Origin of the sequence: Streptomyces sp. NPDC048182 (genome assembly GCF_043202555.1) — a bacterium.
Classification (GTDB): Bacteria; Actinomycetota; Actinomycetes; order Streptomycetales; family Streptomycetaceae; genus Streptomyces.
In genome coordinates, this window is record NZ_JBIDAQ010000004.1 from 421,023 (window position 1) to 477,858 (window position 56,836).

At 74.0% G+C, this 56,836-nt stretch carries 48 protein-coding genes, 1 pseudogene and 5 riboswitches (2 of these 54 only partly in view); of the genes and pseudogenes, 24 read left to right on the forward strand and 25 right to left on the reverse strand.

Annotation, left to right across the window (positions count from 1 at the left end):
* Positions 1 to 459 carry the 5' portion of a GntR family transcriptional regulator gene (locus ACGFZL_RS10675; RefSeq protein ID WP_355168918.1) on the reverse strand. Its footprint begins 315 nt before the window's first position, so only the first 459 of its 774 coding nucleotides appear in the window; it begins with the start codon at positions 457 to 459; the stop codon falls past the left edge of the window.
* A gap of 140 nt (positions 460 to 599) precedes the next feature.
* Positions 600 to 1,187: a hypothetical protein gene (locus ACGFZL_RS10680; protein WP_393690490.1), complete on the reverse strand. Its 588-nt coding sequence runs from the start codon at positions 1,185 to 1,187 to the stop codon at positions 600 to 602.
* Positions 1,188 to 1,522: 335 nt separating this feature from the next.
* Between ACGFZL_RS10680 and ACGFZL_RS10685 the strand changes: the two genes are divergently transcribed.
* Complete coding sequence (locus tag ACGFZL_RS10685) at positions 1,523 to 2,353, forward strand: putative protein N(5)-glutamine methyltransferase (RefSeq protein ID WP_393690491.1); 831 nt, start codon at positions 1,523 to 1,525, stop codon at positions 2,351 to 2,353.
* Positions 2,354 to 2,359: 6 nt separating this feature from the next.
* Here ACGFZL_RS10685 and ACGFZL_RS10690 read toward each other — a convergent pair whose 3' ends face one another.
* Complete coding sequence (locus ACGFZL_RS10690) at positions 2,360 to 4,441, reverse strand: SpoIIE family protein phosphatase (protein ID WP_393690492.1); 2,082 nt, start codon at positions 4,439 to 4,441, stop codon at positions 2,360 to 2,362.
* A 352-nt stretch (positions 4,442 to 4,793) separates the two neighbouring features.
* Between ACGFZL_RS10690 and ACGFZL_RS10695 the strand changes: the two genes are divergently transcribed.
* The 3 genes from ACGFZL_RS10695 to ACGFZL_RS10705 all read left to right on the forward strand — a co-directional run bounded on the left by ACGFZL_RS10695 (position 4,794) and on the right by ACGFZL_RS10705 (position 7,879).
* The gene (locus ACGFZL_RS10695) at positions 4,794 to 5,165 is read left to right on the forward strand and encodes a hypothetical protein (RefSeq protein ID WP_393690493.1); all 372 of its coding nucleotides are present in this window, start codon (positions 4,794 to 4,796) and stop codon (positions 5,163 to 5,165) included.
* Positions 5,166 to 5,272: 107 nt separating this feature from the next.
* Positions 5,273 to 7,288: an FAD-dependent oxidoreductase gene (locus ACGFZL_RS10700; RefSeq protein ID WP_393690494.1), complete on the forward strand. Its 2,016-nt coding sequence runs from the start codon at positions 5,273 to 5,275 to the stop codon at positions 7,286 to 7,288.
* A 42-nt stretch (positions 7,289 to 7,330) separates the two neighbouring features.
* Complete coding sequence (locus ACGFZL_RS10705) at positions 7,331 to 7,879, forward strand: PadR family transcriptional regulator (RefSeq protein ID WP_393690495.1); 549 nt, start codon at positions 7,331 to 7,333, stop codon at positions 7,877 to 7,879.
* Positions 7,880 to 8,051: 172 nt separating this feature from the next.
* Here ACGFZL_RS10705 and ACGFZL_RS10710 read toward each other — a convergent pair whose 3' ends face one another.
* Complete coding sequence (locus ACGFZL_RS10710) at positions 8,052 to 8,603, reverse strand: hypothetical protein (protein ID WP_393690496.1); 552 nt, start codon at positions 8,601 to 8,603, stop codon at positions 8,052 to 8,054.
* Between the two features lie 84 nt (positions 8,604 to 8,687).
* Positions 8,688 to 9,671, reverse strand: a complete 984-nt coding sequence (locus tag ACGFZL_RS10715) for a fibronectin type III domain-containing protein (RefSeq protein WP_393690497.1) — start codon at positions 9,669 to 9,671, stop codon at positions 8,688 to 8,690.
* 496 nt (positions 9,672 to 10,167) lie between these two features.
* Here ACGFZL_RS10715 and ACGFZL_RS10720 point away from each other — a divergent pair, with 496 nt between their 5' ends.
* A complete protein-coding gene (locus tag ACGFZL_RS10720) occupies positions 10,168 to 11,031 on the forward strand; it encodes a glycoside hydrolase family 75 protein (RefSeq protein WP_393690498.1) in 864 nt (287 codons plus the stop codon).
* Here the strand turns inward: ACGFZL_RS10720 and ACGFZL_RS10725 are convergent.
* The 6 genes from ACGFZL_RS10725 to ACGFZL_RS10750 all read right to left on the reverse strand — a co-directional run bounded on the left by ACGFZL_RS10725 (position 11,018) and on the right by ACGFZL_RS10750 (position 17,158).
* Complete coding sequence (locus tag ACGFZL_RS10725) at positions 11,018 to 11,914, reverse strand: RNA polymerase sigma-70 factor (RefSeq protein ID WP_393690499.1); 897 nt, start codon at positions 11,912 to 11,914, stop codon at positions 11,018 to 11,020. The genes ACGFZL_RS10720 and ACGFZL_RS10725 overlap by 14 nt on opposite strands.
* The gene (locus ACGFZL_RS10730) at positions 11,911 to 13,128 is read right to left on the reverse strand and encodes an NAD(P)/FAD-dependent oxidoreductase (protein ID WP_393690500.1); all 1,218 of its coding nucleotides are present in this window, start codon (positions 13,126 to 13,128) and stop codon (positions 11,911 to 11,913) included. Before ACGFZL_RS10730 ends, ACGFZL_RS10725 begins: the two co-directional genes overlap by 4 nt.
* 99 nt (positions 13,129 to 13,227) lie before the next feature.
* The gene (locus ACGFZL_RS10735; protein ID WP_393690501.1) at positions 13,228 to 13,638 is read right to left on the reverse strand and encodes a PTS fructose transporter subunit IIA; all 411 of its coding nucleotides are present in this window, start codon (positions 13,636 to 13,638) and stop codon (positions 13,228 to 13,230) included.
* A complete protein-coding gene (dhaL, locus tag ACGFZL_RS10740; protein ID WP_393690502.1) occupies positions 13,635 to 14,270 on the reverse strand; it encodes a dihydroxyacetone kinase subunit DhaL in 636 nt (211 codons plus the stop codon). The genes ACGFZL_RS10735 and dhaL overlap by 4 nt, the downstream gene beginning before the upstream one ends.
* Positions 14,271 to 14,352: 82 nt before the next feature.
* Positions 14,353 to 15,345, reverse strand: a complete 993-nt coding sequence (dhaK, locus tag ACGFZL_RS10745; RefSeq protein WP_393690503.1) for a dihydroxyacetone kinase subunit DhaK — start codon at positions 15,343 to 15,345, stop codon at positions 14,353 to 14,355.
* A gap of 103 nt (positions 15,346 to 15,448) precedes the next feature.
* Entirely contained in the window at positions 15,449 to 17,158 is a 1,710-nt protein-coding gene (locus ACGFZL_RS10750; protein ID WP_393690504.1) for an RICIN domain-containing protein, read from the reverse strand.
* Positions 17,159 to 17,290: 132 nt separating this feature from the next.
* On the opposite strand from ACGFZL_RS10750, the gene ACGFZL_RS10755 reads away from it, so the two are divergent.
* A complete protein-coding gene (locus ACGFZL_RS10755) occupies positions 17,291 to 17,842 on the forward strand; it encodes a hypothetical protein (RefSeq protein WP_393690505.1) in 552 nt (183 codons plus the stop codon).
* 23 nt (positions 17,843 to 17,865) lie between these two features.
* Here ACGFZL_RS10755 and ACGFZL_RS10760 read toward each other — a convergent pair whose 3' ends face one another.
* From ACGFZL_RS10760 to ACGFZL_RS10775, 4 genes are all read right to left on the reverse strand, one after another.
* A complete protein-coding gene (locus tag ACGFZL_RS10760; RefSeq protein ID WP_393690506.1) occupies positions 17,866 to 18,969 on the reverse strand; it encodes a GDSL-type esterase/lipase family protein in 1,104 nt (367 codons plus the stop codon).
* A 34-nt stretch (positions 18,970 to 19,003) separates the two neighbouring features.
* Positions 19,004 to 20,668 carry a beta-1,3-glucanase family protein gene (locus tag ACGFZL_RS10765; protein ID WP_393690507.1) on the reverse strand — a complete coding sequence of 555 codons (1,665 nt, stop codon included), beginning with the start codon at positions 20,666 to 20,668 and terminating at the stop codon, positions 19,004 to 19,006.
* A 188-nt stretch (positions 20,669 to 20,856) separates the two neighbouring features.
* Positions 20,857 to 23,682: an AbfB domain-containing protein gene (locus ACGFZL_RS10770; protein ID WP_393690508.1), complete on the reverse strand. Its 2,826-nt coding sequence runs from the start codon at positions 23,680 to 23,682 to the stop codon at positions 20,857 to 20,859.
* A gap of 136 nt (positions 23,683 to 23,818) precedes the next feature.
* Positions 23,819 to 25,270 (reverse strand): aromatic amino acid ammonia-lyase, encoded by a 1,452-nt coding sequence (locus ACGFZL_RS10775; RefSeq protein ID WP_393690509.1) that lies wholly within the window; start codon positions 25,268 to 25,270, stop codon positions 23,819 to 23,821.
* Between the two features lie 139 nt (positions 25,271 to 25,409).
* On the opposite strand from ACGFZL_RS10775, the gene ACGFZL_RS10780 reads away from it, so the two are divergent.
* From ACGFZL_RS10780 to ACGFZL_RS10795, 4 genes are all read left to right on the forward strand, one after another.
* A complete protein-coding gene (locus ACGFZL_RS10780; protein ID WP_393690510.1) occupies positions 25,410 to 26,234 on the forward strand; it encodes a MurR/RpiR family transcriptional regulator in 825 nt (274 codons plus the stop codon).
* Between the two features lie 7 nt (positions 26,235 to 26,241).
* A complete protein-coding gene (locus ACGFZL_RS10785; RefSeq protein ID WP_393690511.1) occupies positions 26,242 to 27,579 on the forward strand; it encodes an MFS transporter in 1,338 nt (445 codons plus the stop codon).
* A 123-nt stretch (positions 27,580 to 27,702) separates the two neighbouring features.
* Entirely contained in the window at positions 27,703 to 29,838 is a 2,136-nt protein-coding gene (locus ACGFZL_RS10790; RefSeq protein ID WP_393690512.1) for a phosphocholine-specific phospholipase C, read from the forward strand.
* Between the two features lie 568 nt (positions 29,839 to 30,406).
* Complete coding sequence (locus tag ACGFZL_RS10795; RefSeq protein ID WP_393690513.1) at positions 30,407 to 30,787, forward strand: (2Fe-2S) ferredoxin domain-containing protein; 381 nt, start codon at positions 30,407 to 30,409, stop codon at positions 30,785 to 30,787.
* 15 nt (positions 30,788 to 30,802) lie between these two features.
* Here the strand turns inward: ACGFZL_RS10795 and ACGFZL_RS10800 are convergent, their stop codons facing one another.
* Positions 30,803 to 31,471: a nitroreductase family protein gene (locus ACGFZL_RS10800; protein ID WP_355169329.1), complete on the reverse strand. Its 669-nt coding sequence runs from the start codon at positions 31,469 to 31,471 to the stop codon at positions 30,803 to 30,805.
* A gap of 238 nt (positions 31,472 to 31,709) precedes the next feature.
* On the opposite strand from ACGFZL_RS10800, the gene ACGFZL_RS10805 reads away from it, so the two are divergent.
* Positions 31,710 to 32,651: a hypothetical protein gene (locus ACGFZL_RS10805; RefSeq protein ID WP_393690514.1), complete on the forward strand. Its 942-nt coding sequence runs from the start codon at positions 31,710 to 31,712 to the stop codon at positions 32,649 to 32,651.
* An 8-nt stretch (positions 32,652 to 32,659) separates the two neighbouring features.
* On the opposite strand, the gene ACGFZL_RS10810 is transcribed toward ACGFZL_RS10805, so the two are convergent.
* Positions 32,660 to 33,016 (reverse strand): DUF6479 family protein, encoded by a 357-nt coding sequence (locus ACGFZL_RS10810; protein ID WP_355168856.1) that lies wholly within the window; start codon positions 33,014 to 33,016, stop codon positions 32,660 to 32,662.
* Positions 33,017 to 33,137: 121 nt separating this feature from the next.
* Between ACGFZL_RS10810 and ACGFZL_RS10815 the strand changes: the two genes are divergently transcribed.
* The 3 genes and pseudogenes from ACGFZL_RS10815 to ACGFZL_RS10825 form a co-directional block, all read left to right on the forward strand.
* Positions 33,138 to 33,515 (forward strand): ferredoxin, encoded by a 378-nt coding sequence (locus ACGFZL_RS10815; protein WP_355168854.1) that lies wholly within the window; start codon positions 33,138 to 33,140, stop codon positions 33,513 to 33,515.
* 21 nt (positions 33,516 to 33,536) lie between these two features.
* The gene (locus tag ACGFZL_RS10820; protein WP_393690515.1) at positions 33,537 to 34,400 is read left to right on the forward strand and encodes an oxygenase MpaB family protein; all 864 of its coding nucleotides are present in this window, start codon (positions 33,537 to 33,539) and stop codon (positions 34,398 to 34,400) included.
* A gap of 1 nt (position 34,401) precedes the next feature.
* Positions 34,402 to 34,584 (forward strand): annotated as a pseudogene (locus ACGFZL_RS10825) (DUF4430 domain-containing protein); the annotation flags it as partial.
* 6 nt (positions 34,585 to 34,590) lie between these two features.
* Here ACGFZL_RS10825 and ACGFZL_RS10830 read toward each other — a convergent pair.
* The 6 genes from ACGFZL_RS10830 to ACGFZL_RS10855 are packed head-to-tail and all read right to left on the reverse strand — an operon-like array spanning position 34,591 to position 42,934.
* Entirely contained in the window at positions 34,591 to 35,505 is a 915-nt protein-coding gene (locus tag ACGFZL_RS10830; protein WP_393690516.1) for a cobalamin-binding protein, read from the reverse strand.
* Positions 35,506 to 35,514: 9 nt separating this feature from the next.
* Positions 35,515 to 36,336: an ECF transporter S component gene (locus ACGFZL_RS10835; RefSeq protein ID WP_393690517.1), complete on the reverse strand. Its 822-nt coding sequence runs from the start codon at positions 36,334 to 36,336 to the stop codon at positions 35,515 to 35,517.
* Positions 36,333 to 37,991: an ABC transporter ATP-binding protein gene (locus tag ACGFZL_RS10840; RefSeq protein ID WP_393690518.1), complete on the reverse strand. Its 1,659-nt coding sequence runs from the start codon at positions 37,989 to 37,991 to the stop codon at positions 36,333 to 36,335. The genes ACGFZL_RS10835 and ACGFZL_RS10840 overlap by 4 nt, the downstream gene beginning before the upstream one ends.
* Positions 37,988 to 39,169: an energy-coupling factor transporter transmembrane component T gene (locus tag ACGFZL_RS10845; RefSeq protein WP_393690519.1), complete on the reverse strand. Its 1,182-nt coding sequence runs from the start codon at positions 39,167 to 39,169 to the stop codon at positions 37,988 to 37,990. The genes ACGFZL_RS10840 and ACGFZL_RS10845 overlap by 4 nt, the downstream gene beginning before the upstream one ends.
* 4 nt (positions 39,170 to 39,173) lie before the next feature.
* Positions 39,174 to 40,118 (reverse strand): hypothetical protein, encoded by a 945-nt coding sequence (locus ACGFZL_RS10850; RefSeq protein ID WP_393690520.1) that lies wholly within the window; start codon positions 40,116 to 40,118, stop codon positions 39,174 to 39,176.
* Entirely contained in the window at positions 40,115 to 42,934 is a 2,820-nt protein-coding gene (locus ACGFZL_RS10855) for a prenyltransferase/squalene oxidase repeat-containing protein (protein WP_393690521.1), read from the reverse strand. The genes ACGFZL_RS10850 and ACGFZL_RS10855 overlap by 4 nt, the downstream gene beginning before the upstream one ends.
* Positions 42,935 to 43,055: 121 nt before the next feature.
* Positions 43,056 to 43,129, reverse strand: a riboswitch (cobalamin riboswitch).
* Positions 43,130 to 43,287: 158 nt separating this feature from the next.
* Positions 43,288 to 43,362, forward strand: a riboswitch (cobalamin riboswitch).
* 142 nt (positions 43,363 to 43,504) lie between these two features.
* Between ACGFZL_RS10855 and ACGFZL_RS10860 the strand changes: the two genes are divergently transcribed.
* From ACGFZL_RS10860 to ACGFZL_RS10885, 6 genes are all read left to right on the forward strand, one after another.
* Positions 43,505 to 44,926 carry a prenyltransferase/squalene oxidase repeat-containing protein gene (locus ACGFZL_RS10860; RefSeq protein ID WP_393690522.1) on the forward strand — a complete coding sequence of 474 codons (1,422 nt, stop codon included), beginning with the start codon at positions 43,505 to 43,507 and terminating at the stop codon, positions 44,924 to 44,926.
* Positions 44,927 to 45,130: 204 nt separating this feature from the next.
* A riboswitch (cobalamin riboswitch) is annotated at positions 45,131 to 45,257 on the forward strand.
* 51 nt (positions 45,258 to 45,308) lie between these two features.
* The gene (locus ACGFZL_RS10865) at positions 45,309 to 46,862 is read left to right on the forward strand and encodes an ABC transporter substrate-binding protein (RefSeq protein WP_393690523.1); all 1,554 of its coding nucleotides are present in this window, start codon (positions 45,309 to 45,311) and stop codon (positions 46,860 to 46,862) included.
* Between the two features lies 1 nt (position 46,863).
* Entirely contained in the window at positions 46,864 to 47,811 is a 948-nt protein-coding gene (locus tag ACGFZL_RS10870; RefSeq protein ID WP_393690524.1) for an ABC transporter permease, read from the forward strand.
* Positions 47,808 to 48,632 (forward strand): ABC transporter permease, encoded by an 825-nt coding sequence (locus ACGFZL_RS10875; RefSeq protein ID WP_355168834.1) that lies wholly within the window; start codon positions 47,808 to 47,810, stop codon positions 48,630 to 48,632. The genes ACGFZL_RS10870 and ACGFZL_RS10875 overlap by 4 nt, the downstream gene beginning before the upstream one ends.
* Positions 48,633 to 48,691: 59 nt before the next feature.
* Positions 48,692 to 50,194, forward strand: coding sequence for an ABC transporter ATP-binding protein (locus ACGFZL_RS10880; RefSeq protein WP_393690525.1), 1,503 nt, complete (start codon positions 48,692 to 48,694; stop codon positions 50,192 to 50,194).
* 39 nt (positions 50,195 to 50,233) lie between these two features.
* Positions 50,234 to 50,358: riboswitch (cobalamin riboswitch) on the forward strand.
* Between the two features lie 92 nt (positions 50,359 to 50,450).
* Positions 50,451 to 50,954, forward strand: coding sequence for a DUF4430 domain-containing protein (locus tag ACGFZL_RS10885; protein WP_393690526.1), 504 nt, complete (start codon positions 50,451 to 50,453; stop codon positions 50,952 to 50,954).
* A gap of 70 nt (positions 50,955 to 51,024) precedes the next feature.
* Here the strand turns inward: ACGFZL_RS10885 and ACGFZL_RS10890 are convergent, their stop codons facing one another.
* On the reverse strand, positions 51,025 to 51,393 hold the full coding sequence (locus ACGFZL_RS10890) for a hypothetical protein (protein WP_393690527.1): 369 nt from the start codon (positions 51,391 to 51,393) through the stop codon (positions 51,025 to 51,027).
* Between the two features lie 288 nt (positions 51,394 to 51,681).
* On the opposite strand from ACGFZL_RS10890, the gene ACGFZL_RS10895 reads away from it, so the two are divergent.
* Both ACGFZL_RS10895 and ACGFZL_RS10900 read left to right on the forward strand, forming a co-directional pair.
* Positions 51,682 to 53,757, forward strand: coding sequence for a hypothetical protein (locus tag ACGFZL_RS10895; RefSeq protein WP_393690528.1), 2,076 nt, complete (start codon positions 51,682 to 51,684; stop codon positions 53,755 to 53,757).
* Complete coding sequence (locus ACGFZL_RS10900; protein ID WP_393690529.1) at positions 53,741 to 54,199, forward strand: hypothetical protein; 459 nt, start codon at positions 53,741 to 53,743, stop codon at positions 54,197 to 54,199. Before ACGFZL_RS10895 ends, ACGFZL_RS10900 begins: the two co-directional genes overlap by 17 nt.
* Positions 54,200 to 54,245: 46 nt before the next feature.
* Here ACGFZL_RS10900 and ACGFZL_RS10905 read toward each other — a convergent pair whose 3' ends face one another.
* Positions 54,246 to 54,602, reverse strand: a complete 357-nt coding sequence (locus ACGFZL_RS10905) for a hypothetical protein (protein WP_393690530.1) — start codon at positions 54,600 to 54,602, stop codon at positions 54,246 to 54,248.
* A 35-nt stretch (positions 54,603 to 54,637) separates the two neighbouring features.
* A riboswitch (cobalamin riboswitch) is annotated at positions 54,638 to 54,819 on the forward strand.
* 174 nt (positions 54,820 to 54,993) lie between these two features.
* Here ACGFZL_RS10905 and ACGFZL_RS10910 point away from each other — a divergent pair.
* Both ACGFZL_RS10910 and ACGFZL_RS10915 read left to right on the forward strand, forming a co-directional pair.
* Entirely contained in the window at positions 54,994 to 56,517 is a 1,524-nt protein-coding gene (locus ACGFZL_RS10910; RefSeq protein WP_393690531.1) for a CoA-acylating methylmalonate-semialdehyde dehydrogenase, read from the forward strand.
* A gap of 5 nt (positions 56,518 to 56,522) precedes the next feature.
* A protein-coding gene (locus tag ACGFZL_RS10915; RefSeq protein WP_393690532.1) for an acyl-CoA dehydrogenase family protein crosses the window boundary here: on the forward strand, positions 56,523 to 56,836 show its 5' end (the start). It continues 835 nt past the right edge of the window; the window shows 314 of its 1,149 coding nt (coding positions 1-314); its start codon is at positions 56,523 to 56,525; its stop codon lies off the right edge, out of view.

The window sequence follows — 56,836 nt, forward strand, 5'->3', positions numbered from 1 at the left end:
GTCCGCGCAGGCCGCGGCGTAGCGGTGGACCAGCGTGGGCCGTCCCGGCGCCAGACCCAGCGCCGCCGCGTGCTCCGACGACGGGGCCTCCCAGGTGACGGTGGCCCGGTCCCCGCCGGCCGGCTCAGCCGGGCGGGCGCCGACCGGGAAGGCCAGGGCGGCCGGGAAGGTGACGGCCGCCGCACCCCGGGCGGGCGGCCCGGGCAGGGTGGCGTGGGTGCCCCGCCGGTCGGTGGTGACCAGGCCGTCCCGGCGCAGCACCTCGAGGGCCTGCCGTACGGTCTCCCGGCTCACGCCGAAGTGCTCGGCCAGCCGGCGCTCGCTCGGCAGGCGCCGGCCGGGCGGGACGGTCCCGTCCCGCAGCTCGTTCAGCAGCCGGGTGACCACCTTCCGGTACAGCGGCGGTGTCTCGGGGTCGGACGGGGGACGGAGCCGGTCGTGCGGGCTGGTGCGGGCCATGCCGCGCCCTCCTGTGGGTGACGTGCGGTAACCGTGCGGAACCTGTGCGCCACCAGACCTATCATTGGTCTAAACCAGCTGGGAAGGGCGGCCCGCCGGTTCGGCCGAAACCGCACCGTCTCCCGGTGGTCGCGGAGGCCTCAGGCCGGGCGCCGGTGCGTCCAGTGCGGCTCCGTGCCAGCCCACGCGCGCTCCCACTCCGCCAGCCGGCGGCGCAGGGTCACCCGGCGCACCAAGCCTTGTGCCAGCAGGACCGCCAGCGCCGTCGAGGCGGCGGCGCACACCCCAAGGGTGAGCGTGTGCTGCCAGACCACGGCGCCGTCGGCGGGCGGCGGCACGGCGCGGCCCCTGGAGTCGAGCCACACCCGCACCGTGTCGCCGGGCCGGGTGCCGGCGGGGACCCGGGCCGCGGTGGTCGGCCGCGCGCCGCCGGGGGCGGTCCAGCGCACGGTGGCGCGGTAGGCGTGCTGCCCGCCCGCCTGCACGGTCGGCAGCGCCGCCGGGGGCGGGCCGACCACCGTCGCGCTGACCCGGTGCCGCTCGGCCAGCTGCTGCCGGGCCGCGTCTCGCGCCTGGTCGTGCCCCCACCAGGCCGCGGCGGCGCCCGCGAGCGGTGCCCCGACGAACAGCAGCACGGCGACGGCCACCGCCGTCCACGCCTCGACCACGTCCGACCTGCGGCGCAGCGGGTTGTGCCGCCAGCGCCAGCCACGCACCCGGGTTCGCATGCTCGACCTCACCCTCCGCGGTCCCCGGGACCGGAGGACCGCCTCACGCTGCCGGACAGGTGCCCGGCGCGGCGGCCCGAAAACTCGGTGGCGCGCCACTGGTCCCGCGCCGGGCATCCGTTGGCTCGATCGGTGCGGTCGCCAGGCCGGTCGGACGTCGGGGCCGCTGGGGTAGGCTGGCCGGCGGCCGAGGATCGTCCCGGCCGCCGGAGCTGGAGGAGGTGGGACCCATCACCGCTGTGTCGGCCCGGGTGCTCTCACCTCACGGCAGTACGGTCACCGTCGACGGATGACCGCGGGAGCGCCCTTCGGTTACCGAAAGGCTCTCGGCCTCCATGCCCGTTTCCCCTCCCTCTCCTTCCTCCCCTTCTCCTTCCCCTTCCTCCTCCGGGTTCCCTCCCGCGTCCCGTGACCGGATCGCGGCCGAACTGCGCGCCGCCGGCTGCGTCTTCGCCGAGGACGAGGCGGATCTCGTCCTCGCCGCCGCCCGCACCCCCGCGGAGGCCGCCGCCCTGGTGGGCCGCCGCGTCACCGGTCTGCCGCTGGAACTCGTCCTCGGCTGGGCCGGGTTCGCCGGTCTGCGGATCGCCGTGGCGCCCGGCGTCTTCATCCCGCGCCGCCGCACCGAGCACCTGGTGGCCGAGGCGCTCGCGCAGGCGCCCGGCGCGGCCGTCGTGGTGGACCTGTGCTGCGGCTCGGGCGCCGTGGGGGCCGCGCTGGCCGCCGCGCTCGACGGGCCCGAGGTGCACGCCGCCGACATCGACCCCGCCGCCGTGCGGTGCGCCGAGGGCAACCTCGCCGCCGTGGGCGGCCGGGTGCACCAGGGCGACCTCTTCGCGGCGCTCCCCGGCAGCTTGCGCGGCCGGGTGGACATCCTCGCCGCCAACGTGCCCTACGTCCCGACCGGCGAGGTCGCCCTGCTGCCCGCCGAGGCCCGCGATCACGAGCCGACCGCCGCCCTGGACGGCGGCGCCGACGGCCTGGACGTGCTGCGCAGGGTCGCCGCCGAGGCGTCCCAATGGCTCGCGCCGGGCGGCTGCCTCCTGGCGGAGACCAGCGAGCGCCAGGCACCGGCCGCGGTGGACGCCTTCACCCGGGCCGGCCTCACCACCCGCCTGGCGGTGTCGGAGGAGCTGTACGCCCACGTGGTGATAGGCGTGGGATAGCGGGCGTCACTCCTCGCCGGGCGTGATCGCCCGGGCGATCAGCAGGGCCACGTCGTCGGCGTTCTCCGGCTCGTGCAGGGCGCGCAGGAGGTGGTCGGCGACCTCCTCGAGCGGGCGGTCGTCCGGCCCGTCGAGCAGGGCGAGGAGCTGGTCCAGGCGTTCGTCCAGGGGGTGGCGGCGCGTCTCCACCAGGCCGTCGGTGTACAGGACCAGGCGGTCGCCGGGTTCCAGGCCGACCGCCGTGGTGGAGAACGCGACGTCGCCCACGCCCAGCGGCACCCCGGTGGGCAGGTCGAGCAGCTCGGGCGGGCGCCCGGCGCGCAGCCGGACCGGGGGCAGGTGCCCGGCGTTGGCGATCCGGCACTGCCGCAGCTCCGGGTCGTGGACGGCGTAGACGCAGGTGGCGATGGCCGCCTCGAGCCCTGCCGTGGTCCGGTCGAGGTGGCCGAGCAGCAGCGCCGGGTCGAGGTCGAGGGCGGCCAGGGTGTTCGTCGCGGTGCGCAGCCGCCCCATGGACGCCGCCGCCGTGATGCCGCTGCCCATCACGTCGCCCACCACCAGCGCCGTCTTGCGGCCCTCCAACGGGATCACGTCGAACCAGTCGCCGCCCACCTCGCTGGTGGCCTCGGCCGGTTGGTAGCGGGCGGCGACCTCCAGGCCGCCCGTGGTGCGGGGGTGGCTGGGCAGCAGGCTGCGCTGGAGGGTCAGGGCCGCGTCGCGGGCGTTCTGGTACCAGCGGGCGTTGTCGATCTGGAGGGCCGCGCGGGCCGCCAGCTCCCGGGCGAGCAGCAGGTCGTCCTCGCCGAACGGCAGCGGGTTGCGCATCCGCTTCAGGTCCAGGGAGCCCAGCACCTCGCCGCGCGCGATCAGCGGCACCGCCAGGTAGGAGTGCACACCCGCCCGGCGCAGCAGCTCGGCCGCCTCCGGTGAGCGGGCGATGCGCGGCAGGTCGGCCTCCGTCACCGCCGGCACCAGCACCGGCTGCCCGGTGCGCACGCACTCGGTGACCAGCCGGTCGGGCCCGTACCGGGCGACCTGGCCGGGCGGATCGGCGGCCTCGAGCGCCTCGGGCGCCTCGTCGGCCTGCACGGCCAGCGCCCGGATCACCGCCGGCTCGGCCGGCTGGAGGGCGCTGCGCCGGCCCTTGACCACCGCCTCCAGCAGGTCGACCGCCGCTATGTCGGCGAGCCCCGGCACGGCGACGGCGGCCAGCTCGTGCGCCGTGCGGTCCAGCTCGAGGGTGGTCCCGATCCGCGCCGACGCCTCCGCGACGGCCGCAAGCCGGCGCCGCGCGGCCTCCGCCTCGGCGCCCGCCCGGTGCTGCTCGGTGACGTCCACGAGGGACACGGCGACGCCGAGGACCTCGTCGAAGGTGTCCTCCAGGCGGTACAGGGAGACCGACCAGGTGTGCTCGTCCTCGGGGTCGGCCGGCGTCCGCCCCGACATCAGGCGCCCGACGACCGGCTGCCCGGTCTCCAGGACCCGGCGTGCGGTCGCCTCCAGGTCGGAGGTGTCCACGTGCGGCAGCACCTCCCGCATGGTCCGCCCGATGTGGCCCTCGGCGGGCACGCCGTCCAGCTCCTCGACCGCCGGGTTGACCGAGACGTAGCGCAGCCCGGTGTCCAGGACCGCCAGGGCGGTCGGGGACTGGCGGATCATCCGGCTGGCCAGCGCCACGTCCCGCTCGAGGCGGCGCACGGTCGACCGGTCGGCGGCGAGCCCGAGCGCGTAGACGTCGCCGAGGTCGTCCAGGAGGCGCATGTTGCGGAACTCCACCAGCAGCGTGCGGCCGTCCTTGTGCCGAACGGGGAAGGCCCCGGCCCAGCTCCGGCCGGTCTTCATGACGTCGGTGAACAGCCGCACCACCGTGTCGAGGTGCCGCTCGTCCACCATGATCCGCGCGGCGTGCCGGCCGAGGGCCTCCTCGGCCGGCCAGCCGAACAGCTCCTCGGCCTGCGGGCTCCACAGCACGATCCGGCCCTCGGTGTCCAGCACGATCGAGGCCACGTTCAGCACGTCGAGCAGCCCGCTGGGCCGCACCGGTTCGCGGGGCGGCCCGGCGGCGCCCGCGGACCCGGCTCCACTCATCCCATGCCCCGCCTTCGCCGTCCAGCGGCACTCCTCGCCGACGCCGCCACCGCCACCGCCCTCTCGCACTTCGCCCGCGCAGGGCCGTCCGGCGCCTGCCGCCACCTCCCAGCATCACCCGGCGCGGCCCGACCCGCCGCACGGGACCGGCGACCGGCCGCATCCCCCGGTGCCGAATTTGCTCTGCGCATGTCCAGCGGGCGCCGTGACACTGCGCGCCGGACCCGCACCGCCCGCCCGGCACGCTGCGGGTGGCCGAGGCTCGCCGGTAGTGCTCCGCCTGAGGTGGTGCTTTCCTGGGCGTACCGGTGCTTTCCGGCACCGTGGCGGGTCCGCGAGAGGAGCGATCACGATGGACCGCGAGCGACTGCATCCGGAGGCCGTCTCCCTTGAGCTGAGCGGGTGCAGCAAGGAGGACGCCCGCACCGTGTTCGACGTCCTCGGCACGTGCTACTCCTCCGACCGGGACGCCGGAGACGTGCCCCGGGACTACCACGAGGTGCGCCCGACCGTCTGGCTCGGCACCTTCGACGTCACCGAGGAGCGGCGGGAGCAGTGCGACCCCGCGCACCTGGCCGCCTCGGTGGAGGCCGACGTGCAGGGCGGCTACTGGGCGATCGAGCGCTTCCGCACCACCCTCGACTCCCTGTTCACGGTGCACGACCTGAGCGGGGCCTCCGGCGACCAGGAGCGGGAGCTGCACCTGCGGCTGGAGAGCCACTGACCTCGCTCCGACAGGAGCCCCGTGCGCCAGCCTTCTTGTGCAACTAGTTGCACAAGAAGGTGGCCGTCCTCTACAACAGAGGCACACCACCGCGCACGGAGGCCCCGATGAGCCGTTACCCCCACCTGCTGAGCCCTCTCGACCTGGGCTTCACCACGCTGCCCAACCGGGTCCTGATGGGCTCCATGCACGTGGGCCTGGAGGAGGCGGAGAACGGCTTCGCGCGCATGGCGGCCTTCTACGCCGCCCGCGCCCGCGGCGGTGTGGGCCTCATCGTCACCGGCGGCATCGCCCCCAACGACGAGGGCCGGCCCTACCCGGGCGGCGCCCGACTCACCACCGAGGCGGAGGCCGAGCGGCACCGCGTGGTCACCGAGGCGGTGCACCGCGAGGGCGGCCGGATCGCCCTGCAGATCCTGCACTTCGGCCGCTACGCCTACCACCCCGACCTGGTCGCCCCGAGCGCCCTCCAGGCGCCGATCAGCCCCCACGTGCCGCGCGAGCTGACCGACGCCGAGGTGGAGCGCACCGTCGAGGACTACGTCCGCGCCGCCCGCCTCGCCCGCGCGGCCGGCTACGACGGCGTCGAGGTCATGGGCTCCGAGGGCTACCTGATCAACGAGTTCACCGCCGCGCGCACCAACCACCGCACCGACCGCTGGGGCGGCTCGTACGAGAACCGGATGCGCTTCCCCGTCGAGATCGTCCGCCGGGTGCGCGAGGCCGTCGGCGAGGAGTTCGTCCTCGTCTACCGGCTGTCCATGCTGGACCTGGTCGAGGGCGGCTCCACCCTGGACGAGGTGGTCACCCTGGCCAAGGCCGTCGAGGCGGCGGGCGCCACGCTCATCAACACCGGCATCGGCTGGCACGAGGCCCGCATCCCCACCATCGCGACCTCCGTGCCGCGCGGCGCCTACACCTGGGTCACCAAGCGGCTGATGGGCGAGGTGTCGGTGCCGCTGGTCACCACCAACCGCATCAACACCCCCGAGCTGGCCGAGCGGCTGCTCGCCGACGGCACCGCCGACATGGTCTCGATGGCCCGTCCGATGCTCGCCGATCCCGACTTCGTCGCCAAGGCCGCGGCCGGGCGCCCGGAGGCGATCAACACCTGCATCGGCTGCAACCAGGCCTGCCTCGACCACACCTTCAGCGGCCGGATCACCTCCTGCCTGGTCAACCCGCGCGCCTGCCACGAGACCGAGCTGGTCCTCGCGCCCACCCGGCGCCGCAAGCGCGTCGCGGTCGTCGGCGCCGGGCCGGCGGGCCTCGCCGCGTCGGTCACGGCCGCCGAACGCGGCCACGACGTCACCCTGTACGACGCGGCGGCGGACATCGGCGGCCAGCTGAACGTCGCCCGCCAGGTCCCCGGCAAGCAGGAGTTCGACGAGACGCTGCGCTACTTCCGCACCCGGCTGGCCGAGGAGGACGTCACCCTGCGCCTGGGCGCCGCCGTCACCGCCGCCGACCTCGACGGCTACGACGAGGTCGTCGTCGCCACCGGCGTCAGCCCGCGCGTCCCCGAGCTCCTCGGCACCGACCACCCCAGCGTCGTCGGCTACCTGGACGTGCTGCGCCACGGCGCCCCCGTCGGCGACCGGGTCGCGATCCTCGGCGCCGGCGGCATCGGCTTCGACGTCGCCGAGTACCTCACCGACGGCGGCGACAAGGCCCACGAGGACCCGGAGACGTACTTCCGCCGCTGGGGCGTCGACACCGCCTACCGGACCGCGGGCGGCCTCGCCGCACCCGAGCGCCCCGCGCCGCCGCGCACCGTGCACCTGCTCCAGCGCAAGACCACCAAGGTCGGCGCGGGGCTCGGCCGCACCACCGGCTGGATCCACCGCGCCGAGCTGAAGCACCGGGGCGTCACCATGGTCCCGGGCGTGCGCTACGACCGGATCGACGACGCCGGGCTGCACATCACCGTCGACGGGCGGAGCACCGTCCTGGAGGTCGACACCGTCGTCCTGTGCACCGGGCAGGAGCCGCGCCGCGACCTGTACGACGAGCTGATCGCCGCCGGGCGCAGCGCCCACCTGGTCGGCGGCGCCGACGTGGCCGCCGAACTGGACGCCAAACGCGCCATCAAGCAGGGCACCGAGCTGGCGGCGGCGCTCTGAGGGCCACCGGGGGCCCTCCCCGGCCCTCCCTAGGATGACCGCATGTCACTCCCGCACGCGATCCTCACCGCCCTGGCCGAGAAGCCGTCGTCCGGGCTGGAGCTGACCCGCCGCTTCGACCGGTCGATCGGCTACTTCTGGTCGGCCACGCACCAGCAGATCTACCGCGAGCTGGGGCGCCTCGAGACGGACGGGCTGATCCGGGCGCTGCCCGCCGACCAGCCGGCGCGCGGGCAGAAGAAGAGCTACGAGGTGCTGCCGGCCGGGCGTGCCGAACTCGCCCGCTGGGCCGCCGCCGCGCACGACCCCAAGCCGCTGCGGGACGTGATGCTGCTGCGGCTGCGCGCCGCGGCCGTGGTCGGCACCGCCGGCATCGAGGCGGATCTGCGGCGCCACCTGGAGCTGCACGAGCGGCAGTTGGCCGAGTACGAGGAGATCGAGGAGCGCGACTTCCCGCCGGACCGGGACGCGGCCGAGGACCGGCTGCGGCACCTGGTGCTGCGGGCCGGCATCGACCTGGAGACCTTCTGGACCGGCTGGCTCAGGCACGCGCTGGCGGAGCTGGCCGCGCTGCCCGCCGACGCGACCTAGGGCGTGTCCGCAAAGTCCCGCCTGCCGTGCGACGCCCGGCACCCACTCTCGCCGCACCGGGCGACACCCGCGTACAACCAGTACGCGGGCGTCCGCCCGGCACACCGAGAGCACGCACCGGACGCCGCGCGGCCCGCCCTACGGGCGGACGACGGGACTTTGCGGACACGTCCTAGAACCGGTACGGCTTGGCGCGCCGGCGCAGGAACCAGGCCACGCCGATCACCCCGGCCCCGACGAGCGCGCCGCCGGCCACCAGCGTCACCGTGCCGAAGTCCTGCACCGCCCCGCCGACCCCGCCGAGCACCCCGCGCGGGGAGGCCGCGGGCGACGGCGCCGCGGACCGGGTGGGCGTGGGGGAGGGCGCCGCGGAGACGATCACGCTCTGCGAGCCGGCGTTGCTGTTGTTGGAGCACAGCACGACGACCGTGTAGGTGCCCGGGGTGATGCCGGACCAGGCGGCCGACTGGCCGGCCGCGGTGCCCGACAGCGCCACCTGGCGCCCCTGGGCGAAGTCCGCCTGGCCGCTGGTGAGCAGCGAGGCGGTGCCCCAGCTGCCGTTCAGCTGTGCGCAGGCGCTGGTGGTGACCGACACGGTGGTCCCGGTGGTGCTCACCGAGATGCCCGGCCCGGCGGCGGCGGGCCCGGCGGCCAGGGCCACGGGCAGCGCGAGCGCGGCGGCCCCGGTCAGGCCGGAGCGGAGGAGTGACGGGGAGATGCGCATACGGGCAGCCAACAGGGCACCGGGAGGCCCCGCATGCCGAGCGCGACCGGGCAGGTGACAGGTCCGGCGGCACCGCGCCCGGGCTCACCCGCCGGTCGTCGTCACCGTACGCTCCGCCGAGAAGCCTCCCCAGGTGCCGTCGGGGAGCCGGGCCCGGATCCGCACCCGGTGCGTGACCCCGCTCTCCTCGCCGGCGTAGAAGCTGTACTCCGCCTTCTCGCGCGGCGCCTCGCCGCCGTAGACGAGCGAGGTGGCCAGGTGGCCGTCCAGGTGGATCTGGTACTCGGTGACCACCCCGTCGGTGCGGGGCGGGATCCAGTCGAGGTCGATGTAGTACGCCCCGTCGGCGCGGTGGGTGGCGGCGCGCAGGCCGGTGGGGGCGCTGTCTAGGCCGTCGTCGGTGCCGGGCGTGGTCAGCCGGACGGCGGTACCGGCCGGCGAGACGTTGTCGGCGGCGTCGCGGGCCCGGACCGTGAAGGAGTAGGCGGTGCCCGGGCGCAGCCCGGTCACCACGGTCGCCGTCTGGGCGCCGCCCACGCTGTGCACCTTCGCGCCGCCCTGCCGGACCTCGTACGACACCACGCCCCGGTCGTCCCGCGCGGCGGTCCAGGTCAGCTGCACCGCGCGGTCGCCGGCCGCGCGGGCCCGCAGCGCGCCCGGCGCCGTCGGTGCCGACCGGTCGGCGGCCGTGGCGGCCGGGGTGGTGGCGCGGACCTCGCCGCTCGGCGGCCCGAGCCGCCCGTCGGCGTCCCGCGCCCGGACGGTGAAGACGTAGGCGGTCGCGGGGCTGAGCCGGACGAGGTCGGCCATGTGGTCGGCGGCCGGCACCTCCTTCACCTTGGCGCCGCCCCGGTAGATCTCGTAGGTCTCCGCGCCGGCCTGCGCGTTCCACATCACGTGCACCGTGGTCGCGCTGCCGGCCTGGGCGGTGACGCCGGTGGGCGCCCCGGGGAGGCGGCCCTCCCCGGCACCGTCGTCGGCTCCGCTGCCGCCGCACGCGGTGAGCAGGGCCAGGGTCCCGCACAGCAGCGCGGCGCGAGGCAGGGCGGTCGGGGGGATACCTCGCACGGCGCTGCCTCCCGGACGGCCGACGGCAATGGTCCGGACCAATATGCGCCCGGGAGAGGAGCGCGGCAAGGGTGCGTGCGTGCCCCCGGCTAGAGGGGAGTACGTATGCTGGGCCCCCTGACGGGGCCGGAACTCGCCCCCGCAGTGGGGGAGTTCGGCCCGAGGCGCGGACCGCTGTCGTCGCTGTCCCCGCGCCGGCACGGGCGGCCGGGGGGGGCCCCCGGGGCCCCCCCCCCCCGGGGCGGCCCCGCCCCCCCCCCCCCCCCCGCGCGGGCCCCCCCCGCCCCCGCGGGGGGGGGGGCGGGGGGGGGGCGGCCCCCGGGGGCGGGGGGGGGGGGGGGGGGCCCCGGGGGGGGGGGGGGCCCCCCGCCCCCCCCCGGCCCCCGTCACCGCCCCCGGGCGTACCCCGTACGGCCGCACGGGGGTGGTCACGGGGGCGAACCGGGCACAGATGGGGCCGAGTGACCGTCCCATGTCCCCCAGGAGAGGCCACCTCGTGCGTGTCCAGTCGCTGACACTGGTCGCGGCCAGCGCCGCCCTGCTCGCCCCCACGACGTTCCCCGCCACCCCGCCGCCGCACCGGCCCGCACCGCCCGCCCCGGCCTGGGCGGAGCGCCGGGTGCCGGACCGGGCCGACCGGGGGGTCCGTCCCGCCCCTCCGGCCGGCCCCGCCCCGCGGCACCTCACCCGCCCCTCCACCGCGGCCCCCGCGCGTCCGGCCACCCGTCCCGCCCCGAAGGCCGGGGCCGTCCGCGCCGCCGACCTGCTGGCCAAGGTGCGGCACTGCACGCCCGTGTCGCACGGCCGCTACCGCAGCGACGCCGGGGCGCCCGCCGACATCCCGGTCTGCGGCACCTCCGGCGCCGTGTTCTGGAAGGCCGACCTGGACGTCGACTGCGACGGCCGGCCCGGGAAGAAGTGCAACCGCCGCACCGACCCGCACTTCACGCCCGCCACCGCCGTCGCCCAGTCCGACGGCCGGCCGCTGGATGCCGAGCGGCTCCCCTACGTCGTCGTGCCGCAGCCCAGCGACATCTGGGACCACCGCAGGCAGGGCGTGCGCGGGGGGTCGGTCGCCGCCGTCGTCCACAAGAACCGGGTGCGGTACGCCGTCGTCGGCGACGTCGGCCCGCGCGACCTCATCGGCGAGGCCTCCTACGCCGCGGCCAAGGCCCTCGGCGTCCCCGCCGACCCGGTCAGCGGCGGCGCCGCCTCCGACGTCACCTACATCGTCTTCAAGGACAGCGCCGCCAAGCCCGTCGAGGACCCGGCCGCCGCCGCGAAGGAGGGCGAGCGGCTGGCCCGCGCGTTCGTCGGCGACGGCGGGGCCCGCCGCGCGGCCGGCCTCAGCCCAGGGTGAGCGGGGTCTCGGCGCCCAGGCGGGACAGCTTCCCCGGGTTGCGGACGTAGTACAGGCCGGTGATCCGGCCGTCCACCACCCGGGCCGCCATCACCCCGTCCACCTCGTCGTCCAGGCGCAGCACGAGCGCCGGGTTCCCGTTGACCACGGCGGGCTCGGCGGCGAACCGGGCGTTCGTCCTGCGCAGCCCGCCCGCGATGAACCGGGCCACCTTGTCCGCGCCGGCGACCGGATGGCGCGCGGCCTGCCGGACGCCGCCACCGTCGCTCAGCAGGACCACGTCCGGGGCGAGCACGTCGAGCAGGCGCTGCGGGTCACCGGTGGCGAGCGCGCTGCGGAACGACTCGAGGACCGCGCGCGACTCCCGCGCCGAGACCGTCTCGCGGGGCCGGCGCGCCTCCACGTGCCGGCGGGCGCGGTGGGCGATCTGGCGGACGGCCGCCGGGGTCTTGTCCACCGCTGCCGCGATCTCGTCGTAGCCGACGTCGAAGACCTCGCGCAGCACGAACACGGCCCGCTCGGTCGGCGACAGCGTCTCCAGGACCAGCATCAGCGCCATCGACACGCTCTCGGCCAGCTCGACGTCCTGCGCCACGTCAGGGGTGGTGAGCAGCGGCTCGGGCAGCCAGGGTCCGACGTACGCCTCCCGGCGGCGGGCCAGGGCGCGCAGCCGGTTGAGCGACTGGCGGGTGGTGACGCGGACCAGGTAGGCGCGCTGGTCGCGGACCTGGTCCTGGTCGACCTCGACCCATCGCAGCCAGGTCTCCTGGAGGACGTCCTCCGCGTCGGCCGCCGAGCCCAGCATCTCGTAGGCGACGGTGAACAGCAGGTTGCGGTGCGCGACGAAGACCTCGGTCGCCGCGTCGGCGGTGCGCGTGCTCACCGGCCGGCCGCCGGTCCGGCCGGGGCGGCGGGAGTGGCGGAGGCGGCCGGGCCGGTGCCGCGCACCGGCTCCCGGCGCTCCTGGCCCTTGGCCCACCAGGTGCGGACGCCCGGCTTGCGGGCCTCGTACGCCAGCTGCCACGGGATGCCGCGGCAGATGAACTCCTTGAGCCCGGCCCCCGTCCGGCCGCCCACGCTGACCGCGCGGACCGTGTCGTCCTTGTGGGTGAGCTGGAAGACGCCCGCGTGCCGGCCGAGGCTGAGGCACTGGGCGACGAAGCCCACGCTGACCGGGGCCGGCCGCTCGCCCGCCAGCCGGCTGAGCACCGTCCGGGCGGCCTGCGGGCCCAGCTGCACCGCCGCCTGGCAGCTCATCCGGAACGGCAGGCCCGAGGGCGCCGCCGAGTCACCGGCCGCGACGATCCGGTCGTCGTCCACGCTGGTCAACGTCTCGTCCGTGAGCAGGCGGCCCAGCGCGTCGGTGGTCAGCCCGCTGCGCGCGGCCAGGTCCGGCACCCCGAATCCGGCGGTCCAGACGGTCACCGCGCTCGGCAGCTCGCGACCGCCGCTGAGCCGCACGCTGTCCCGGGTGACCGCGGTGACCACCGCCTCCGGACCGTCGAGGACCCGCACGCCCAGTCGGCCCAGCCGCCGGGCGACCGTGCGCCGGGCCCTCGGGTGCAGCGAGGGGCCGAGCACCCGGCCGGCGACCAGGGTGACCGCGCGGCCCGCCTCCGCCAGCTCGGCGGCCGTCTCGATGCCGGTCACCCCGCCGCCCACCACGGTCACCGGTGCCGTGCGCGCCGCCGCGTCCAGGGCCGGGCGCAGCCGCTCCGCCTCCTCCAGGCCGCCCATCGGGTAGGCGTACTCGGCCGCCCCGGGCACCCGCGGCTCGGCGCTGCCGCTGCCCACCGCGTAGACCAGGTGGTCGTAGCCGACGGACCCGCCGTCGGCCAGCACCACCGTGCGCCCGGCCGCGTCGATCCGGTCCACGGTGCCGACCAGCAGCCGGACGCCCTCGGCCAGTACCTCGCGGTAGTCGCGGACCGCCTCGTGGGTCCCGCCGACCCGCTGGTGCAGGCGGATCCGCTCGACGAAGACCTCGCGCGGGTTGACCAGTGTCACGCGCACGTCGTCGCGCAGCGTCAGGCGGTTCGCCGCCATCACCCCGGCGTATCCGCCGCCCACCACGACCACCTCGGTGTTCCGGTTCACGGTGTCTCCTTCGTCGTTCGGTTGCTCGGCCTTCAGACACCGGGGCCGCCACGGCTGTGACACGCTGTGATCCAGATCACCGGAGAACGCTCCGGGTGCCTACTCCTTCCGGTAGGAGTAAGCCTCCGCGGCCGCCGCCTCCACCGCCGCGAGGTCGGCCCCCGTCGCCGCCGTGACGACCGCGGCCACCGCGCCCTCGACGAAGGGGGCGTCGATCAGCCGGGTGCCCTCGGGCAGCTCGTCGCCCTCGGCCAGCAGGGCCTTGACGGTGAGCACCGCGCTGCCCAGGTCGGCGAGGACGGCGACCCCCGCGCCCCGGTCGACGGACGCGGCGGCGGAGGCGACCAGCTCGGAGCTGGTGCCGAAGCCGCCGCCCGCGGTGCCGCCGGCCGGCGCGACGGACACCTCCCCGCCGCCCCCGGCCAGGGCCTTGGCCAGCGCGGCCACCGACGCGGCGACCTCCGCGCTGTGCGACACGAGCACGATGCCGACCGTCTCCGCCCCGCTCATCGGTCCGCCTCCTGACCGGCCGCGTCACCGCTCGCCGCACCGGCCGCTTCCTGGAGCGCCGCGACGAGCAGCGCGGCCGACGTGGCCCCCGGGTCCTGGTGCCCGATGCTCCGCTCGCCCAGATAGCTGGCCCGGCCCTTGCGGGCCTGGAGGGGCGTGGTGGCCCGGGCGCCCTCGTCGGCGGCGTCCCGGGCCGCCGCGAAGGAGTCGCCGAGGGCGTCCACCGCGGGCAGCAGCGCGTCGAGCATCGTCTTGTCGCCCGGCGCCGCGCCGCCGAGCTGCCGCACCGCGTCCACCCCCGTCCGCAGCGCCTCGGCCAGCTGCTCCCGGCCCACCTCGGCGTCGTCGCCGAGCGCCTTGCCGGTGCGGCGCAGCAGGGTGCCGTAGAGCGGCCCCGAGGCGCCGCCCACCGTGGAGATGAGCTGCCGCCCGGCGAGGGTCAGGACGGCGCCGGGCGTGCCGGGCGCCTCCTTCTCCAGAGTGGCCGTCACCGCGGCGAAACCGCGCTGGAGGTTGCTGCCGTGGTCGGCGTCGCCGATGGCGGAGTCGAGGGCGGTGAGCCGCTCCGCCTCACGGTCGACGAGTGCGGCGGTCGCCGTCATCCAACGGCGGAAGAAGTCGGCGTCGAGCACGGGGTCTCCTTGCCTGATGGGCCCGATGAACCTGACGGGCCCGATGGGTACGTGTCCGGTGGGTTCCCTTCCCCGTGCGCCGTCACATGCCCCACCGCAGTCCCGCCGTACGCACCGGCGCGTCCCACAGCCCGAGCAGCTCCTCGTCGATCTGGCAGAGCGTGACCGACGCCCCGGCCATGTCGAGGGAGGTGACGTAGTTGCCGACCAGGGTGCGGGCCACCGGCACCCCGCGCTCGCCGAGCACCCGCTGCACCTCGGCGTTGAAGCCGTACAGCTCCAGGAGCGGCGTCGCGCCCATGCCGTTGACCAGCACCAGGACCGGGTTGCGCGGCCGGAGGTCGGTCAGGACCGCCTCCAGGGCGAACTCGGCGATCTCGCCGGACGTCATCATGGGACGCCGCTCGCGGCCGGGCTCGCCGTGGATGCCCACGCCCAGCTCCAGCTCCCCGGCCGGCAGGTCGAAGGTGGGGCTGCCCTTGGCCGGCGTGGTGCACGCGGCGAGGGCGACGCCGAAGCTGCGGGAGTTCTCGTTGACCTGGCGGGCGATCGCCGCCACCCGCTCCAGGGGCCGCCCCTCCGCCGCCGCGGCACCCGCGATCTTCTCCACGAACAGGGTGGCCCCCGTGCCGCGCCGGCCCGCCGTGTAGAGGCTGTCGGTCACCGCCACGTCGTCGTCGACCAGGACCTTGGCGACCTGGATGCCCTCGTCCTCCGCCAGCTCGGCGGCCATGTCGAAGTTCAGCACGTCGCCCGTGTAGTTCTTCACGACGAACAGCACCCCGGCGCCGCTGTCCACGGCCGCCGCCGCCCGCACCATCTGGTCCGGCACCGGCGAGGTGAACACCTCGCCCGGGCAGGCCGCCGACAGCATCCCCGGACCCACGAACCCGCCGTGCAGCGGCTCGTGCCCGGACCCCCCGCCCGACACCAGGGCGACCTGGCCGGCGACGGGGGCGTCCCCCCGCACGACCACCCGGTTCTCCACGTCCACGGTCAGTTCCGGATGGGCGGCGGCCATACCGCGCAGCGCGTCCGCGACCACCGTCTCCGGGACGTTGATGAGCATCTTCACGGCTACCTCCAGGTGGGACCGGCGATGGAGCCTCCGGACCTCCATCTTCGCCGGTCACCACGGAGCTGACCAGTCTTTGATCACGCCCGGGCGGGCAGCGCCCTCAGACCCGCTCCAGCCGCCAGATCTGCGGCTGCAGACCGTTGCAGGTCCACTGCCGGACATCCCCGCCGGGCTCCCGGGAGCCCGCGGCCACGTCCAGGCACTGCCCGCTGGCCGCCGAGACCAGCCGGTAGACGGAGCGGCCGACGTTCTCCAGGCGCCAGTCCTGGGCCGGCTGGGCGTTGCAGTACCACTGCCGGACGTCCGCGCCCGGCACCGAGGAGCCGTTCTCCAGGTCGAGGCAGAGGCCGCTGTTGCGCCCGGTGAGCGTGAACCGGCCGCCGCCGCGCGCCCGGAGCGTCCACTGCTGGGGGCCGAGACCGTTGCACGTCCACTGCTGCACGTTGCCGCCCGCCACCCGGGAGTCGCCGGCCACGTCGAGGCAGAGCCCGCTGTTCGCGCTGACCAGGCGGTACAGGGCGCCGTCCACCACGCCGGCCGCGTCGCCGCTGCCGGTGAGGCCGCCGGTGGCGACGTAGGCCCGGCACACCGACCCGTCGAAGTCGGTGGCGATCTCCAGCACCTGCCGGCCGTCGGCGGAGGGGAGGAGGGGCGAGCTGTAGTTCTGGCAGTAGTTCACCCCGGGGTCGGCGACCCGGACGGGTGCCTCGATCTCGTACCAGGGTCCGCCGCCGTTCTCCGTGTTGGCGAGGATGGTCCGCCCGCTGTCGGCGGCCACGGTGCCGTCGCGGTTGAGCAGGCGCTGCCCGATGAGCAGCAGCCGCCCTGCCGCTCCGCCGCCCGGCGACGGCGCCCAGGCCAGGGTCGGCGCGGCGCGCAGGTACTTGCCGTCGGGTGTCTCCGGGCGCCGGCCCGGCTGCGTGGGATCACCCCAGTTCCAGCCGTCCGCCGAGGTCCGGACGTACACCGCGCACTGGTACTGGCCGCCGGGGTTGCAGATCTCGTACGCCATGGCGTACGAGCCGTTCGGCAGCCGGCGGACCACCGGCATGCCCGGCCGGTCGGGCGCCGAGGTGCTCGCCACCGTGTCGTGCCGGTCCTGCCAGTGGACGCCGTCGTAGCTGCGCGCGGCGACCAGTCTCTGGCTGTGCGCCGGGTCCGTCTCGTCGGCGTAGTGGCAGACCAGCGCCCCGTCGGCGGCGACGGAGAACTCCGGCTCCCACAGGCCGCCGGTGCCGCGGGCGGTCGCGCAGGAGGACAGGTAGGACCAGGTCCGGCCCACGTCGTCGCTCCGCCAGACGCGCAGCGCCATCCGGCGGTCGGGCACGTCCTGGCCCGCCGACGCCGCCCACAGCAGGGTGCCTGCGGGCAACGCGCCGATCTGCCGGGGCAGTTCGAACAGGGTGGCGCAGCACAGGCCCCGGCCGCCCGCCGACTCGGGATCGCCGATCCGGCCCACCTCGCGGAAGTGGGCGCCGCCGTCGGTGCTCTCGTGGACGGCGCCGACGCCGCTGTCGCCGTCGAAGGTGACGACACTCGCGAGCACCCGGCCGTTGGCCGCCCCGCTGTACGCCAGCCGGACGGCCCGGGGGTACAGCGCGGTGCCGTCGCGCAGGGGCGTACCCGTCGCCGCGGCGACGGCTGGCCGTCGCCGCGGCGACGGCTGGCGCGGCGGGGCGCGCGGTGACCGCGGCGGGGCCGGGGGCCGCGCCGGCCGGCGTCGCCACCGGCCCCAGCAGGGCCAGGACGACGGCAGCGCCAGCGGGCCACCGGAGCGCGGCGAGCGGGTGGCGGAACGACCGTCGGACACGTCTGAGCACGGGACACTCCTCTTCGTCGGACGTCATGGGTTCGTCGGACGTCATGGGTCTTCGGGAGGCCGCCGCCGGGCTGAGTACCCGTGCTCATGACGCCCTGCCAGGCGCCTGACAGCATCGGGGACATGAACACGACCAGAGCGACGAGGACCAGGCGGCTGACGGCGGCGGCAGCCCTGGTACTCGCCACCGGGTGCGGAACCCTGCACGCCTCGGACGCCGACGCGCGGCCCACCCCGAGCACGCCGACTAAGACCCCGTGTCCCGGCGAACATCCCACCCCGTCGGCGTCCTCGACCGCGCCGGGCGTGACCCCGGAGCCGGGTGACCACTACGCCGAGAACCACGGCTTCCGCGTCCCCCTCCAGCTGCGCGGCCGGCCGCGCTGCGCGGGACTCGCCGTCGCGGCGCGGATCGAGAAGGCGCTCGAACCCCTGCGGGAGCGGGGCGACTTCGCCCCGGCGCACACCCGCGCGGCGCTGCTCGGCCTCGGCTATCCGGAGGGCGCCGTGCAGACCTACCAGAACGGTCCCACCGGCGTCGGCTTCCTCGTTCTGGCGGACGACACGCCCCTGCTGTGCGTGGAGGGCGGCCTGGACCGCGCCGCCACGCACGCCACCGCCTTCGGCGGCTACCCCGATCACTCCGGCTGCGACATGCCCAGCGGCGGGCACTGAACGCGCGCCGCCGCGAGCGCCGGTCAGATCCAGGGCGCCGGGGCGCCCAGGGTCGCGAAGTCGATCGCGTCGATCTCGGCGTAGCAGGCGCCCTTGGCGAAGCGCAGGGTGTTGGCGCCCTGGCGGAGCTGGACGTCCACGCCGGTCATCGTCCACTCGTCCCAGCCAAGCGAGGGATGGGTGAGCGTCGTCGCCGGTGCGCCGTTGACGGTGAGCTGGTGGCCGCAGGGCGTCCCCATGCCGTTGCCGGCGCGGACGTACATGCGGTAGCCGCCGGTGTAGGGGGCGTTGATCGTGTACTGGAGATAGCTGTCGGCGTAGTCGATGTGCCCCGCCTTCCGACCGCCCGACGCCGTGGCACTGGCCGGCAGGTCGGCGTGGTTGACCACGGCGTAGGCCGGGTTCTCCGCCTCCCAGCGGGTGACCGGCGAGGAGACCAGGGCGGAGTACCAGCGCGCCGCCATCTTCGAGTAGCCGCCGCCGGTCGGGTGCACGCCGTCGGCGAGGTCGGCGGTGGTGAGCGCGGAGTGCATGGACACGAAGTGCACGTGCCGGCCGCGGGAGGCCAGCGCCGAGACCACGCCAGGGACGGCCGCGTTGAACTGCTGGGCGCGGGCCTCCAGGACCGGGTCGGCCAGCGGGATCAGGTCGGAGACGAAGACGTCGGCGTTCGGGGCGGCAGTGGTGATGTGGTCGAGCAGGGCGGAGAGCCGGGCGGGCGCGCCGGCCGGGTCGTGGTTCTGCACCATGTCGTTGGTGCCGATGTGCAGCAGCACCGTGCGCGGTGCTGCCGAGCGGACCCAGCCGGCCGCGTTCGCGTCGATCTGGTCGATCCGCCACCCCGAGTGCCCCTCGTGGTCGTGGTCGCCGAGCCGCGCCGGACCGTTGTACTGCGAGCCCACGAAGTCGTCGCGGTGCCCGTCCGCCGTCAGGTACTGCCACAGGTCGGCGCGGTAGCCGCCGGGCACGTTGAAGCCGTCGGTGATGGAGTCGCCGAGCGGCATGACGCGCACCCCGCCGTTCGACTCCGCCCCGGCGGTGGGGGCGGAGCCGAGCAGGGCGGCCACCGCGCAGGCGAGGACCGCGGGCAGGGCGACCAGGTGTCTGACACGCGTGCGCAGGGGCATGGGGATCTCCCGGGAGGGGCGGGCGGGGGGACGGTCAGCGGGCGAAGGTGAACCAGTTGACGTTCACGAACTCGGTGGTGCTCTCCGCGAAGGTCAGATACACGTCGTGCACGCCGGTCACCGCCCGGGTGACGTTGGCCGGCACCGTGCGCCAGGTCTGCCAGCCGCCGGTCGAGCCGATGTTGATCTCGGCGACGACCGGCCCGGTCGCGCTGTCCACCCGCACCCGGACCGCGCCGCTGACCCCCGCACCCACCCCGGAGGCGAGGCGGGCCTGGAACTGGGTCGGCGAGGAGCTGCCGAAGTCCACCGAGGAGTACTTCAGCCAGTCCCCGGCGGCCAGCCAGCCGACGTCGCGTCCGCCCCCGTTGTCGGTGCAGGTCTCCGTCTGCGTGCCGCTCTGCGCGGCGAAGTCCTCGGCCTGGAAGGTGGCGTAGGCGCTGGTGCCGCCCCCGCCGCCGGGCGGGTTGGTGCCGCCCCCGGAGCCGGGGCCGAGGGTGATGGTCCAGGACGTGGGCGCGCCGTCCTGGAGGTGCCCGTCCACCGGGGCGGAGCCGGTCGGGCCGACGTCGTCGTAGGGGAAGGCGTAGCCGATCGTCGCGTGCTGGTGCACGAGGCGGGCGTAGTGGTTGGTCACCGGGTCCGTGTAGTACTGCGCGGGGGTGACCCCGCTCGGCTGGTTGTCGCCGCCGGCGACCAGCAGGTTCGAGCGGTTGAGGGCGGCGGCGAGCCGGGCCGCGACGGCGCCGCGCGCGTCGGCGCCCGAGTTGTACAGCGGCCCGCTCGCGCAGCCGAAGATGTCCACCGCCGACGGCTTGGTGAACGGCACGCCGTTGGTGTTGAGGCCGGTGAAGACCAGGGTGTCGCCGGAGACCCGGCCCGAGTAGCGGCCGATGGAGCCCTGGCCGTCCACGGTGAGGGTGTGCGTGCGGTAGTAGTCCCACACCCGGTCCAGGTAGGGCCGCCAGTACGTGCCGAAGTCGGCGGGCGCGTGCGACGGCGCGAGGACCCGCAGCACCGTGCCGGCACTGTCGGTCGCCACCAGCCGGTCCCAGGGCGCCCCGTCGGCGGAGTGCTGGGCGCGCAGCCCGGAGGCGATGGCGACCAGCGCGCCCGAGGGCAGCGCCGGCACCGACTGGGCGCCGGCCGCGCCGGTGGTGGCCATGGAGACCGGCAGCGCGACCATGTCGACGTAGCTGATGTTGGCGTAGAGGTTCGCCGGGTTGTACGTGAACTCGGCGAAGGTCCAGCTCGTCGTCCAGTTGGGGTCGTTGCTGGTGAAGCCGGGCTGGACCAGGCCGGGGACGCCGCCGTTGCCGCCCGGCGGGTTGACGAAGAACTGGATCTTGCGGCCGGTGGAGAACCAGACCCGGCCGCCGATCACGTAGTCGGTGAGGGTCAGCCGGGTCGGCGCGGAACCCGAACCGCCCAGCGGTATCGCGTAGTCGGGGGCCGGCGTCAGCACCGAGGAGGGGCTGGGCAGCCGGTGGAAGCGGCCGTCGGCGGTGACGAAACCGGGCCAGCCGGAGGTGTCGGCGCCGCTGATGTAGGCGTAGACCTGGGCGGAGCCGCCCGAGTTGTTCGCCAGCGCGATGGGCAGAGAGGCCGCGGCCGGGGCGGCCGAGGCGGGGAAGGGCCGGGTGGCGGCGAGGGCGGCGGTGGCCGCCGCGGCGGTGAGGAAGGTACGGCGATCGAGCACGACGGGCTCCTGGGGAGTGGGGGAGTGGGGGGTGTGCCGTTCGTGCGGTGCGGGGGTGCTCAGGGTGGGGGAGTGCGTGGGGGAGCGAGCGGTGGGAGCGGTTCCACTATTGGACTGCACCAATGCGCGGGTCAAGAAGCGTGCACTGGTGCAGTCCGAGTGGCGTCCGTGTGGCGACGAAGGGCCGGTCAGGGCGCCCAGGGCGCGTCGACCGACCAGCTGGCGTCCGCGGAGAGCGCCTGCGGACGGGTGTAGGAGTCTCCGCCGCCGTTGCCGGCGGAGATCCACACCTCGGACGCGTAGTGCCGCAGATAGGAGCCCGGGACGTTGAGCGACTCGAAGGTCACCCCGGTCCCGCCCAGGCCCGGCCGGGCGCAGAACGTGGCGTCCTCGCGGAACAGCGCCGAGTTGTCGTTCGCCGCGAGGCGGACCCGGCTGTCGGCGTGCCGCAGGAACTGGCCCGGGTAGTTCACCGACTCGAAGGAGTAGCAGGAGGAGTCGGCGAGGCCGCGCCGCAGCGTGAAGGTGGCGTCCTGCTTGAGCAGCGAGGCGCTGCCCGAGCCGACCACCTCGGTGCCGGCCAGGCCGCCGGCGTGCCGCAGGTAGCGGTCGGTGAAGCCCCAGGTGGTCACCCGCAGCGACTTGCGGGCGTCGGTCGGGAGCAGCACCGAGCTGCGCCACAGCGCGGGGACGTCGACGTTCCAGGTCGCGTCGGCCGCGAAGGAGGCCGCGTTGTCCCAGGCGTTGGGGCCGCCGCTGCGGGCCAGGTACACGTTGTCCGCGTAGTGCCGCAGGTAGGAGCCGGGGAAGTTGGCCGACTCGAAGGACGTGCCGCCCGCCGCGAGGCCGGGCCGGCCGCACCAGGTGGCGTCCGCGGCGAAGGAACCGCCGGTGTCCGCGTCCAGGCGCACCCGGTTCGCGGAGTGGCGCAGGTAGCGGCCCGGGTAGTTCACCGACTCGAAGGAGTAGCAGCGCGGGTCGGACAGCCCCGTGACGGTGCGGAAGGACGCGTCCTGCCGGGCGCCGTCGGCGGAGGCGGTGCTCAGCACGTCGGTGCGGCCCAGGGAGTCGGCGTGCCGCAGGTAGCGGTCGGTGAGGCCGGGAGTGGTGACCTTGAACGACCTGACGTGCCCCAGGGTGAGCGGGGCGGGGGAGTTGAGGTTGCGGGAGGCCGCGATCAGTGCGCCGTGCGCCTGCCGCAGCTGCGCGGTGTCGACCTTCTGCACCCGGCGGTCGTAGCTGAACAGGCCGTTGTACTCGCCCTCCACGTCGGTGATCTCGGTGTAGACGTAGGCGGACAGGCCCTTGGCCGTCATCAGCCGCTGCGCGTCGCGGACCATGCCGGTGTACCGGTCGTTGAGCTGCGCGCCGCTCGTCACCTGCTCGTAGGCGAAGAACTTGCCGTCGGGGCTGTACTCGTGGCCGGGCGTGCGCAGGCCGATGCCGCCGAACTCGCCGAGGACGGAGACCCGGGTGCTGGTGGGCAGGGGTGCGTCCGGGCCGGTGTAGACGTGCCAGTCGGCGATGTCGCCGGTGCCCGGATCGCCGCGCGAGTCGCAGCAGTTGTAGCCGCTGTGCGGGTTCATCAGCCGCGACGGGTCGTAGTTCTCCAGGTCGGTGGTGATCCGCTTGGTGGCGTTCAGGTCCCACTCGCCCCAGCCCTCGTTGAAGGGGACGTAGGTGACCACGGCCGGGGAGAAGCGGTGCTCGTCGATGATCTCGCGGGCCTCGGACTCGAACTCCGCGGTCTGCGCGGCGGTCCTGGTGTGGTCGAAGGCCGGGGTGGACGGGATGTCCTGCCAGACCAGCAGCCCGAGCCGGTCGGCGTGGTAGTACCAGCGGGCCGGTTCGACCTTGATGTGCTTGCGGACCATGTTGAAGCCCAGGTCCTTGTGCTTCTGGATGTCGGAGGCGAGCGCGGCGTCGGTCGGCGCGGTGTAGAGGCCGTCCGGCCAGAAGCCCTGGTCGAGCGTGCCGATCTGGAAGACGAACTCGCCGTTGAGGGTCGGTCTCATGACCCCGTTCAGCATCTTCTTGCCGATCTCGCGCATGCCGAAGTAGCTGGTGACCGTGTCGACGGCCGACCCGGAGGCGTTGCGCAGGGTGACCCGCAGGTCGTAGAGGAACGGGTCGTCGGGCGACCAGCGGCGGGCGTTCGGCACCGGTACGGAGAACTCGGTGAAGCCGCCGGTGGCCTCGCCCACCACCTGGGTGCCGTTCAGCGCCTCGGCCCGCACGGTGTGGCCGCTGACGTCGCCGCGGGTGAAGACCCGCACCCGGGCCGTGCTGGTGGCCAGGTCGGCGCGGATGTCGACGGAGTAGATGGAGGAGGCCGGGGTGGGCTCCATCCACACGGTCTGCCAGATGCCTGAGGTGGGCGTGTAGAAGATCCCGCCGGCCTTGCTCACCTGCTTGCCGATCGGCTGCTTCTCGCCGCGGGCGTCGGTCGGGTCGTAGACCCGCACGATCAGCTCGTTCGCGCCGCCCTTGAGCTGGGCGGTGATGTCCGTCTCGAAGCGGTCGTAGCCGCCGCGGTGGGTGGCGACCTGCGTGCCGTTCACCCAGACCGTGGCCTCGTAGTCGACGGCGCCGAAGTGCAGCTGCACCCGTCGGCCGTTCCAGCTCTGCGGGACCGTGAAGGTGCGCCGGTAGAACATCAGGTCGCGGTTGTCGTTGCGCTGGATGCCGGAGAGGGCGGACTCCACCGGGTAGGGCACGAGGATGCGCTCGGGCAGCGTCTGCCCCACCGGGGGAGCGGCGTTGCGGTCGACGTTGCCGGCGCCGTCGGTGGGCGGGTTGAGGAACTCCCACTCGCCGTTCAGCGACTGCCAGTCCGGCCGCGTCATCTGCGGTCGCGGGTACTCCGGCAGCGGGTTCGTGGTGGACACCTGATCGGTCCACGGGGTGGTCAGAGGTGGTGCCTTGGGGACGACTGCGGCGGAGGCCGTGCCGGAGAGGACCGGTATCCCGGCCATCACCAGCAGGGCCGCCAGGCAAGCCACGATGCGTCGCATCGGACTCCTTCGGGGGAGGAGCGGCGAGAACGCGGGGAACGTAACATGAAACAAACTCCACCGGAATCACTCAGGAAACATCAACAATCCAACATCAACGCCCACTTGGGAGGCGCCACTCCGGGTCAGGGTCCGCTCAGACGGCCGCCAGGCGATCCAGGAGCCGCTCCGCCTGGCGGATCTCCGAGCTGAGCGGGTGGTCCTCCGCCACGTGCGGCAGCCCGGTCGACGCCAGGCGGAACGCCTCGCGCAGCGGCGTGTCCGGCAGTTCGGCCTCGGACATCCGCAACGCCCTTACCGCACCCAGGAGTTCGCAGGCGAGCACCGTCCGGTAGGCCGCCGTCGCCGTCACCGTGCTGCGCACCGCGTGGGTGGAGAAGCTGGCGTGGTCCTCCAGGCCACGGGAGATCACCGCGGTGCCCAGGGTGACCGGGGACGCGGCGTGCCGCAGCGTGCCGAGGGCGTCGTGGGCGACGTACTCCAGGATCATCACGCCCGAGCTGCCCGCCGGGCCCTCGGCGAGGAACGGCGGCAGCCCGCTGAGGTCCGGCTCCACCAGGTCGCTCAGCCGCGCGGCGGACAGCTCCGCGATGTGGTGCAGCGCGGCACGCAGGTGGTCGAAGGCGAGGGCGACCTGCGCGGTGGAGAACTGGCCGTGGTGGTAGGCGTGCCCGCTCTCCACGTCGATCAGCGGATTCTCCGCCGCCGCGTTGATGTCCACCTCCAGGACCCGTTCCACCATGGCCGCGGCGTCCAGCGCCGGACCCTGCACCTGCGGGAAGGCGCGCAGCCCGAACGGGTCCTGGAGCCGGCGCCCCGGCGGCAGGTCGTCGCCGGAGGTGAGCAGCCGCCGCAGCTCCGCCGCGCACCGCACCGCGCCGGGGTGCGGTCGCGAGGCGTGCACCCGCTCGTCGTACGCCTCCGCCGAGCCGCCGAGCGCGCAGAAGGTCAGCGCGGTCACCACATGGCTCGCGGCCAGCAGCCGGGAGAGGTCGTGCCAGGCCAGCACCGCCTCGGCTAGCGTCGCGGCGTTGCTGGAGATGAAGGCGAGCGCGTCGCCGGGACTGATCGCGACCGGGTCGATGCCGCCGGATTCCCAGGGCACCTCGCCGGCCAGCGTGAGCCCGATCTCGGCCAGCGCGGTCAGGTCGCCGGTGCCGATCGCGCCCCGGGTGTGCACCAGCGGCAGCGCCCCGACCCGCAGCGCCGTCTCCAGGCCCCGCAGCAGCCTCGGGTGGACGCCGCTGCCGGCGGCGGCGAGCTGGTTGAGCCGGACCGCCATCACCGCCCGCACCGCGTCGTCGGGCAGCGGGTCGCCGGTGCCGCCGGCGTGGCTGCGCAGCAGGCGCAGGCCGTGCAGGTCGGCGGCGTCCGGATCGACCACGATGTGCCGGTTGGCGCCGACGCCGGTGGTCCGGCCGTACACCGCGCCCTTGGCGCCCAGCTCGACGGCCAGCTGGTAGCTCCGCTCCGCCCGGGCGAGGGCGTCGGGGGCGAGTTTCGGCCATGCGCTGCGCCGGGCCACACGGACCACGTCGGCGCACCTGAGTCCGGAGCCGCTGATCAGGATGCGGCTGGAGTCGGTCATCGGGACCCCTCTTGACAAGACTTCATTCATTGCTGTGAATGGCATGTAACTCTTGATTCGCGACGATGACAAGCCACCAGCCGTAAGCCATCGGCCACCAGCCGTAAGCCATCAGCCACCCGCCGGCAAGGAGACCTCGGTGCCCCGGTCGCTGCACGAACTGCTCACCGCCCACCGGCTCACGCCGGCCCAGCGGCGCATCGCCAGCTACCTCCTGGAGCGGCCCCGCGACGCCGCCGCGCTCACCAGCGCCGAGCTGGCCGAGCACGCCCAGGTCAGCCAGCCCTCGGTGACCCGCTTCGTGGCCCTGCTCGGCTTCGACGGCTACGGCGACTTCCGCCGCTACCTGCGCACCGCCACCCCGGAGCCGGTGGCAGCCCGCGGCGGCAACAAGTTCCAGGCCGCGATCGACGCCGACCTGCGCAACCTCGCCGTCCTGCGCGCCCTGCTCGCCGACGACACCCGGCTGCGGAAACTCGCCGCCCGGCTGATGGCGTCGACCCCGCTGCTCGTCGCCGGCTACCGGGTCTCCGCCGCCCAGGCCGCCTCCTTCGCCTACCTGGCCACCAAGATCCACCCGGACGTGCGGCTGCTCACGGACGCGGGCAGCGTCTTCGGCGACCAGCTGCGGCACGCCCACCGGGCCGGCGCCCGGACGCTGGTGCTGCTCGCCCTGCCCCGCTACCCGCGGGAGAGCGCCGCCGCCCTGGACCAGGCCCGCGACCTGGGCCTGCACACCCTGCTGATCACGGACCGCCCCGTCACGGCGCTCACCCCGCGCGCCGACGACGTGCTGAGCGCGCCGGTCGCCACCGCGTCCGTGTTCGACTCGCACGCCGCCGTGGTCTCGCTGACCGTGGCACTGGTCGAGGCGATGGCCGACGCGGCCGGCGCCTCGGCCAGGCAACGACTGGAAGGTTTCGAAGACTATGCCGCCCAGCACGACCTCTTTCTCCGGGAGTGAACCACCCGTGACCACCGAGAGCGCGCCCGCCGGCGGCGAGGCGACGGCCTTCGACGACGTCCCGCTCAACCGCTTCCACCTGCGGATCACCGCGCTGACCTTCTGCGCCAACTACTCCGACGGCTACGAGCTGGGCATCATCAGCATCGCCCTGCCGGTCATCGCCGGCCAGCTCGGCTTCGGGACGGTCTGGGAGGGCCTGCTCGGCGCCTCCGCGCTGATCGGCATCTTCCTCGGCAGCGTCGTCGTCGGCTGGGCGGCCGACAAGATCGGCCGGCAGCGCCTGTACACGTACAACTTCGTCCTCATCGCCCTCGCCTCCGCCGCCGAGTTCTTCGTGACCGGACCCACCCAGCTCTTCGTGCTGCGGCTGCTGATCGGCATCGGCATCGGCGCCGACTACGCGCTCGGCCCCACCCTGGTCGCCGAGTTCGTGCCCCGCCGCTACCGGGGCGGCCTGCTGGCCTCCCTCACCGTGCTGTGGACGGTGGGCTACGTGGTGGCGTTCTTCCTCGGCAACTGGATGGTGGCCCTCGGGGACGACGCCTGGCGCTGGCTGCTCGCCACCAGCTCCCTGCCCGCCGTCGCCGTGGTGCTGCTGCGCCTCGGCGTCCCCGAGTCGCCGCGCTGGCTGCTCGCCCGCGGGCGGGTGGAGCAGGCCCGGGCGGTGGTGCGCCGGCTCGGCGGCGACGAGGCCGCCCTGCAGTCCCTCGCCCGGATCGCCCGGGCCGCCGCCGACCGGCCCAAGGCCCGCTACCGCGACCTGTTCGGCCGCGCCCACTGGCGGCACACCGCCTTCGGCGTCGTCTTCTACAACGCCCAGGTGGTGCCGTACTTCGCCATCTACACCTTCCTGCCGCTGGTGCTGCTGAAGATGGGCGTCGGCGAGGAGGACACCACCAGCGACGGGCTGCTGAACCTGTTCCTGCTGGCCGGCTCGCTGGCCGGCCTGTGGTTCGTCGCCAAGGCCACCCGGCGCGGGCTGACCATCTGGTCCTTCGCCGTCCTGATGGCCACCCTCGCCCCGATGGCCCTGTGGCCGAGCGCGCCGACCGCGCTGCTCTTCCCGCTCTTCCTGGCCTTCACCTTCACCATGTCGGCCGCCGTCAACCTCGACCAGGTCTACCCGGCCGAGCTGTTCCCGACCGACCTGCGCAGCTCCGGCGTCGGCCTGCTCAACGGCCTCAGCCGGATCGGCTCGGCCATCGGCACCTTCCTGCTCCCGCTCAGTCTCGACCACGTCGGGTTCTCGCCCACCATGCTGATCCTCACCCTGGTCCTGGCCGGCGGCCTGGCCGCCTCGGTGGCCTGGGCGCCGGAGACGAAGAACCTGGCCCTGGACTGAGCCGTGCGCCGCCCGGGGTACCCCGGGCGGCGCAGCACCGGCGCGGGGCACGGGTGCGCGGCGGTCCGGCGGGTAGGCAACGACCGTTCACGCCCCACGCATCCCCCACGAAGGCGCCTCCCCATGGACCCTCGCATCGCCCGCAGGACGTTCCTGGCCACGGCCTCCGCGATGACGGCCGCCACCGCGGCCGGCCTCGGGTCGCCCTCCCGCCGGGACCCCTCGACCGGTCCGGTGGCCGAGGCGGTGGCGGTCGACCCCCGGCTGGCGCCGGTGCGGCACGTCGTCATCCTCATGCAGGAGAACCGCAGCTTCGACCACTACTTCGGCACCCTCCGGGGCGTCCGCGGCTTCGGCGACCACGCCGTGCTCGACCTGCCCGGCTCGCGCAAGGGGCCGTCCGGGCGCGGCGTCTTCCAGCAGCCCCGGGGCAGGGGCTCGCTCCACCCCTGGCCGCTGAGCGCCGGCAGCGGCGGCTGGGCGAGCGCCCAGTGCAAGGTGGACGGCGGCGGTCACAGCTGGCGCGACCAGCACGACGCCTGGCACGGCGGCCGGCTGGACCGCTGGTACGCCGCGAAGGGCCGCACCGGCATGACCCTGGGCCACCACACCCGGGCCGACCTGCCCTACCTGCACGCTCTCGCCGACGCCTACACCGTCTGCGACGCCTACCACTGCTCCGTGCTGAGCGGCACCGGCCCCAACCGCGCCTACCTCTGGTCGGGCTCCATCGGCGCCGGCCTGCCCGGCGCCGGCCGGGCCCGCTTCGACGGCCCCGACTTCCGCCGGCAGCAGCTCGACTGGACCACCTACGCCGAGCAGCTCGGCTCCGCCGGGATCAGCTGGAAGGTCTACCAGGTCCACGACCGGGACGCCGAGAAGAACTACGGCGACAACGCCCTGGAGTACTTCGCCCCGTTCATGACCGCCGACCCGGCCGAGGACGGCAAGGGCGACCAGGAGTTGTGGCGCCGGGGCGTGGCCGGCGTGCCCTACCGGGGCGGCGACGTGGCCGACGCCATCCTCAGCGCCCTGCGCGCCGACGTGCGCGGGGGCACCCTGCCCCAGGTCTCCTGGATCGTCACCGACTACGCGAACTCCGAGCACCCGAGCGCCAGTCCGGGCCTGGGCGCGACGTTCACCAAGCGCGTCCTTGAAGCACTCGCCGCCGACCGGGGCGTCCTGGACTCCACCGTCTTCCTGCTCACCTACGACGAGAACGACGGCTTCTTCGACCACGTCCCGCCGCCCGTGCCGGCCGACACCACCGACAGGACCGAGTACGTGGCCGGGGCGCCCATCGGCCTCGGCTTCCGGGTACCGATGATCATCGCCTCCCCGTGGACCCGCGGCGGCCGGGTCGACTCCCAGGTCTTCGACCACACCTCCGTGCTGCGCTTCCTCGAGCGCTGGACCGGGGTGCGCTGCCCCCACATCAGCGCCTGGCGCCGGGCCGTCTGCGGCGACCTCACCTCCGCCTTCGACTTCGACCACCCCGTCTTCGGACCGCTGCCCGGCCTGCCGGCCGCGGTGCCCGCCGGCAAGCCGGTGATGACCGGCGCCGCCTGCGCCGCCACCAGCGCCCCGACCGCCCCCTCGGGCACCGGTGTCCGCCCGGCCCAGGAGCCCGGCAACAAGGCCGCCTGCGCGCTGCCCTACCAGGTCAACGCGTACCTCGACCGCTACGAGGGCACCGACCCGCGGGGCATCCAGAAGGTGTGGCTCGCCCTGGCCAACCAGGGCGAGCCGGCCACGTCCGCCGCCCACCTGGCCGCGTACGCGAACGCCTGGCGCGGCGGCGGCCCCTGGCAGTACACGCTCGCCCCGGACGCCGCCACCGGCGACTTCTTCCACATCGGCCGCGGTTTCGGCAAAGGCCGCTACGACCTCACCGTCACCGGCCCCAACCGCTTCCTGCGCCGCTTCCGCGGCGACACCTCGACCCCGACCGGGCGCCACACCCGGGCCCGGAGCTGGTTCGCGGACCACGAGGGCACCACGGCTCTGTGGTTCGAGCTGATCAACGACCACCCCGGCCGCACCGCCCTGTTCACCGCGACCGCGAACAACTACCGCGCGGGCACCTGGACCTACCGGGTCGGCGCCGGGCAGCGCACCGCCGACTTCTTCCAGCAACTCGTCCACTGCCACGGCTGGTACGACTTCACCCTGACCGTCGACCACGACCCGCACTGGTCCCAGCGCTTCATCGGCCACATCGAGAACGGCCTCACCAGCCGCACGGGGTCGATCGTCTGACCGGGCAGGCGGTCAGCAGGTGCTCTGCGGGGTCCCTCCGGTTGGCGGTCGGCGAGCACGACGTAGGCGTCCTCCCCGCAGAGCGTGGCCGCGCCGGCCCGGCCGAGGAACGCCATGGTGCGGCCCATCCGGTCCCGGGTGACGAAGTGCGAGTCGTTGACGACGCCGGCACAGTTCGACCTGGAGAACGTGCCGGTGGTGAAGGTGACGTAGGAGTCGCAGGGGTCGGCCGGCGCCTCCAAGCTGAGCACGCTGCCATGCCCGCACCACCCGCGTCGGCTGGACGCTGCGCGACGCGCGCTGCTCCTACCTCACCGACGGCGACCACTACGACCCGGGCCACTGGCGGCCGGCCCCCGCGCCCGGCAAGCGGCCCGGCGACCTCGGCCCCGCGGAGCGTAAGGCCGCGCACGCGCACATGCGCCAGTGCGAGGAGACGGCCCGCAGGACCGGCCTCGTCTGAGGCCCCCGTCCCGGCCGGCGGGAGCGCGGTACCGGCGGCCGGTTCGGCGGATGAAAGGATGATCGCCCGACGACCGTCGAGCGACGTGAGAGAGGTGCGTGCGGCATGCCCGCGACCCCGGCCCAGGAGACCGCCGCCGAAGCCCCCGCGCCCTGCCGGGTCGTGGTGTGCCGGGACTGCTGCTGCGGCACCCACAAGGTGCCCGGAGTCGACCACGCCGCGCAGCTCGCCCGCCTGCGCGCCGAGGTCCCGGTGCGCGTCTCGGAGTGCCTCGACGTGTGCGAGCACGCCAACGTCGTCGTCGTGCAGCCCTCCGCCGCCGGCCGCGCCGCGGGCGCCCGGCCCGTGTGGCTCGGGCTGGTCAACGACGTCGACGCGACCGAGGACATCGCGGGCTGGGTGCGCGCCGGTGGCCCGGGCGTAGCGCCCCGCCCGGAGATCCTCGACCTCTACGCCATCACGCCGCCACGCCGCCCCACGGAGTGAGCGGCGGCGCCGACGTCACCAGCGGTTCCGGTGCACGACCTCGGCGACCGGCCGGCGGCGCACCGGCCCGAAGGAGCCGCGCGGCCACCCGACGGGGATCGCGGCGAAGGTGTGCATGTCGGCGGGGATGCCGAGCACCCGCTTCCACTCGTCCTCCAGCATCAGGTGCCAGATGGTGATGTTGGCGGCCAGGCCCAGACCGCGCGCCGCGAGCAGCAGGTTCTGCACACCCGGGTAGACGCAGGAGCCCTCCGCGAGCGCCTGGAAGCGGACCTGGGTCTGCGCCATCCGGTTCGTCGCCTCGGGTCCCAGCGCGGCGGCCGAGGCGGTCAGCCCCTCCTCGTCCAGGCGTGGCTCGGGGAAGCGGTAGCAGGGGAGGACGAGCGCCGGGGTGTCGGCGAAGTGGTCGCGCTGGTACTCGATGGCGGCGACCATCCGCCCGTAGGCGGCCTCGTCCATCCCCTCGGGAGCGTGCTTGCCGGTGGTGGCCAGATAGGCGTCCACGCAGCGCCGCCACAGCGGGGCCAACTCGGCCATCACCGCGCGGTCGGTGACGACGACGTACTCGTAGCGCTGCATGTTGCCGCCGCTCGGCCCCCAGACGGCGGCCTGGATCAGCCGCTCGATCAGGTCGTCCGGCACGGGATCGGGCTTGAGGCGGCGCATGGCGCGCATGGTGGACATCGTGGCGAACAGCGCGGGCTCGCCGGCGGCCGGTCCGTGCGTGCCGCGGGCGTCGGACGTGGCGTCGGACGTGGCGTCGGACGTGGCGTCGGTTGTCATGATCGCGAAGTGTAGGCACGGGTGTCACCGCCTCGCGGGCCGGGTGCCGGCGCCTGCCCGCACCCGATCGTGACCTCGGTGATCTTGACCAGTCGGCAGCCGTGGCTCAAGGTGCTGACGTGAAGACCAGGGGTGGGAAATGGAACTGAGGGACTACGTCGAACGGTGCTCGGAGCTGTTCGCGGTCGGCGGTCACGAGGCCGTGCGGCGCACCGCGCAGGCGGGCCTGGACGAGCTGGGGCCGTCGGTCCCGCTGTACCGGTGGCTGGGTCAGGCGCACGCCGCCGAGGACGAGGACGAGGACGATCACGACGCCGAGGCCGAACGCGTCTTCCGGCAGGGGCTCGCCCTCGACCCGGACGACCTCGGACTGCTGGTCTGCTACCTGGAGCTCTGCCTGCGGGCCGACGCCTTCGACCACCCCGGACGGGCCAAGCGCGCCATCACCCTGCGGGCCCGTGTCGAGGAGCTGGCACCCCCCGGATCACCGATGCGGGAGCGGGTCGACGACGCGCTGAGCTGGGCCGGGCGGGGCTACTGGGACGACTTCGCGCACGGCGCGGCGTCCGGGCGGGCCCACGCCGCGGAGGCGGCCGACCTCGGCGAGCGGGTCGCCGAGGCGTTCCGCGCGCGGGCGGCGGGCACCGCGCCCGTGGCCACCGGGCAGACGGAGGACCTCCGCGAGGCGGAGACCGCGGCGGCCGTGGAACTCCTCCGGGGCTGGGTCAACGCGCCGCTGCGCCTGCTGGTCACCCACCGGGCCGGTGCCTATGTCCTCACGGCCTGCGGGGCCCTGACGGTGAACCGCGTCCTGGCGATGACGGGCGCGACCGGCTTCCGCTTCTGGGGCTGGGCGCTGTACGCCCCGCTGCTGCTGGCCGACGCCAGGGTGCGGGCCGCCCGGCGGCTGGCCCGCGAACGGGTCGTCGCCCGCATCGAGGAGCGCCACGCGTCGACCGTACCGGCCGGTGACGACGCCGGTCCCCGCGAAGCCGGAGCCGACCATGGCGGAACCGGCCGCGCGCACGCCGAAGCCGGCGTCGTCGCCGACGCCGGCTCCGCCTCCACGGCTGCCCCGTAGAAGGGGTGTCAGCGAGCGCCCGAACCGCCGCTGCCGAACGAGCCGCTGCTGCCCTCGTCCCAGCGGGGCCGGTCCTGCTCCTCGCCGGAGCGGCTGCCCTGGTGCCGCAGCTCGCTCGGCCGCTTGCGGCCCTCGTCCGTCGGCATCTCGTCCGGCTCGCGCTGCTCCCGGACCTCCCGGACCGGGCCGCCCTCGGGCAGTCGGGGCTGCTCTTCCAGCTTGGGAGGGGGCGACTCTCGGCGCTTGACGCGGCTACCGAAGCCGATGGCGCCGACCAGCAGCACCACCACCACGATGCCCGCCACGATGAGGCCGATGCCGAGGGCACCGGACGCCGCGGCCAGATCCATCCCTGTGTTGGTCATGCGACGCGGGTACCCGCCGCCGAACGTCACCAACCTGATCAGCCCTTCTTCGCCCGTTCGGGCCCCATGGGTCACGGGCCCGGCGGGGTTTGCCGCCCGCACCGGCGGCAACCCGCCCCATGTGACCTCGACGACGGCTTCCCAGCAGGAACTGGTCCGCTTCCTGGAGGACCGCTTCGCGTGCGCACAGGCGTGCACCGCGTGCGCGCGGGCCAGTGCGCTGCGGGCGAGTCTCGTGGACCCGGACGGCGGCGAGCACCAGGAACTCGTCCGCCGCAAGGGCATCGTGTGCGCCGAGGTCTGCGACGCGACCTGCCGGGTGCTGTCCGAGCAGAACCAGGTGGACGAGGAGGCGATCCGCGTCCAGCTGGAGTGGTGCCGGCAGGTGTGCCTGGAGAGCGCGCACGTCTTCGACGCGCAGCCGGGCGCCGAGGAGAGCGCGGCAGCGTGCCGCGCCTGCGCCCGGGCCTGCGGCGACTTCCTCGCCACCCTGCGCTGAAGCCCGCGCCGGCCTCACCCCATGACAGCGACCCCGACCGCGCACCCGGACCCCGGGCTCTTCGGACCCGGCTCCGTGACCTGGCAGGCGCATGGCGACCCGATGATGTGGATCGCCGGCATCCGCGCCCTCTACCTCCAGGCCCTGCACCCCAGGGCGGTGCGCGGCGTCATGCAGAACAGCGACTTCCGGCGCGACGCGTGGGGCCGCCTGCGGCGCACCGCCGACTTCGTCGGCACCACCACGTACGGCACCACCGAGGCCGCCGAGCGCGCGGGCGCCCGGGTCCGCCGCATCCACGCCCTGCTCACGGCGACCGACCCGGACACGGGGGAGCGCTACGGCGTCGACGAGCCGGACCTGCTGCTGTGGGTGCACTGCGCCGAGATCGACTCCTACCTGCACGTCCTGGCCCGCTCGGGCTTCCCCCTGACCGCCGCCCAGGCCGACCGCTACCTCGCCGAGCACCGGCACAGCGCCCGTCTGGTCGGCCTCGACCCGGACACCGTCCCCGGTGACCGGGCCGCCATGGTCGCCTACTTCGCGCGGGTGCGCCCGCTGCTGGCGGCGGGGGACGAGACCCGCGAGGTGGACGACTTCCTGCGCCGCCCGCCGGCCCACCCCCTGCTCGTCCCGGCGCGCGCCCTGCTCTGGCGCCGGGTGGCGAACCTGGCGTACGCCTCGCTGCCGCCGTACGCCCACGAGCTGTACGGCCGCCCGGCCCCCGCCGCCACCACGGTCACCCGGCGCCTGCACGCCACCGGCACCCTGCTCCGCCGCGTCCCCGCCCACCTCCGCTGGCAACTGCCGCCCCGCCACATCCTGACCGCCGTGTCCCGCCTGGGCCCGGACACCCGCCCGTCCCCGCACAAGATCCCGGCCTGACCCGGCCCCGGCCGCCGCGCTCGACGACGCCGCCCGAAAGCGGTACTTCACCTGGGACGGCACCTGGTACGCGTCGTTCGACGACTTCTCCGTGGACACCAACGGCACCGCCACCCCGGTCGGCGGCTGCCAGTTCAAGCTCGCCGCCGGTGACCAGGTCGCCTTCACCTGGACGGCCTTCTGACCAGGCTCACAGGAGGCGCGCCTCGGCCGTCGTGACCGGGGCTCCGGTCCGCGCGCCGTGCAGGACGTGGGCAAGCACTTCCGCGCCGCGCACCACGCGCGGGCCGGGGCGGTTGAAGTAGGCGGGGCCGTCGAGGATCCAGACCTGCCCGGCCCTTACGGCGGGCAGGTCCCGCCAGCCGGGCAGGCCGGTGAGCAGGGCGGTCTCGCGCAGGGTGCGCTCCGGGGGGAAGCCGCAGGGCAGGACCAGTACCGTGTCCGGCTCCGCGGCCCGTACCGCCTCCCAGGTCATCGGCTTGGTGTGCTCGCCCGGGACGGCCAGCAGGGGGAGCCCGCCGGCCACGTCGATCTGCTCCGGCACCCAGTGCCCGGCGGGCCACAGCGGGTCGAGCCACTCGACGGCCACCACTCGGGGCCGTTCGACGTGGCCGGCCACCGCCGCGCGCACCGCGTCCAGGCGGGCCAGCAACTCGGCCCGCTTCCGTTCGGCGCGCTCGCGCACGCCGAGCACCTCGCCGACGGTGACCAGGCAGTCGAGTACACCGTCAAGGGTCCGCGGCTCCAGGCTGAGGACGCGCGTGTCCGCGTCGAGGAGGCGGACGGCGCCGCTGACCTTCTCGTAGGACACGGCGCACACCTCGCACAGGTCCTGGGTGAGCACCACGTCGGGGCGCAGGGCGGCGAGCCGTTCGGTGTCGAGGGTGTAGAGGGAGGAGCCGGTGTGCGCCGAGCTGCCGACCGCGTCCGACAGCTCGCGGCTGGTCAGGCGGTCCTGGTCGAGGTCGGCGGCCGTGACGACCGGGACCCGCGCCACCTGCTCGGGCGGCCAGTCGCACTCGTGCGTGCGGCCCACCAGCCGATCGGCCAGGCCCAGCTCGGCCACGATGTCGGTCGCGGCCGGCAGCAGAGAGACGATGCGCATGCCGCGACCCTACGGCGTCGGCGCCGGGCTCCGGTGCTCGGCGAAGCGGACCGGGGCCTGGAAGCGGGCTTTGCGGGCCGCGCGGCGGAAGACGGTGAGGACGGCGGGCCCGGCGAGGCAGACGCAGACGAAGTTGGTGACCGCGCGGCCGGTGTCCCAGCCCAGCGAGGTCGCCAGGTCGAAGGCGAGGTAGCGGTGGAACTGCTCGGTGAAGGGCAGCCCGGGCAGGTAGGCGATGGAGCTGTTCGGGTCGAGGGAGAAGGGCCAGAAGGAGAGGTTGAGGAGGAAGCCGAAGAGGTAGCCGGAGACGGAGCCGTAGGCGGCGAGCAGGAGGACCTCCCGGCGGCCGGTGGCCCGGGGAAGAAGGCCCGCGAGCATGCCGACGAAGGCGCAGCCGAACATCTGGTACGGCATCCACGGCCCGACGCCGCCCGTGATGAGGGCGGAGGCGAAGAGCGAGGTGCAGCCCAGGGTGAAGCCGAAGCCGGGTCCGTAGACCCGCCCGGCGAGGACGAGGATGAAGAAGACGGTCTCGATGCCGGCGGTGCCCGCGCCGAGCGGGCGGATGGCGGCGTTGACCGCGGACAGGACCCCCAGCATGGCGAGCGCCTTGGAGTTGATGCCGCCCTCGGCGATCTCGGAGATCACCACGCACAGCACCACCACGAGGAGCACGCCGAAGATGAGTGGTGGTGCGTAGTTCGAGCCGAACTTCCCGGGCGCGACGAGGAACGGCCAGAAGAACGCCACGGCCCCGAGGAGGGCGGCCATGGCGATGACGATCCCGGCGCGGGCGCGGATCCGGATGGCGGTGGCGGAGGTCGTGGTCATGCGGGGTGCTCCGCTCCGCCGGTCGGCAGCGCGGCGACCAGCTGGTCCACGGTGAGGAACGGCAGCGGCGCGAGGATCTTCGCGGTCTGCGGGGCGAAGACGGGGGAGGCGACGATCACCTCGGTGGTCGGGCCGTCGGCGACGATGTCGCCCTCCGCCATGACCACCACCCGGTCGGCGGCGCGGGCGACGAACTCGACGTCGTGGGTGGAGATGACGACGGCGCGGCCCTCGGCGGCCAGGCCGTCCACGATGCCGATGAGGGCGTTCTTGGCGCGGTAGTCGAGACCGCGGGTGGGCTCGTCGAGGAGGACGACCGAGGGGGCGGCGGTCAGCTGGATGGCGAGGACGAGGGCCAGCTTCTGGCCCTCGGACAGGTCGCGGGGGTGGGTGGTGTCGGAGATGCCGGGCGCCAGGCGGTCGAGGAGCGCGCGGGCCGGGACCCCGCCGCCGGAGCCGGTCGCCGACTCGGCGTCGGCCTGGTCGAGTTCCTGCTTCACGGACTCCAGGTAGAGGAGGTCGGTGGGCGTCTGCGGGACGAGCCCGACCAACCGCCGCGCCTGCGTCGCCGGCAGCTTCCGCGGGTCCTGCGGCTTCGGGCCGCCCGGCACACCGACGGAGACCGAGCCCGCCCGGCGGGGGCCCGAGCCCTGGAGGGCCCACAGGAGGGAGGACTTGCCCGAGCCGTTGCGCCCCATGAGGGCGGTGACCTCACCGCCGTGCAGGGTGAGATCGACCTCGCGGACGGCCGGCACTCCGTGGTACGCGACGGTGATGCCGCGTGCGGTCAGCAGTCCGGCCCCCTCCGCTCGCGGGGCCGCGCGGACCGGGCGGGGCTCGGCGCCGGCCAGGCGGGTGCGCAGGGGCGCCGCCGCCCGGCGGGCGTCACGGATCGACAGGGGGAGCGGCGACCATCCGGCGGCGCGGCCGAGGTCGACGATCGGCGGGGCGATGGAGGAGGTGCGGAAGATCTCGTGGGGCGGGCCGGCCACCACGCGGCCGTCGCCCGGTAGATGGAGGACCCGGTCGGCGTACTGCACCACGCGTTCCAGCCGGTGTTCGGCGAGGAGCACGGTGACGCCCAGGTCATGGACGAGGCGGGTGACGGAGGCGAGCACCTCCTCGGCGGCCGTCGGGTCGAGGGCGGAGGTCGGCTCGTCCAGGACGAGTACGCGGGGGTGCGCGGTGAGCACCGAGCCGATGGCGACGCGCTGCTGCTGCCCGCCGGAGAGCTCGTGCAGGGCGCGATGGCGCAGGTCGGCGAGGCCGAGCAGGTCCAGGGTCTCCTCGACCCGCTTGCGCATGGTGGCCGGCGGCACCGCCAGCTGCTCCATCGCGTAGGCGAGTTCCTCCTCGACGGTGTCGGTCACGAACCCGTCCAGCGGGTCCTGCCCCACGACGCCCACCACGTCGGCGAGTTCGCGCGGCGGATGCGCGGCGGTGTCGCGACCGTCGACGACGACCCTGCCGTACAGGGTGCCGCCGGTGAAGTGCGGGACGAGGCCGTTGACGGCGCCGAGCAGGGTGGACTTGCCGACGCCGGTGTGGCCGACGACGAGGCACAGCTCGCCCTCCTCCACCGTCAGGTCGACGTCCCGCAGGACCGGCTCGGCCGCGTCCTCGTAGACGATGCTGACCTGGTCGAAGGTGATCACTTGAGGTCCTCGGTACGCGGTGCGGAGCCCGGGCCGGTGCCGGGGCCGGGCGGCGGGGCCAGGAAGCCGGCGGCCCCGGCCAGCAGGATCGCGGCGGCGGGGACCGGCGGCAGGGTCGGCCAACTGAGCGGATAGATGGACGGGTTCAGCTCGGCGGCGTCGAAGCCGGCGCCGCTGAACAGCAGGACCGCCGACAGCACGCCGCAGCCCGCGACGGCCCACTCGGCGGCCCGCCAGGGGTCGGGCCGGTAGGTGGTCCGGGTGACGCGCCGCCCGCCCAGGCGGAGTCCGGCGAAGCACAGCACCGTGCCCGCGCCCATGGCCGGCAGGCCGAGGAGCTTGGGGGCGGTGGCGTCGAGCAGGCCGTACGCGCCCGCGCACAGCCCGCACATGCCGAGCAGCATCAGGGCGCCGGTGGCGCGCCGGGTCCGGCGGGTCGCGGTCCCGGCACGTCCGTAGCCCCGCGAGTCCATGGCGGCGGCCAGCCGCAGCGAGCGCTCCAGGGCGTCCTCCAGGACGGGCACGATGATCCCGCGCAGCGCCCGGAGCCCCTTGGAACGCCCGGCCCGCAGCCGCTTGGCCCGGTGCACCCGCTGGACGCTCTGCACGAGCTGCGGCGCGACACTGATCGACACGGTGACGGCCACGCCCAGTTCGTACAGGGCGCCGGGGAGGACGCGCAGCGCCCGCTTGGGGTTGGCCAGGGTGTTCGCCGCGCCGATGCAGCACAGCAGGCAGGCCAGGCGCAGCCCGTCCGTCGCCGCGGAGAGCAGCGCCTCCAGGGAGACGGGGCCGCCGAGTTGGATGCCGGCGTACCAGTCGGGCGTCGGGATGTGGGGGAGGGAGAAGAGAAAGTGGTCGCGCGGGGTGACGCCGGTGGCGAAGACCGCGCGGAAGACGACCCGGATCGCCACGACTGTGAGCGCCAGGTAGAGGTAGTACTTGAAGCCGCGCGCCCAGGGCGCCTCGGTGCGCCGCACGGTGACCACGTAGCCGAGGACGGAGAGGACGAGGAAGAGCAGCAGCGGGTTGTTGGTGCGGCTGACGGCGGTGGCCAGGGACAGCGCCCAGATCCACCAGGCGACGGGGTGCAGGATGCGCGGCAGCCGCCGCCCGCCCGCGTCCGGCGCCGGGCCGGGAACGGGCGGCCGGACGGCCGGCGCGAGGGTGCGCGACACGCTGCTATTCCGCCCGGCGCCGCCGCCGGGCCGCGACCGCGGCGCCGGCGCCGATCAGCACCACGAGCGCGCCCCCGGCGACGGCGGGCAGGTACGAGCCCACGTCGTGCTTCGCGTCCGCGGCCGGCACCGCGTCGACGACCTTCGGCCCGGGGGAGGGTGCGGCGACGGCGGCCGACGGCGACGCCGAGACGGATGCCGAAGGACTGGCGGAGGCGGTCCTGGAGGGACTCGGTGACGGGGACTTCTTCGGCTTGGGCTTGGGCTTGGGCGCCGGCTTGTTCGTGCGGCGGGTGGTGGGCTCCGCGGCCGGCGGGGGGTTCTCCGGCTTCGGGCCCGTGTTCACGCCCGGGGGCAGGGGCTTCGCCGTCCGCGTGTCCTTCGGAGCGGGGCCGCCGATGGGCCGGGCGTTGTGGGCGCGCAGTCGGTCGGGCGAGATGGTGGGACGGCCCTGGGTGCCCTCGATGTTGGTCGCGCCGAAGATCCACAGGTCGACGCTGCCCGGCTGCGGCTTGTAGAGCATGGCGCCGAGCTGGCTGTACGTCCAGGTGTTCTGACCCGGGTCGGCGTGCCAGTAGGACCAGTAGGCGGAGGCGGGCGGGGTCAGCACGCAGTCGTCCTGCTGCGGGGTCGGGTACTGCTTGCCCCCCTGGTACCCGCTGTAGCCGATGCGGCAGATGAAGGCCGGCCCGTCGTGGCCGGTGCCGGTGGTGGCCCAGCCGCCCTGGTTGAGGAGTTCGTAGCCGGTGGTGGGAGTCGTGCCGCAGGAGCGGTACACCGGTCCGCCCCAGCGGCTGAAGTCCACGGCGAGGACGGCCCCGGAGCTGGTCGTGCACCGGCCCATCGGCTGCGGGGCCGCACCGGCCGGTGCGGTGGTGGTGAGGGAAGCCGCCACCGCGAGGGCGAGCACGGTGGCCGCACGGGCCGCAGTCCGCAACGCGCGGATCACGAAGCACCCCCCGTGGACTCGCGCCGGCGCCGTGCGACCCGGGTCGTGGCCCACCCGGCGAGCACGAGGACCACGGACACGGCGGCGAGCGCGCCGGCCTGGGCACCGGTGGAGGCGAGGACCCCGCCGCCCGAACCGGATCCGCCGGCGAGGCCGCTGTCTCCGGAGGTGTCCACCACGGCGCCGCTGTCCCCACCCGTGGTCACGATGGCGGGCGGGGCGGAGGCACCGGTGGTGATGCTCGGAACGGGCTGCGGCACGGTTCCGTCGAGGCTGCGCGTGAGGACGCCGAAGGAGATGCCGGTGGCTCCGCCGACGGCCTGTGTGGAGGCGCGGACGTCGGACGTGCCGGTCTGGACGCCCTTGGCGATGTTGAACCCGCCGTCCTTGTTCTGCTGCGAGGCCAGGAACTTGCGGGCCTTGGCGATCGGGCCGGCGTACTGTGCCGAGTCCAGGGACAGGCCCTGGATCGCCAGGGCCGCGGAGTTGACGGAGTTCCCGGACGCGCCGGGGAAGCCGCCGTCCGGCTTCTGCTGTCCGGCCAGCCAGGTGAGTCCCTTCGAGACGGCGGCCTTGGAGCCGGCGTCGGGCAGCAGGTCCAGCGCCATGGCGGCCATCGCGGTGGAGTCGACCTCGGTCGCGCTCGGCTCGCCGATCAGGCTGACCCAGGCACCGGAGCGGTCCTGGAGGCTCTTGAGGAAGGCGACCGGCTGGGCCGCCGCCGTCTTCTCGCCCGCCCTGACCTGGGCCATGACGCCGAGGGACTGCGAGAAGACGGAGACGGCGCCCGCGTAATTGCCCTTGCCCGCGCACTTCCCGCGGGTGTCGGTCTTCGAGGCGCAGGTTCCCTTCGCGAGCGCGGCGATCAGGTCGTGGCCGCCGAAGTCGCGGGGGTCGCGGCCGACGGCCTCGGCCAGCAGGGCTGTCTTGCCGAGGGAGCCGCCACCGGCGTACTTGGTGCCGATCAGGGTCCAGGCGTCGATGTTCCGGCCCCCGGCGTCCTTGCCGCCCTTGTCGAGGAAGTCGACGATGTTGCGCAGGGTGGCGTTGTCACGCCCCGTCGCGGCGAGCGCGTAGGCGCCGTCGATGGTCAGGCCGTAGTCGGCGAAGCCCGGGCCGGACTCGTAGTAGCGGCCCTGGATCAGCCGCTTGTGGTCGACCAGGTAGGCCGTCCCCTTCTTCAGGTCGGGTCCGGCACCGGCCGGCGGAGCGGGGGGAGTCGTCGTCGGAGGGGTGGTGGTGGGCGGAGTGGTCGGGGGTGTCGTGGGCGGGGCGGTCTGCTTCGTCGTCAGGGCGACCAGGTCGCTCTTGGCGCCCGCGATCACGGCCGGCGCGGTGGCGTACACCCGGGACGAGGTGTCGCCCTCGTCGAAGCCGAAGCCGCCCAGCGGGAGCTGCTGCTTCGAGAGCCAGGCGACCCCGGCGTCCGCGTGCCCGGCGTCGCCGAGAGCCCTCAGCGCCTGGGCGGCCCAGCCGGTCGAGTTGGCGGAACCCGTGGTCTCGTACGACACCGAGGGCCAGGAGCCGTTCGCCAGCTGCGCCTTCTTGAGGTAGGCCCGTGCCTGCCCGACGGCCTCGCCGTGGCCGCCGGCTCGCTTCAGGGCGCGGGTGATCAGCCCGGTGGACGCGGCGTCGCTGTCGCAGTGGCCGCCGGTCCGGATGAGGATGCTGGTGAAGCCGCCGTCCTCGCACTGGAGCCCGGTCAGCCGGTCCACGGCGCCGGCCGGCGGCTGGACGCCGCCGTTCAGCAGCGCGATGACGGCCATGGCCTGGGCGTCGGACTGGCCGGTGGTGCGGAAGTCGCCCTTGGTGAAGCACCCGTCGATCGTCTCGCCGTCGCCGATGTCCCGGGGGCAGGCGTACTTCACGAGGTCCCCGAGCAGATCATGGCCGCCGAACTTGCGCGGGTCCTTGCCGGTGGCCTCGGCGACGAGTGCGAGGCGCGCGGCGGCGGTGGCGTCGGGGATCTGGTCCTGGCCGGCCGGATAGGCGTACGCGTCGGTCTGGGCGGGCGTGGCGAGGAAGTCGGCCGCCTTGCGTGCCGCCGGGCTCTTGCGGTCGGCGCCGGCGAGCGCGTACACGACCTCGGTGGTCAGCAGGTAGTTGGGTGTCGTCGCCCCCTCGTCGACGACCCGCTGCCCGTCCTTCAACTGCTTGGCCAGCCAGCGGGTGGCCTTCGGTACGTCCACCGCTCCCGGCGGCACCGTCGGCGGATCCGTCGGGTCCGGCGTGGGAGACGTCCCGCCGCCGGCGCGGACGTCGTCGGGGGTGAAGGAGGGCTGGCCCTTGGTGCCGGCCTCGTCGCTGGCCCCGAAGACCCAGGCGTCCACGTCACCGGCCTTCGGGGTGCGGGACATGGCGCCGAGCGGGCTGTAGGTCCACTTCTTCTGGCCGGGGGAGGCGATCCAGTACGACCAGTACGCCGTGGCCTGCGGGGTGAGGACGCAGTCCTCCTTGGCCGGGGTCGGGTACTGCTTCCCGCCGTTGAAGGAGGCGTTGCCGATGCGGCAGATGAACCCGTCGCCGTCGTGGACGGTGCCGGTGGTGGTGAAGCCGCCGGTGTGCAGCAGCTCGTAGCCGGTCGTCGGGGTGGTGTCGCAGCCGCGCTTCACTTTGCCCCCGAAGGGCTTGAAGTCGACGGCCACGACGGCGCCGTTGGTGGCGGTGCACTGGTCGATCGGATCGGCACTGGCCGTTGTCGGGACGGTGGTGAGGAAAGCCGCTCCCGCACCGAGCGCCAGGGCCGACGCGGCCACGAGTGAGGCCAGCCGGCGTCCCACCCCCAAGCGTCGTTCCGCCTGCTGTTCGGTCCCCACCGCGGCCCCTCGTCTCTGCCGGGCGGCGGCGTGCGTGGCGAAGTGCCTCCGCGCCGGGGGGAGACTCTGCTGACCACACCGCAATCCGCGACGGCGCTTTCGTGCACTGTGTCCCAACCCCAGGTGTTCCGGCTCGCCCGGGGTGAGCCGGGCCTACGGTTGCGGGACAGCGCCGGAGTCCGACCGGCTTCCCCTGGTGGTGGGCAGTTGTCAGGCGGAGTTCACCACGAATGTTCTGCACGCGTCAATGTGCTGCGCGTCTCGTCGACCCCTTGGCGGCGGGCTTCGTCCAGGTCGGCCCCGGTGGGTGGCGGTTCCCAGCCCTCTGGGGTAGCGTCCCGCGATGCCGAGTGGGGGAATCCGGTGGGAAGCCGGGGCTGACGCGCAGCGGTGTGGGACGGCGGAGGCCGTGCCGAGCCCGAATGCCCATACGGCGCAGCACCTCAGGAAGCCGTGCCACGCGTTCCGGACGGCGGCCCCTCGGATACATGCACCTGCCGGGCCCCTGTGGCCGGTGAGCTGAGGCATGCGCCCGGCGCGGTCGGCGTCCGCTGACTCCAGGAGCAGGTCATGTCCCGTCCCCGTACCTCCCGCAGCCCCCGCCGACTCGTGCTCTCCGTGCCGGTGGCGCTCGGCGCCTTCGCCCTCACCGTCTCGTCCGCCTCCGCGACCTCGACCCCCGCACAGATCGCCACGTCGAAGACCAACGGCGTCGCCTACCTCAAGTCCCTCCAGGCGGCGGACGGTTCGTACGCCGGCTCGGGGCTGTCCAACGAGTGGGCGTTCAGCGCCTTCGCCGCGGCGGGCACCGCCGTCGTGGACGTGGCACCCGGCGGTGACACCACCAAGAACGCCCGGACCGTCTACCGCAACCTCCTGTCGACGGCGAGCTGGCCGAGCGCCGCTCCCGTGGTCACCGACTACGAGCGCGGCACGCTCAACGCCTACGCCGCCGGCATCGATCCGGCCCGCGTCTCGGCCTCGCGGAACCTCATAGCGAACATCTACTCCTACTGGCAGACGGCCGAGCCCGGCTACTTCGGCCCCTCCGCCAACTTCAACGGCACCGTCTTCGCCGCCCTCGCCCTGCGCGGCGCCAAGACCCAGGCCGGCGCCAACCGCATCCCGCAGACCCTGACCGACCGTCTGGTCACCCGCATCCGCGCCAACCAGCACACGGACGGCGGCTGGACCTACCAGAAGGCCGAGGGCGACCCGACCGCCCTGAACTCCGCGAGCGACGTCGACATGACCGGGGCGGCCATGGCCGCGCTCTGCGTCTCCGGGGTCCCGAACACGGACACCGACGTCGTCCAGGCCAAGAACTTCCTCAAGAGCACCCTGGTCTCCGGCACCGGTGCCTTCAACTCCCTCTACGGCGTCAACACCAGCTCCAACGGCTGGGGCATCGCCGGCCTCAACGCCTGCGGCATCAACCCGCAGACCGGCGACTTCCTCACCGGGGCCGGCAAGACGCCGGTCGACTTCCTCATCGCCAACCAGTACAACCCGGGCGGCGGCTTCAAGTACCAGCCCTCCGACACCAGTCCGTCCGCCTACTCCTCCATCGACGCCCTCCGCGCGGTCGCCGGCGGCGGCTTCACCACCGCCCCGCCGGCCCCGGTCACGCCCGGCGCCCCCAAGTGGGTCGCCCAGTCCGCCTTCACCGCCGGCACCGCGACCAAGCTGGCCCTGACCGTCGACGACGGCGCGGGCAACCTGAAGGTGTGCTCGGTCGCCCTCACCCCCACCGGCACGACGACCACCCTCGGCGACGTCCTCACCGCGGCGGGCGGCGCGGCCACCCCGTCCGGCTGCGTCACCAGCGTGACCCCGGCCTCCGGCACCGGCACCATCACCGCCGTCAACGGCAAGGCGAACAGCGGCTCCAACACCTGGAAGGTCAGCGTCGACGGCTCCGCCTTCGCGGGCGCGGCCCGCAACAAGGTGATCAACGTGGGCGACACGATCGCCCTGCGCTGGGGCGCCTGACGGGCACTCCGGCTCGTCCGTGACAACGTCGGGGCCCTCGTCGCGTGGGCGGTGCGGGCCCCTGAGGGCGCCGATTCGTCCTTCATCTCCACGAACTGCCCCGCGCGTCGCCGTCGACCTGCCCGCGCGCGATCGTCGGCAGCAGCCACCGGGTGACGGGCCCGGATCGCGTGTAGGCCACAATGACCTCATGAGGCGACGGGGACCAGGAAGCCGGTGCGAGTCCGGCGCGGTCCCGCCACTGTGACCGGGAAGCGAACCTCCCGCAGGCCACTGTCCGCGCGCGGACGGGAAGGCCGAGGCGAGCGATGATCCGGGAGCCAGGAGACTGACCCGTCGCCGGTCCAGCGGCAGGGGCGTGGAGACCCCGGAGAGGATCGATGTGACGACGCATGCCCGAACGGACGGCCCGGGGCCCGGCAGGCGCGGTGTCCTGGCCGCCGGCGGCGCGCTGGCGCTCGCCGGAGCCGGCCTGCTCACCGGCTGCGGTGGCGACACCAAGGACGGCGGAGGGAGCGACCGGTTCCGCGCGGCGTTCACCTCCGGAGGCTCGCAGGAGACCCTCGACCCCCACGTCGCCCCGAACTTCGTCGACCAGGCCCGTGCCAAGGCGCTCTACGACACGCTCGGCACGTACGCGGACGACATGTCCGTGCGCGAGCGGCTCGCGGAGTCCTGGGAGAGCGATGCCGCAGGCATCCGATGGCACATACGCCTGCGCCAGGCACGATTCCACGACGGCAGGCCGGTCACCGCGAAGGACGTCCTCTACAGCTATCGCCGTGCCGCGGACCCCGGGACGGGGTCCCCGTCGCAGGTGCTGCTCTCCGCGATCGACTTCACGGCCAGCAGGGCGGACGGCGAGCGCTCCCTCGTCCTGGTGCTGAAGTCGCCGAACTTCGAGTTCCCCACGGTCTTCGCCGGCCCCGGCACAGAGATCATCCCCGACGGCACCACGGACTTCCGCCGGCCCGTGGGCTCCGGACCCTTCACCTTCGTGTCGTTCACCCCGGGCGGAACCGCCCGCTACCGCCGCTGGACGGACCACTGGGACGGCGCCCCGCACATCGCCGAACTGGAGATCGTGCCCGCGAACGAGGAGTCCGCCCGGCTCAACGCGCTGCTGTCCGGGCAGGTGCACTACGGGGCCGACATGTCCGGGGCATCGGTGGAGCGGCTGAAGAAGAGCGGTTCCGTGCGCCTGCTGACCGCCGAACGGGCGACCGCGCAGCAGCTGCTGCTGCGCACCGGCCGCGCGCCGTTCGACGACGCCCGCCTGATCCGGGCCGTCCAGTTGGGCATCGACCGGGAGGCCCTGGTCAGGATCGCCCTCGCCGGACATGGCGAAGTGGGCAACGACCTGTTCGGGATGGGCCTGCGCGGCTACCCGCAGGACCTGGCACCCCGTGAGCGGGACGTCGACGAGGCGCGCCGGCTCGTGAAGGAGGCCGGCGCCGAGGGTCTGCGCGTCACCGTGGAGACCAGCTCCGTCGACGCCGCCTGGGAGCCCGCCGCAGACCTCATGGCGCGGCAGCTGCGCGAGGTCGGGCTGCATCTGGCCGCCAACACCCGAGCGTCGAGCACGTACTTCAGCGAGATCAAGACCAAGGGTGTCGCCGCCTTCAACACCACCTCCACCCTGCCCGTCTCCGACTTCCTGCAACAGCGCGTCCGCGGAGGCGCCGCCCGCAACCAGACCCAGTACGCCTCGGCGAAGTTCGACGCGCTCCTCGACCGGGCCCGCACCAGCCGGGAGGAACAGGACCGGCTCGGGCTGCTCGCCCGCGCCCAGAAGATCGCACGCGACGAGTCCGGACTCCTGGTATGGGCCTTCTCCGACGCCAACGACGCCGTCGCGGACTCGGTCGGCGGTCTGCGCGCCGCCCCTCCGAACTCGCACGACTGGGCCCGCTTCGACCGGGTCCGCATCAGCTGACGTGCGGGGGTACGTCCTGCGGCGTTGCCTGCTCGCGCTGCTGCAGTGCCTGGTGGTGCTGGTCGCCGTGTTCGCCGTCGGCTCCCTCCTGCCGGGCGACACGGCCGACGTCCTCCGCGGAGAGCTGGGCACTCCCGAACAGGTCGCCGCGCTGCGCGAGCAGCTGGGCCTGGACGAACCAGCCTGGACCCGCTTCGGTCACTGGCTCCTTCACTTGTTCGCCGGGAACCCGGGCGTCTCCTTGACGACCGGGCTGCCCGTCGGCGACGACATCGGCCGCCGGGCCGGCGTGACGCTCCTGCTGGGGGTCCCGGCGCTGCTGCTCGTCACGGTCCTGGCTCCCCTCGTGGGCACCGTGTCGGGACTGCGCGAGGGCAGCCGCCTCGACCGTGCGCTGAACACCGCCGCGGTCGTGCTGCACGCCGTGCCGGAATTTGTATTCGGGCTGCTGCTCGTCGCCTCGGTGTCGGTGGCAGCCGGACTGCTGCCCGCCACCGCCATCGGTATGGAGGCGGACGATCTGCTGGCCCGGCCCGCCGCGCTGGTCCTGCCCGTCGTGGTGCTGACCGCCCGCCATCTGTGCGACCTGGCGCGGCAGATACGCGCCGGGGTCGCGGTCCAGCGGCACGGCGAGGTGGCCGAGCATCTGCGGCTGCTCGGCGTACGCGAGCGCACCGTGGTACTGCGCCATGTGCTGCCGGGCGCCCTGGGGCCCGCGGCGCAGCAGTACGCGCGCTGCGTGGAGGGGCTGCTCGGCGGGGCGGTGCTGGTGGAGGCGGTGTTCGGCTTCAGGGGCCTGGGCGAGGGCTTCGTCGAGGCGGTGCAGAACCGCGACCTGCCCCAGGTGCAGGCGTACGCGCTGCTGTTCACCGGCACCGCCGTCCTCGTGAACCTGGTCGCGGACCTGGTCGCTCACCGGCTGGCCCCTCGGCGGGAGGTGACGGTGTGACCCACCCGGCCACCGCGACGCGGCCGCGCCGCCCGTGGGCCGCCGCGTTCCTGCTCGGCGTGCCGCTGCTCCTCGCCCTGACGGGACCGCTGTTCGCGGGGGACGACACGCCCGCAGCGGGTGCTCTACCGTCTCAGCCCCCTGGAGCGGGGCACCTGCTCGGTACCGACGTCCTGGGGCGCGACGTGCTCACCCTCGTGCTCCGGGGCGGTGCCTCGGTGGTCGGGAGCGCGCTCGCGGCTCTCGCGGTCGGCATCGTCCTCGGCACTCCGCTGGGGCTGCTCGCCGCAGGGCCTCGGCGCCGTCTCGACGAGACGGTCATGCGCACGATGGACCTGCTTCTCGCCTTCCCCGGCCTGCTGGTCCTGATGACGCTGGCCGCGACCGGCCACCGCCACTGGGGGTGGCTGGTGACGGTCGCCGGAGTGCTCCAGGTGCCGGCCGTCGCGCGGCTGGTCCGGGGAGCGGCGCTCGCGCCCGGCTCCCGGACCGTGGTCGAGGCGCTGCGCATGCAGGGGCACGGCTGGGCCTACATCCACCTCCGCCATCTGGCCAGGGAGTTGGCCGCGCCGCTGGCGACCGACGCGGGCGGCCGGTTCTCCGTCGTGCTGTACCTGCTGGCCTCCGCCAACTTCCTCGGCCTCGGCCTCCCCGTCTCCGCACCGGACTGGGCGGTCCTCATCGAGCGCAACAGCGACGCCCTGTTCGTCCAGCCCGCCGCCGTGCTGGCCCCGGCGGGGCTGCTGACGGCGCTGTGCGTCGGCGGCAACCTGGTCGTCGACCGGACGCTGGCACGGAGGAGAAGGGGGCGGAACCCGTGACCTCGCCACTGCTGGCGATCCAAGAAGTCTCGGCACACGCCGAGGGAGCGCCGCGACCGTTGCTGGACCAGGTCGGGCTGACCGTCGAACCTGGCACGGTCGTCGCCGTCATCGGACCGTCCGGCAGCGGCAAGACCACGCTGGGCCTCGCCGCGCTGGGTGCCTCGCGTGAGCCGGTCAGGCTGTCCGGGCGTGTCCTGCTGGAGGGCTCCGACCTCCTGGCCCTCGCGCCGGCGGCGCGCCGTCCGGTGCGGGCGGGACGCGCCGCCCACCTGCCGCAGCACCCCGAATCGGTCCTCGATCCGGTCCGCCGGGTCAAGGGGGTCCTGAAGGAGGTCGCCGCCCTCGGACACGAGGGGCGCGCCGCCCGCCGGGCAGCCGCCTCGCAGGCCCTGGCCGCGGCCGGCCTCGACCGGAGCCTGGTGCGCCGACGCTTCCCCCATCAGCTGTCGGGCGGCCAGCAGCAGCGGCTGGCCCTGGCCTCCGCGCTGGCCACGGGGGCCGGGCTACTCGTCCTGGACGAGCCCACGAGTGGCCTCGACCCGGTGCTCGCCCGGGCACTCGCCCGCACCGTGCGCAGCCTCGCCGACGACGGAGCGGGCGTGCTGTTGCTCAGCCACGACCTCCCGACGGTCCGCAGGACCGCGGACCGGGTCGTCGTACTGCAACACGGGCGGGTCGTGGAGAGCGGGCCGGCGGGAGAGATCCTCGCTCCGGACGGCCCAGAACGGCATCGGGCCACCCGGAGCCTGCTCGCGGCGGAGCACCGTGCCAGGTCGAGCCGTGTGCCGGCGGCGGCGAACACTCCTGATTCTCGGCAGTCGGGCGGAGTCGAGACACGAGACATCGCCGTACGCCGCCGATCCGCCGCCCCACTCGCCGGGCCGGTGTCGCTGCGGTTCCCGGCCGGCAGCAGAACCGCGCTGCTGGGCCCCTCGGGCTCGGGCAAGACGACCTTCGCCCGCGTCCTGGCCGGTCTGACGCCACCCACCTCCGGGCAGGTCCGCCTCGACGGCAAGCCACTCCCGGCCCGCATCGACCGCCGTGGCACCGCGCAGCGCAGAGCTGTCCAGTACGTGCACCAGAGCAGCGCCGACTCCTTCGAACGACACCGCCCCGTGCTGCGCCAGCTCGCCGACACGGCACGCCTGCTGCGAGGCGTGGATGGCGAAGAGGCGACGGAAGAGGCGAGGAACTTCGCGGCGTCCCTGGGCCTGGAGAGCGATGACCTGAGCCGCACCCCGGAGCGCCTGTCAGGCGGTCAGCTACAGCGGTGCGCGCTGGTGCGTGCCCTGACCGCACGGCCCGCACTGCTGGTGTGCGACGAGGTGACGTCGGCACTGGACACCGCGACCCGCGAACTCGTCCTCGACGCGCTGCCGCGGCTGCTCGCCCCCGCCGGCACGGCCCTGCTGCTCATCAGCCACGACGTACCCGCGGTGCGATGGGTGGCGGAGGAGGCGGTGGAGTTCCGCGCAGGGCGGTGCGTGCGGCACGGGCCGACGGAGGAAGTCCTCGGATCGTATGGCGAAGGTGTCGCAACAGCTCGTACGATGCGGTGACTTCGGCACCTGACGCGGGTGCCGTACGGGGTCATGTCGTACGAGCAGGACAACCGCATAGGTGCGTGACCGGGGGAAGCCGGTGGGATTCCGGCGCTGACCTGCAACCGTGTGCGGCCGTGCGGCCGCGAGTCGGGGAACCCGGTGCGTGCTCCGTACCGCTTCCCACTGTCATGGTCTGCAGCGCGAAGCCGAGAGCCCTGTCATCGGCGGCTCCGTCGCGAGCTGTGGGCCGCCTGAGCAGGAAGGCTCCGCCATGCACCGCATACCCGCACCCCGCCACCTGATCGCCGCGACCGCACTCGGCCTGGCCCTGACCTCCGTGCCGTCCGTCGCGCACGCCGACACCGCCGCCACCGGCCGAGCCGCGGGCACGAACGCCCGGGTCAAGGTGACCCTCACCGTGCAGGGGCCGGACGGGCTGCTGTTCAAGGGGAAGATCAGGACTCGCGGCCACGACGTCACCACCGCGAGCGGTGGCACCCACAAGTGCGACGGCACCAACGGCGGCGCCAACCCCACCAAGGTGCCCACGCCGACCGCCGCGCTCGACGACGCCGCCCGTAAACGGAACTTCACCTGGGACGGCACCTGGTACGCGTCGTTCGACGACTTCTCCGTCGACACCATCAAGAACGTCAACGGGGGTGGCAGCGCCTACTGGAACATCTCCGTGAACGGCACCTCGACGCCGGTCGGCGGCTGCCAGTTCAAGCTCACCGCCGGGGACCAGGTCGCCTTCACCTGGACATCCTTCTGACCGGGATGGCGGGATGTGCGCCCCGGCCGTCGTGACCGGGGCTCCGGTCCGCCTGCGCCACGATCCGGTGTCAGGCGCCTGTGCGATGCTCCGCCTGCCTTCGTGCGGCGCGCCGACGCAGGACGACTCGGGCCAGCAGCACGTTGGCCGTCGCTGCGGCCGTGAACAGAAGGACGTTCAGAACGGAGCTGCCCGCGGCCAGCCACGCGGCGTCGCTGCCGTCGGGGCGCGTCGATGACGCCCACACACTTCCGACGGCTCGCAGCGCCGCGTATCCGCCGTACACGCACACGGCGGCCGGCACCCCGAAGGGAAGTGTCAGGACGATGGCGAGGACGTAGGGAAGCGCGCTGCCGCGTACCGCGCCGAGTACCGCCGACGTCAGGACGAGGCATATGTAGCAGCCGGCGGCGATCCGGGACCGAGCGGCAGCTGTCATCCCTGGTCTCCCGCCTCTTGACCACCTCGGCCGCCTGCCGTCTTCGACGGGACTATGCCGATCGATAATGACTGTACATGACAGGTCGCCGGGGGCTACGGTGCTCGCGCCGAGCGGGGGGATCGTGAACGGGGCTACGGCCGGCGCGTCCGTGACCAGGGCGGCCGGCTCGCAGGCGCGCGCCAGTGCTCTCGTGCGGTGACAACAGCAGCGGCAGCCTGCTCGTGCACCGGGGCGGTGGTCTTCGTCATGTGCCGAACAGGCGATACCCACCTGAACGGAGGAGCAATGTCCCACAGTGCCATCCGAGTCCGGCGCAGACATCCCCGCACCACCCTCCTCGTGGTCTTCACGGCCCTACTGGCCCTGATCGGCGCCCTCACCACGTCAGCCACGGCCACCACCGGCACCGGCTCAGGAAGTACGGGGACCGCCGGAACGTTCGTCCCCGTCAACGGGCGCCTCGGCAGCGCCGTCCTGGCGTCGGATTCCTGGCGCCCCTTCGCCGTGGCGGGGCAACTCGGCATACCCACCACCGGCGTGGCGGCCGTGAGCGTCAACATCTCCGTCTCCGGCGGGCCGGAGGCGGACATCTACGCCGCCCCTGACACGGCCGACCACCCGTCGTTCCTGGCGATGCACTACGGAGGCTCCGAGCGGGTCGGACTGGCCTCCAACACCGCCATCGTGGCGGTCGACAGCTCCGGCACGATGGCCCTGATGACGCCCAGTGCGAACGTGACCGTCTTCCTGGACGTCGAGGGCTACTACACCAGCGGCACCAACCCGGCCCCCGGAGGCTACGTGCCGGTGACGCCGCACAAGGTCGCCGAGTCCTGGTCACCGCCCAGCGGCGGCTTCCCGCCCGGTCCGCTGTCACCCGGCCAGACCTTCAAGGTCACGGTGCCCGACCTGCCCAAGCCGACCTCCTCGGTCGTCGCGGCGATCACGGTCTACGCTCCCCGGCCCGGGGGCAACGCGTGGCTCACCCCCTACGCCGACGGCGCGGCCAAGCCGGCGAACCAGATTGCCTTCAACCTGGCCTTTCCCACGGTCATCACCACGATCATCGACGTGAACGACCAGACGGGTGCCTTCAACCTGTTCTACGGGTCGGCCTCATCGATACCGGTCCAGGCCGAGTTCTCCGTGGACATCGTCGGATACTTCACCCCGGCGGCCACGCTGGGCTCCTTCACCCCCGCCGCCGGAGCGATCTACGACAGCCACGGCGCGACGGTCCCGGCCGGGAAGACCATGAACATCCCCGTCGCCGGCGTCAGCGGGGTACCCGCCGTCGGCAACAGCCTGCTTGCGGCGGCGCTCAACTTCCGGGTGACCGGGGGAGCGAGCAACGGAGCGTTGCAGGCAGGCGCGGACGACCAGCCACTGCCGACGAGCAACCTGGCGGTGTTCATCGCGGGCCAGAGGGTGTCGGCGCTCTCGATGGTGGAGATCGGCGGTGACGGGGCGATCATGGTGAAGAACACGAGTACGTCGCCGATCACCGTGCAGGTCGACCTCGAAGGCTGGTACACCGGCACACGGCTGCCCATCACGGTCGGCAGCGACGGCTGGATCTACTACAACGACGTCGTCGGCTACGCGCTCAACCTGAGTGGTCCGACGACCGTTCTGCAGAACGGCACCAAGCAGTCCGACGGGACCTGTGCCTTCACCGCGACCGCGTCGGGTAAGGACACCGACCCGGACGTCTACAGCGAGGTCGCGCAGTACAACCCGGGGACCTGCCAGCGGAAACTCCTGCAGGGGAAGCTGGTCTCGGCCGAGGCCGCGGCCAAGCTCGACCAGCTGGAGACGGGCGGCACCACCCCTGTGCACGAGCCGATGAAGCTTCCGGCGGGTGTGGCCAAGAAGGGCGTGAAGTCGGAGACTCCGCCCAACAAGCCCTACATCCAGGCCTACGACAAGGCCGGATACATCGATCCGCTCTTCATCATGATCACCTCGCTGTCCGTGAACCTCACCTACGCCCGCGGTCAGGGGGCCATCCTCAGCAACTCGGTCTCCGCCTACGCCGTTCCGTACGCCTTCAAGTACGACGGCTGGTCGAGGTCGGGTCTGAAGAACACCGGCATCGGCATCACCAGCAGCACGGTGACGGTCAACCCCAACGAGACGTTCACGAACACCGACTTCGAGAAGGCCATGATCGCCATCTTCGGCCCGGCCGCCTGGGCGGCATGCGGGTTCGACACGTCGCCCGCGGTCTTCTACCTGAGCCCGAAGGTGGTGGGTCACGCCTCGGGAACCTACGACTGGTCCCACCAGAACCATGTCAAGGGCGGGTGCAGCGACCTGGTGCACTTCCACAACTGGCACGGCTATGGCCAGAGGAGCTGACCGGCGGACGCCGACTGTCGTCTGCCTCGCCACCGCTGCCCTGCTCGTCACCGGATGCGACACCGGTGACACGGGTGGGCGGGTGAACCACCAGGACGCCGGTTCGGTGGCCGTCGCCTACGCCGACGCGCTGTTCAACGGGAAGACCGAACGCGGCGAGCGCCTGGTCGACCCCACCGCCCTGCGGGCCTACCGGGTCCTGGCCAAGGTGGTCGTGCCGGCCACGACCCGTGCGGAGCACCTGCGACCGGGAACGGTGCAGGTCGACGGGGTCAAGGCGAAGGTGACCCTGCTCGGCACCCTGTGCTCGGCCGGCGGGCCGGGTGGGGCGACGGGCGAGCCCACCTGCCAGACCTCGGACGACCCAGACTCGTCGGTTCCCGGCCTCCAGGTCAACCTCGTCAAGGAGGGCAGGGACTGGTTCGTGTACTACCCGTCGTGACGCACAGCCGAGGTGCTGCCCAGAGGACCACAGCCGGGCAGCACCTTCAGCGCCCCGCGCCGCCTGCCGGGCGCGGGGCGACGAGCAGCGACCGGGCTCTGGCGAGGATGCCGAGAGCGCGGGGGAAGCCGTTCAGGAACCTGACGATGTCGGCCTTGCGCCGGTGCAGGTGGGTGACGAGGTGCTTGGTGGGAACCTCCGCCACGTCCCGCCTCGCCAGGGTGTCGTCGCCGCAGTCGGCGTCCTCCAGGACGGCGCACACGAGATCGGCGGCGAGGTAGGAGTCGCAGCCGAGTGCCGCCTGCCGCAGCTTCTCCCGCGACTTCTCCAGCGCCGTGGTCGTGACGAAGCCCGACGGAGGAGAGGCCATGCCGCCGTCCTGGCAGACGCCGGGCGGGGACACGGGGTGTAGGGCACTGGATTTAGTAGGACGTCCAACTATAGAGTGACGGCCAAGGCCCGCGGTGCAGGGAAGCCGGTGTGATTCCGGCACGGTCCCGCCACTGTGACCGGGGAGTTCGCCGTCGAGCGGTACGCCACTGACGAGCAGGATGTCGGGAAGGCGGACGGCGGGCGCTGATCCGGGAGTCAGGATACCGGCCGCGGGATGTTCCGTGTTGTCCACGAGGATGGAGCTGACACGCATGGCCCCGGCGCGCCTTCCCGATCCCGACGGTCCCGCTTTCCCGGTACCGGATCCCTACGGCCTCGACGCCCCTCGCGTCCTCGTCGGCTGACGCCCTGCCATACGCGGTCCCGCGCTGTCCCGGATCACCTGACGAGAGCAGGCACCCATGGTCCGTCCGCATGACCACTCCGACGTCCGCGAACTGAGCCACTTCGTCGGCGGCAAGCACACCCCTGGCACCTCCGGCCTCTTCGGCGACGTCTACGACCCCAACACCGGCCGCGTGCGGGCCCAGGTGCCGCTGGCGAGCCGGGCGGAGACCGAGGCCGCGATCGGTGTCGCGGCCGAGGCCCAGCGCGAATGGGGCGCGTACAACCCCCAGCGTCGCGCACGCGTGCTGCTCCGCTTCCTCCAGCTCGTGGAGGACGAGCGGGACGCCCTGGCCCGGCTGCTCTCCAGCGAGCACGGCAAGACCGTCGCCGACGCCCACGGTGACCTCCAACGCGGCCTGGAGGTGGTGGAGTTCGCGGCCGGCATCCCGCACCTGCTCAAGGGCGAGTTCACCGACAACGCCGGCACCGGCATCGACGTCCACTCGCTGCGCGCCCCGCTCGGCGTGGTCGCCGGCATCACCCCGTTCAACTTCCCGGCGATGATCCCGCTCTGGAAGGCAGCTCCCGCTCTGGCCTGCGGCAACGCCTTCATCCTGAAGCCGTCCGAGCGAGATCCGTCGGTGCCGCTGCGGCTGGCGGAGCTGTTCCTGGAGGCGGGACTGCCGCCCGGTGTCCTCAACGTCGTCAACGGGTCCCGGGAAGCCGTCGACACCCTGCTGGAGGACCCGCGCGTCGCCGCCCTCGGCTTCGTCGGCTCCACGCCCGTCGCCGCGCACGTCTACGCCACCGCCGCCGCGCACGGCAAGCGCGCCCAGTGTTTCGGCGGTGCGAAGAACCACATGATCGTGATGCCGGACGCCGACCTCGACCAGGCCGTCGACGCGCTGATCGGAGCCGGGTACGGCTCGGCGGGTGAGCGCTGCATGGCGATCTCCGTGGCCGTCCCCGTGGGAGAGGAGACGGCGGACCGGCTGGTGGCACGCCTGAAGGAGCGGATCGCCGCCCTGCGCATCGGCCGCAGCGACGACCCGGAGGCCGACTTCGGCCCGCTGGTCGGCCCGGAGGCCGTGGACCGGGTCCGTTCCTACGTCGACCTCGGCGTCGAGGAGGGCGCGGAACTGGTCGTCGACGGGCGGGACTTCAGCCTGGCCGGCCACGAAGGCGGGTTCTTCGCCGGAGCCTCCCTCTTCGACCGGGTCACTCCGGAGATGCGCGTCTACCAGGAGGAGATCTTCGGCCCCGTCCTCTGTGTCGTCCGTGCCGCCGACTACGAGACCGCCGTGCGCCTGCCGAGCGAGCACCTCTACGGCAACGGGGTGGCGATCTTCACCCGGGACGGCGACACCGCCCGCGACTTCACCCGCCGGGTGGACACCGGCATGGTCGGCGTGAACGTGCCCATCCCGGTGCCGGTCGCCTACCACACGTTCGGCGGCTGGAAGCGGTCCGGATTCGGGGACCTGAACCAGCACGGCCCGGACGCGATCCGCTTCTACACCCGGACCAAGACGGTCACCTCGCGCTGGCCCGCCGGCCTGCGTGAAGGCGCGAGCTTCACCATCCCGACGATGGGATGAGCGCGATGACCCCCACCGCACTCACCGAGGACCAGCAGGCCCTCGTGGAGACCACCCTGGACTTCGCCCAGGACCATCTCGCCCCGCACGCCCTGGACTGGGACCGCGACAAGCACTTCCCCGTGGACGTGCTGCGCAAGGCCGCCGGCCTCGGACTCGGTGGCGTCTACGTCCGCGAGGAGCACGGCGGTTCCGGCCTCGGCCGCGCCGACGGCGTCCTCGTCTTCGAGACCCTGGCCACCGGCTGCCCGTCCGTCGCGGGCTACCTCTCGATCCACAACATGGTCGCCTGGATGGTCGACCGCCACGGCGACGACGC

Coding starts and splice junctions, on each gene's coding strand:
- ACGFZL_RS10680 (WP_393690490.1), bottom strand. CDS start 1,187: ATGCGAACCCGGGTGCGTGGCTGGCGCTGGCGGCACAACCCGCTGCGC.
- ACGFZL_RS10685 (WP_393690491.1), top strand. CDS start 1,523: ATGCCCGTTTCCCCTCCCTCTCCTTCCTCCCCTTCTCCTTCCCCTTCC.
- ACGFZL_RS10690 (WP_393690492.1), bottom strand. CDS start 4,441: ATGAGTGGAGCCGGGTCCGCGGGCGCCGCCGGGCCGCCCCGCGAACCG.
- ACGFZL_RS10695 (WP_393690493.1), top strand. CDS start 4,794: ATGGACCGCGAGCGACTGCATCCGGAGGCCGTCTCCCTTGAGCTGAGC.
- ACGFZL_RS10700 (WP_393690494.1), top strand. CDS start 5,273: ATGAGCCGTTACCCCCACCTGCTGAGCCCTCTCGACCTGGGCTTCACC.
- ACGFZL_RS10705 (WP_393690495.1), top strand. CDS start 7,331: ATGTCACTCCCGCACGCGATCCTCACCGCCCTGGCCGAGAAGCCGTCG.
- ACGFZL_RS10710 (WP_393690496.1), bottom strand. CDS start 8,603: ATGCGCATCTCCCCGTCACTCCTCCGCTCCGGCCTGACCGGGGCCGCC.
- ACGFZL_RS10735 (WP_393690501.1), bottom strand. CDS start 13,638: ATGAGCGGGGCGGAGACGGTCGGCATCGTGCTCGTGTCGCACAGCGCG.
- ACGFZL_RS10755 (WP_393690505.1), top strand. CDS start 17,291: ATGAACACGACCAGAGCGACGAGGACCAGGCGGCTGACGGCGGCGGCA.
- ACGFZL_RS10760 (WP_393690506.1), bottom strand. CDS start 18,969: ATGCCCCTGCGCACGCGTGTCAGACACCTGGTCGCCCTGCCCGCGGTC.
- ACGFZL_RS10770 (WP_393690508.1), bottom strand. CDS start 23,682: ATGCGACGCATCGTGGCTTGCCTGGCGGCCCTGCTGGTGATGGCCGGG.
- ACGFZL_RS10775 (WP_393690509.1), bottom strand. CDS start 25,270: ATGACCGACTCCAGCCGCATCCTGATCAGCGGCTCCGGACTCAGGTGC.
- ACGFZL_RS10790 (WP_393690512.1), top strand. CDS start 27,703: ATGGACCCTCGCATCGCCCGCAGGACGTTCCTGGCCACGGCCTCCGCG.
- ACGFZL_RS10795 (WP_393690513.1), top strand. CDS start 30,407: ATGCCCGCGACCCCGGCCCAGGAGACCGCCGCCGAAGCCCCCGCGCCC.
- ACGFZL_RS10800 (WP_355169329.1), bottom strand. CDS start 31,471: ATGTCCACCATGCGCGCCATGCGCCGCCTCAAGCCCGATCCCGTGCCG.
- ACGFZL_RS10805 (WP_393690514.1), top strand. CDS start 31,710: ATGGAACTGAGGGACTACGTCGAACGGTGCTCGGAGCTGTTCGCGGTC.
- ACGFZL_RS10810 (WP_355168856.1), bottom strand. CDS start 33,016: ATGACCAACACAGGGATGGATCTGGCCGCGGCGTCCGGTGCCCTCGGC.
- ACGFZL_RS10820 (WP_393690515.1), top strand. CDS start 33,537: ATGACAGCGACCCCGACCGCGCACCCGGACCCCGGGCTCTTCGGACCC.
- ACGFZL_RS10830 (WP_393690516.1), bottom strand. CDS start 35,505: ATGCGCATCGTCTCTCTGCTGCCGGCCGCGACCGACATCGTGGCCGAG.
- ACGFZL_RS10835 (WP_393690517.1), bottom strand. CDS start 36,336: ATGACCACGACCTCCGCCACCGCCATCCGGATCCGCGCCCGCGCCGGG.
- ACGFZL_RS10860 (WP_393690522.1), top strand. CDS start 43,505: ATGTCCCGTCCCCGTACCTCCCGCAGCCCCCGCCGACTCGTGCTCTCC.
- ACGFZL_RS10885 (WP_393690526.1), top strand. CDS start 50,451: ATGCACCGCATACCCGCACCCCGCCACCTGATCGCCGCGACCGCACTC.
- ACGFZL_RS10890 (WP_393690527.1), bottom strand. CDS start 51,393: ATGACAGCTGCCGCTCGGTCCCGGATCGCCGCCGGCTGCTACATATGC.
- ACGFZL_RS10895 (WP_393690528.1), top strand. CDS start 51,682: ATGTCCCACAGTGCCATCCGAGTCCGGCGCAGACATCCCCGCACCACC.
- ACGFZL_RS10900 (WP_393690529.1), top strand. CDS start 53,741: ATGGCCAGAGGAGCTGACCGGCGGACGCCGACTGTCGTCTGCCTCGCC.
- ACGFZL_RS10910 (WP_393690531.1), top strand. CDS start 54,994: ATGGTCCGTCCGCATGACCACTCCGACGTCCGCGAACTGAGCCACTTC.